Consider the following 57,671-nt stretch of genomic DNA (forward strand, 5'->3'; position numbering starts at 1 on the left):
CCGAAAAGTGATCGCGCTTTCTGTTCCTCATATTTCTTCTTATGCCCTTACTGTGGAACCCAAAACCGCTTTAAACCAATGGATTCAGCAAAGAAAAGTTGCGGCGCCGAAAGAGTCGGAGCAACATGCAGAATTTTCCTATATGGTGGATTTTTTGAAAGATCACGGCTTCGATCATTATGAAATCTCCAATTTCGGGAAACCCGGTTTTCATTCCCGGCACAATTCCGCCTACTGGAAATCCAAGGAATATCTCGGCATCGGACCTTCCGCACATTCTTTTAATGGTTGGAATGAAAGAAGTTGGAATATCGCCAATAACCGTCGCTATATCGATGCGTTGAATCAAAATACTTTAGCCAAGGAAAGTGAAATCCTCACTGAAAAAGAGCAGTTCAATGAAATGATGATGATTGGATTAAGAACCATGTGGGGCGTTGATTTGCAGCAAACGGAAGGTAAGTTCAGTGATTACCTTCAAGAAGAATTCCAAAAAAATATAGCTCCCAAACTCGAAACAGGAATTCTGATCATTGAAAATGGTCACCTGAAAATTCCCGAAAAACATTGGTTTTTGGCAGATGGCATCGCTTCTGATCTTTTTATTCTTTAAATTTGTCATTCTTTTTATTGAAATTTTAAGTGTTTGTCCAATTCCCACGCCGTGATGATGGAACAGAAAAAATCCTATACTTTCCTCGAAATCAAACAGAAAATGGTCAACTATTGTGTATACCAAGACCGATGTCATCAGGAAGTGGCGCAAAAAATGCATGATTTTCTACTGATTCCCAAAGCGAAAGAGGAAATTTTGCTTTATCTGATGCAGGAGAATTACCTCAATGAAGAGCGGTTTGCCCGAAGCTACATCCGCGGGAAGTTCAACATCAAATCCTGGGGACGCAACAAAATCCGCAACCACCTAAAGTTTAAGGGAGTTCCCGAGAAACTCATCAACCGTTGTTTCGATGAAATCGATGATTCCGATTACGAAAAAACCTTGAAAAAACTCTATGAATCCTATTTCTCGCGACAATCCGGAAAAGAATACCAAAAGAAATCCAAAACCATCAAATACTTAATGGGAAGGGGATTTGAGTATGAGGAGATTTTGCGCGTGGCAGATTTGGAAATTTGATAATTTGAAAATGTGTTAATTTGAAAATGAGAGCTCGCGGATATTGGGGATTTTGCTGATTTTTGAGAACGCAGTATGCCGTAGGCTTTACGCAATACGCTTTAGGTGGAGTGTTTGAGTACTGCGATCTACTCGTTCACAGGTTCACAGAATTTCTCTAGCTGATTCTGGGGAGTTCGCAGATTTGTTGCGAGTGATTGAGTTTTTGAGTAATTGAGTTTCCTACATCGTACTTTTTACATTGTACATTTAAAATCTATTATCTATTATCTTGGCTCTTGACTTTTGGCTCTCGCGGATATTGGGGATATTGCTTATTTTTGGGAACGCTGTATGCTGTAGGCTTTACGCAATACGCTTTAGGTAGGGTGTTGAGCACGCTGTATGCTTTAAGCAATAAGCTGGGAGTAATTGAACGGTTGAATTTTGAATCAATGGCGTCAACTCTCAACCATGAACTCTCAACTAAAATCTCTCATCTTGGTTCTTGGCTCTTTTCTTTTTTTACCACAAAGTCACAAAGAGCACCATGTTTCCATGATTGTGTTTTTACGACACTATGGTGAAAGTTAAAAGGTTAGAAGGTTAAGAGGTTAGAAAGTTGTAGCAGAGTTTTGAAAACCTTTTTAGCTCTAAAATCTATTATCTATTATCTCTCCATCTATCATCTTGAATTTTGGTTCTTGGCTCTGTCCCAAAAAACCACCCCGACCCTTCGTCTCCGACAAATGGCCACCCCTCCAGAGGAGGGGAATATCCCGTTGTTCTTAGGCGATCGGGAAAAGATAGAACGGTCATTTTTCTTTCCTCTTTCTTCTACAACAAAACCTCCAAATTACTCCCTAATAAACTAAAAAAACGCGAGTATTCCGCTCCTTTGGAGGGGTGGCATTACGGCAGAGCCGGAATGACGGGGTGCTTTGGTGAAGCTGTAGGCAATACGCTTTACGCAATAGGCTTGGAGTTCTTGAGTTTGCTACATTGTACATCGTACTTTTTACATTATACATCGTACAATTTATGATTTTACAGATTTAATTTCTAATCACTCTAGGCATAAAGCCTAAAGCCTAAAGCATAATGCTTATTGCTTTGAACATCCAAAATCTCTCATCTAGCAGATTTTTTGGTGTGATGGAGTACTGCATCAACCATATCCTCTTTGATAAACTCCCAATATTTGCCTTTCAGACAGATGGGATCGAAATCATCATCGGCAATTTCAAAATCAGTCAGATTGTTTAGAAGGAGTTTTTCGTCATGGGAATAGGGATAACGCTGTTGATGCAATGTCAACATGGAAGATATTTTGTACTGAGCAAGCAACTCGTGCAAATCCCAAAAATCCTTTTTGCGACCTCCCCGTTGTACTACATCCATTTTCATCGCTATGATTTCTTCTGTGGTTGCCATTCTTATTTCATCCGTTATTATAGCAGGCTGAATAAAAGAATCCGTGTAAAATACATCCAGTTTGACAGCGTGTTCTTTATCAGAGCCGATATAATAAGATTTACCTATTGAAGGGTCAAGGTTTGCAAAGTGATCATGAAATGAAAATGTTTTTTCAATCCATGCATCAATCCCCTTAAAATCGATAGCGCCATAAGGAGCATCACTAAACAAGTCGATATCTACGGATAATCGATGTCCTAATTGCAAACTTAACGCTGTGCCGCCCACCAAACGAAAAGACTCTAGTTCCGAAGACTCCATTAGCAACACCAAGGTGTCTTTTAAAACCTGACTGATGGTTTTGTAATGCATCATTCTTTTGAAGTTTTATTGAATCGGTTGACCGTGTATGGGCTTCTCTTGTTGGTTTCTTGCAACGCTTGCTTTACTTTTTCCTGTCCATAAAAACGAATTATCTCGGCTTTTTCATCTTCATTTCCTCGCTCGAAGACCCGTTGGATTACCGCACGATATTGTTGCATCCAATTGATATGTTCAATTTCGGTGTCCCAAAACAAAGCTTTACTCAAGATATTCAAATCCGGAGTGTTTTGGATTTCTTTTTCTTTAATTTTCTGAATGTCATAAAACGCTTGCAAGATCACCAAAGTTCCTTCTTCCAGTCCGAGTTGCCGTTCAATTTTCAATGCCAATGGGGTGCTGATGCCCCTTTTTCCTTTGGTAATTGCATTAAACGTTTGAGGGTGTTCCTCTAAAGCCAAAGCAAAAGGACGTTGCTTGATTGCACGTTTTTTTAGCTCCCTTTCAAGGACAATCCCAGGATGGATCCCTTTGTATTTTTCATGTAGTTTCATCACGATACAAATGTAAACATTTTTGTTTATATCTATGTCGATTGTTATGTGAAGTGGTGTTGAGCACGCTGTACGCAATATGCTTTAAGCAATAAGCTGGGAGTAATTGAACGGTTGAGTTTTGAATCAATGGCGTCAACTCTCAACCATGAACTCTCAACTAAAATCTCTCATCTTGGTTCTTGGTTCTTTTCTTTTTTTACCACAAAGTCACAAAGAGCACCATGTTTCCATGATTGTGTTTTTACGACACTATGGTGAAAGTTAAAAGGTTAGAAGGTTAAGAGGTTAGAAAGTTGTAGCAGAGTTTTGAAAACCTTTAGCTCTAAAATCTATTATCTATTATCTCTCCATATATCATCTTGAATCTTGGTTCTTGGCTCTGTCCCAAAAAACCACCCCGACCCTTCGTCTCCGACAAAGGCCCACCCCTTCGGAGGAGGGGAATATCCCGTTGTTCTTAGAAGATGGGGAAAGTTAAAAGGTTAGAAGGTTAAGAGGTTACAAGGTTGTGATTAAGTTTTTGAGTTTTTGAGTTCTTGAGTTTGCTACATTGTACATCGTCCTTTTTACATTATACAGTGTACAATTAATGATTTTACAAATTTACTTTCTAATCACTCTAAGCCTAAAGCCTAAAGCGTATTGCCTTGAATAAATCTATCATCTATCCGTCTCTTATCTATCATCTATCGTCTCGGTTCTTGAATCTCGCCTCTCGAATCTAACCCCCTCTCCATTACAAATTAATACTTATATTTGTTCCTCAAAAAACCTTATTGAAAAAAAGAGGAATATTTTGCAGTAAGACCTGCTTTTTTAGGCGTTTGCAGCAGTATTCCAAACATAAAGATCACCGATGAAACATCAGATTGCTATTATAGGATTGGGGTATGTTGGACTTCCCTTAGCGCGACTTTTTGCAACAAAATACCCAGTGGTCGGTTTTGATATTAATCAGCAAAGAATTGCCGAACTTAATGACGGTAAAGATCTAACCCTCGAGGTGGAAGAAGATTTGCTGAACGCAGTGCTGGTTTCAGAGAATCCAGTGGTTTCGAGAGCCTCAGTTAATGCTGCTTCAACCATACCTCCCAATCACTCCCAAACCGGACTTTACTGTACCCACCAACTCAGCGATATTGCGGAGGCGAATATTTATATCATCACTGTTCCTACTCCTGTGGACAAACACAACCGTCCGAATCTTGATCCTTTATACAAGGCCTCAGAAATGGTAGGGGGATTGCTCAAGAAAGGGGATATCGTGGTCTATGAATCTACGGTATATCCGGGAGTGACAGAAGAAGAATGTGTGCCGGTGCTGGAAAAAGCTTCCGGAATGCAGTTCAATCAGGATTTCTTTTGTGGGTACTCTCCTGAGCGGATCAATCCCGGAGACAAGGAAAGAACGGTGGAAAAAATCAGGAAAGTAACCTCGGGATCCACTCATGAGATTGGGAAGTTGGTGGATGAACTTTACGGAAGTGTGATTGCTGCAGGAACCTATTTGGCTTCTAGTATGAAAGTAGCAGAAGCCTCGAAAGTGATTGAAAATGCACAACGCGATATCAATATTGCTTTTGTTAATGAATTGTCCAAAATATTTGCATTGATGGATTTGAGTACCCAAGAAGTACTCGCTGCTGCAGGAACGAAATGGAACTTTCTGCCTTTCAAACCCGGATTGGTGGGAGGACATTGCATTGGCGTAGACCCTTTTTATCTTGCACAAAAAGCGCAGGATGTGGGTTATTATTCAGAACTCATCCTCACAGCAAGAAGAGTGAATGATTCAATGGGCGCATTTGTTGCTGGTCAGGTCATCAAAGCGATGATTGATAAAGATATTCGGATCAAAGGTGCGGAAGTATTGATGTTGGGAATTACTTTTAAAGAAAACTGTGGCGACATCCGCAATACCAAAATCGTGGATGTAGTTGCTGCGTTGAAAGATTATGGCATTAAAGTCACCATTTATGATCCATGGGCAAAACCTGAAGAAGTTCTTCACGAGTACGGCTTAGAATGCCTCAACCAACTCCCATCTTATCATTCCGAGCAAAGCGAGGAATCTACTTCCATCGCCCATCTTCCCTCTTCCAACTCCCATCTTCCATCTTGTCATTCCGAGCGAAGCGAGGAATCTCCTCTCAACTCTCAACCCTCAACCCTCAACCTCTTCGACGCTATCGTCCTAGGAGTTGCCCATCAAGAGTTTCTAAACCTTGACCTTAACCCTTATCTCAAAGAAAATGCGGTGGTCTATGATGTCAAAGGCATCTTGCCCCATGCAGACGCAAAATTATAATAGATGAAAATAGCCATTGTAGGAACCGGATATGTCGGATTGTCCAACGCCCTTTTATTGGCGCAGCACCATGAGGTAGTTGCGCTGGATATTATTCCTGAAAAAGTCGCCATGCTCAATGCACAGGTGTCGCCGATTGAAGATCACGAAATCAGTGATTTTCTGCAAAATAAAACCCTAAACTTCAAAGCCACTACGGATCAACGAGAAGCGTATCAAAATGCCGATTATGTCATCGTAGCAACACCTACTGATTACGATCCGAAAACCAATTACTTCAATACCAGCAGTGTGGAAGCGGTGATTAACGATGTTAAAAAATACAGACCGGAAGCCGTGGTCATCATCAAATCGACCGTTCCCGTTGGCTTTACTGAAGATTTAAAAAAGAAACTGGATTTCGATAACATCATCTTTTCCCCTGAATTTTTAAGAGAAGGAAAGGCGTTGTACGATAACCTCTATCCTTCCAGAATCATCATTGGCGAACAAAGCGAAAGGGCAGAAGTTTTTGCTGAACTCCTCAAAGAAGGCGCCATCAAAAAAGAGATTCCTATTTTATTTACCCATTCCACCGAAGCGGAAGCGATTAAATTGTTCTCGAATACCTACCTCGCATTAAGGGTGGCGTATTTCAACGAACTCGATAGCTATGCGCAAACCCATGACCTCGACAGCCGTCAGATTATCGAAGGCGTAGGTTTGGATCCGCGGATTGGTTCTCATTACAACAATCCGTCTTTTGGTTACGGCGGTTATTGCCTTCCGAAAGATACCAAACAGCTGTTGGCGAACTACGATTCCGTGCCGAACAATATTATTCAAGCCATTGTGGATGCCAACCGCACCCGAAAAGATTTTATCGCCGACTCTATTCTCGCGAGAAATCCCAAGAAAGTGGGCGTGTACCGCTTGATCATGAAATCCGGTTCCGACAATTTCCGGGCTTCAGCCATTCAAGGAGTGATGAAAAGAATTAAAGCCAAAGGCGTGGAAGTGGTGGTGTACGAACCCGTAATGAAAGAAGAAACCTTCTTCGGTTCCCGAGTAACCAAAGATTTAGAAGTTTTTAAACAAGAATGCGATGTCATCATCTCCAACCGTAAAGCCCCTGAATTGGCTGATGTTGAAGAAAAGGTGTATACGAGGGATTTGTTTGGGAACGACTAGGGGGGATGAAGGATGGAGGATGGAGTTTGGAGGAGAGAGTGGGCAATTTTGGAATTTGAAAATGAGTTAATTTGATAATGGGGGGGATTGAGTTTTTGAGGGTTAAGAGGTTAAGAGGTTAGAAGGTTAAAAGGTTAGAAAGTTGTAGCTGAGTTTTTGGGGATTTGTAGATCTAATTTCTATAAACCCTCAACTAAAATCTTGCATCTCGGTTCTTGAATTCTGATTGAATTTTTTATATATTTACATGGTACTTATTATATTATATATGAATTTAAAATTGATAGAATGTTCTCTTTTTGTCTTTTCTCTAAAAATCTATTTATTTTCGAAGGTGCCGTTATCATTCAAGATGTATTATAGAATAATGTGATGGTAGTAAAATTTGGTGAATAAAAAAATAGAGATCAATGATACAGCCTATAATTTCTTTGTCTTCTCCTCATATGGGAGGTAAAGAAATGCACTATATTCAGCAAGCCTTTGATGAGAATTGGATTGCGCCTTTGGGTCCGAATGTCAATGGTTTTGAGCATGATCTGGAATCCTTTTTGGATGAAGAAGTGTATGTTGCGGTACTGAGTTCTGGAACGGCTGCGCTGCATTTGTCTTTGGTTTTGCTGGATGTGAAGCCCGGTGATTTTGTAATTTGCCAGTCGCTCACCTTTTCTGCATCAGCGAATCCCATCGTCTATATGGGAGCTACTCCTATTTTTGTAGATAGTGAAAAAGATACCTGGAATCTTTGTCCGAAAGCGGTAGAAGAAGCCATCCAGTACGGAATTGCTCAAGGGAAAAAACCAAAGGCGATTATTGCAGTTTCTCTTTATGGAATGCCTTATCAAGTAGATGAAATCAATGCTCTTTCGAAGCGGTACGACATCCCGGTGATTGAGGATAGTGCCGAAGCTTTGGGAAGTACTTATAAAAATAGAAAATGTGGAACTTTCGGTGATCTTTGCGTATTAAGTTTCAATGGAAATAAAATTATCACCACTTCCGGTGGCGGCGCCTTGATTTTGAAAGATCCTGCATTTAAGAAAAAGGCCGTTTTCCTTTCAACGCAGGCCAAAGACGATGCTCCACACTACGAACATACCAATATCGGCTACAACTACCGCATGAGTAATATTTGTGCAGGCGTTGGCCGAGGACAGATGGAAGTTTTGGCAGATCGGGTTGCCCAAAGGAGAGCCAACCACCAGCGTTACCAGAGATTATTTGCCGGGCAAGCTCATTTTACCCTTCATCAGGAACCCAATTCAGATTTTTTTTCTAACCACTGGCTGAGTATTGTTACGGTAAGTGAAAACAGCCGCATCAGTGCCGATGAGATTCGAAAAATGGCGTTAGATCAAAATATTGAGACTCGCCCAGTGTGGAAACCGATGCATCTTCAACCTATATTTAAAGATACTCTCTACTTTGGCTCTAATTTTGCAGAGCAAACTTTTAACACGGGGCTTTGCTTACCTTCTGGATCTAATTTGACTCCTCAGGATTGGGAAAGGATTGAACACTTTTTTTACAAAATATTTGCTTTATCTTAACAAAAGTATTGATTTGTTTCTTTAAATGTTGTAGTATTGTGTAAATAGTACAGTGATGGAGAGCGAGGGGATAACTGCTTGTTTCTCTGATGTTAATAATCAAGTAACGTATGAGTTTAAGCACAAAAATGAAGAAAAACGGAGCTTATGAAGGTCAATTGTTAAATCTTACGGATATTCGGTACCTCCCGAGATGGGCTGTTTTAGTAATTGATATTCTTTTGGTTGCTCTAGCGATTACTCTTTCTTGTTACCTTATCGAGAAACTCACCCATAGTACTCATTTTGTTTTTTACAATACCTTGAATATGTACCTCATTATTTTGGGGGTCAGTATTTTATTCATGGTGTTATTCCGTACTTACTCTGGAATTATCCGACATTCTACCTTTATCGATTTGCTTAAAATCTTTATCATGACCTTCTGCGTGACGGGAGCGATTGGTTTGATTACTTATGTATATTTTTGGATCACCGGAGAATGGATGATCCATCTCTTGTTGCCTTTTCTCCTTGTTTTTTTTGCTGCATCGTTTATCTTTCTTTTTATGTTCCGTTTGTTTGTGAAAGAATTCTTTCATTTGATCAGAATGTTTCGCAGAAGTACCCAGCGCAAAAGAATCCTTGTTTTCGGTATTGATGAGCAAGCAGTTGCAGTGGCGAGCACTATTATCGAAAATCCTCATTTACCCTACCATATTGTTGGATTCCTAACCCAACGGCAAGATTATAAAAGGGCCCATCTTCTAGGTAAAACCATTTACAGTGTTGAGAAGATTGAAACCAATACTTACCACGAAATGATGCTTGACGGAGTTTTATTGGTTAAAGAAATGATGTCGAAAGAGGAACTAAACACATGGGTCAATGTATTTCTCGAAAAAGGGCTGCAGGTTTTTATGGCTCCTTCCGTACAAGAGTTAAAAAATTCCTCCGATATGCAAACGTCGATCCGGAAGTTGCAGATCGAAGATTTGCTGAACCGTAAACCTATTACCATCGTCAACGAAGATTTGAAAATACGTCATTTTGAAAAATCAGTTCTCATTACCGGAGGCGCAGGTTCTATCGGAAGTGAAATCGTAAGGCAAGTGGCCACTTTGAATCCTTCACTCATCGTTGTTTTGGATCAAGCGGAAACTCCACTTTATGAAATTGAAATGGAGATGACCAACAAATTTCCGTACATTAATTTCAAATTCATCCTTGCTGATATCTCCAACAGACATCGTATTGAACCTTTATTCCAGAAATACAATTTCTCCATGGTTTATCACGCTGCGGCTTACAAACACGTTCCTTTGATCGAGGAAAATCCGCACGAAGGTGTATTGGTGAATATTTTAGGAAGTAAAAACCTTTCCACGTTAGCCAGCAAATACGGAGTAAATCGTTTTGTGATGGTTTCAACAGACAAAGCGGTAAAACCAACCAATGTGATGGGTGCTACGAAACGTTCGGCAGAACTTTTTGTACAAGCGTTGCAAAACACCCCGAATAATAAAACGAAATTCATCACGACCCGTTTTGGGAATGTTTTGGGTTCCAACGGTTCGGTGATTCCACACTTCAAAAAGCAAATTGAAAATGGCGGTCCAGTGACCATTACCCATCCCGATATCGTAAGGTATTTCATGACCATTCCCGAAGCTTGTGATTTGGTGCTACAGGCCGGAACGATGGGAAAGGGAGGTGAAATTTTCGTGTTCGATATGGGGGAACCGGTGAAGATTTTGGATCTGGCGAAAAGAATGATCAAGCTTTCCGGATTTGAGCCCAACTTGGACATTAAAATTATTTATACCGGATTGAGACCGGGAGAAAAACTCTATGAAGAGCTGCTGAGTGATGATGCAAAAACGCTGCCTACCCACAACGAGAAAATTCTGATTTCCAAAGATCCGAATATGGAATTCGAAGATATTGAGAAATACACCAATCAAATCGTGAAAGCTGCTTTAAGAAGGGAGAAAATACAGGTGGTGCAAATTTTGAAAGAGATTGTTCCTGAATTTAAAAGCAATAATTCAGTTTATGAAGTTTTGGATAAGTAATTTAGAATTGTATATTTGCAAACCTTGATATTTTAAATGATCAATATGAATAAAAACACAATTGTCTTTCTTTTTTTATTAATCCTTACCCTTACCCTTACCCTTACTTCCTGTAACACCCGCAATAAAACGAGTAAACTGAACTATATGCAAAATGTAGAACAGGTGGCCACGGAAGCTTCGATGAATAATGCCGCTTCTAATTCAACCTTACAAGTTGGGGATCAGTTGGTTATTTTGGTATCGGGCAGGGATTTGGATGTGGTGAAACCATTCAACCAAAATTATTCATCCGGGGAATTAATTCAACAATCTCAGGTTCCCGGCAATGTGAGCAACCAAGGTGCAGTTACTTTTTCCGGTCCTACTTATATTGTAGATTCAGAAGGTTATATCGATTTTCCTTTCTTAGGAAAAATAGATACCAAGGGTAAAACTATCGAAGCCTTAAGAGACGAACTGCATTCCAAAATCAAAAGATATGTGATTGACCCTACAGTGAATGTGCGTTTGGCCAATTTTAAAGTGACCGTTTTAGGGGAAGTGAACCGCCAAGGCGAATATATTGTACCCAATGGAAAAGCTACCCTCCTGAATGCATTGGGGATGGCCGGAGATTTGACGATGTACGGCAAAAGAGACGATGTATTGCTGGTGAGAAATATCGACGGTAATATCACGAAAGAGCGGATTAACCTTTTGGATGCGAATTTCATCAATTCCCCTTATTTTCATTTAAAACAAGGAGATGTAATTTATGTTTCCTCTAATAAAACCCGCGAAAAAACCGCAAAACTCGATCCTAACTCAGGGCTATACATTGGGATCGCCTCTATTGTCGTAACTATCTTAGCCTTAGTTTTCAAGAAATAATTTGTTGTAAAAAAATGGAGAACAATGTCACCGCTTCTGAGCATGCTCAAAGTGAACAAGAAATTCATATTAACGAAATCATAAGGCCTTATGCAAGAAAATGGCCATGGTTTATTATCGGGGCGCTTATTGCGTTAGTCCTCGCTTATTTTTATTTAAAAACCACCACCCCGGTTTATAGAGTACAGTCTACAGTTTTAATCAAAGATTCCAAAGCCAGTGGCTCTGCAGTAGGAGAAATGGGCGTTCTTAAAGATTTGTCCGGACTGGGGGGAATGGGGACCAATAGCGTGGATAATGAGATTGAGATTTTCAAATCCAAGAAACTCATGCGCAATGTAGTAGTTTCCAAAGGGTTGCAAACCAATATTGTTTCCGATGAAGGCTTTTCCGAAAGAGAACTCTATGGCGATACTTCGCCGATTACCATAAGAATTATCAATGAAAAGAAAAATGCTGCATTTCCGGATGAACCGGTAGCCATCCAAATCAAAGGAGGAGGCTTTGTCCTTTCTTCTCCCGAATGGAGTAAAAATATCGAGGCTGATTTTAACAAAATGGTGAGTTTGCCTTTTGCCAATATCATGATCAGCAAAAATCCTCAATTTGATCCGGTGAAAGCAAAAGAATTGGGGGAGCTTTCGTTGCACTTTGCCTCATTGGAAAGCAGGGTCAACCAACTACAGAAGGAAACAGAAGTGAATTTGGTCAACAAAGACGCTACCGTGATCGGCTTGGGAATCAACTATCCACAAATCGATAAGGCCAAAGACCTGCTCGATAATCTCGTTTTGGCCTATAATATGGATGCCATTGACGATAAAAAGGTTGAGTCCCAAAAAACCCTTGAATTTATAGAAGACCGCATTGCTAAGGTAGCCGAAGAATTGGGCCAGGTGGAGAATCAAAAAGAAAGCTTTAAATCCGCCAATCAAATTGCAGATATTGAAACGGAAGCGAAGATCAACTTAGAAAGTTCAGCGGCTGCGAGAGCCAAACAAATCGAAACCGAAGCACAATTGGAGCTCACCAACGCGTTGATTGGTTATGTCGGCAAAGCCGGAACTTATCAAGCTTTGCCTTCCAATGTGGGATTGGCGAGTCCTGATGCTACTGCGAATATGGGAGTTTATAATGCGCTGGTTTTAGAACGCAACCGTTTGCTCGAATCCGCTACTCCGCAACACCCTGCCGTGGTGGAAGTGACCAAACAGATCAATAACCTGAAAGGGTCGATCATGCAAAGCCTTCAGAAAAACAGGACAGGGCTAGAGTTGGCGAGAAATCAGTACCAATCGGAGCAAAACCAAGTCGTAGGAAAAATTTCCAAAATCCCTGCACTGGAGAAAATGTTCAGAGGTATTGAAAGACAGCAACAAATCAAAGAAAACCTCTATCTCCTCCTCTTGCAAAAAAGAGAAGAAACAGCTATCTCTTTGGCGATTACGGCTCCTAAAGCCCGTATCGTGGATGTGGCTTATGCTTCAGAAAAACCAGTGGCCCCCAAGGAAATGATTATTTATTTGGCTGCCTTAGCAATTGGTTTGTTGTTACCTTTTATCCTTATTTATTTAACGGAATTATTCAATAATAAAGTCAAAACAAGAACTGATCTTGAAAAGTTGTCACATGCGCCAGTTATTGCTGAATTACCTCGCGTAGAAAAGGGACAGAATGAACTCGTGGAATTGAATGATCTTTCACCAATGGCGGAAGCGTTCAGGATCCTAATCACCAACATGAATTTCATGTTGCCGAAGAAGGAAAAGGGAAAAGTCGTTTTCGTTACGTCTACGGTAAAAGGCGAAGGGAAAACGTTTACTTCCGTCAATTTAGCCCTCACCTTGGCGACGCCTAAAACCAAAGTGGTGATTATTGGGTCAGATATTAGAAATCCTCAACTTCAACGCTATAATACCGCAAGAAAAGGGTTGCGCGGACTGACTGAATTTTTGTATGATGAAACCACCGAGCTGAAAGATATTATTCATGTGACGTCTTTCAATCCTCATTGTGATGTAATTTATTCGGGAAGTATTCCTCCGAATCCTACTGAACTGCTCACCAATGGCCGATATGAAACACTGATTGAGCTTTTAAAACCGCAATACGATTATATTATTTTAGATACCGCACCGTTGATGCTGGTAACCGATACCTTCCTCTTTGCAGATATGGCGGATGCCACGATTTATGTGACCCGTTCCGGATACACTGAGAAAGAACTTATCGCCTTTGCCAATAAAAACATCGACCAGAAGAAAATCAAAAATGTTGGTTTTGTGCTCAATGATGTGGACAAAGATTATTTTGGGTATGGGAATAAATATGGATATGGATATGGAGCGAAAGAGAGAGGTTTTTTTGAGCGATTAAAAGAAAGATTCTAATGGAAAATTTGAAAATAGTAATACTTTCTGGTGGTGTTGGCAGCCGTCTTTGGCCACTGTCCAGAAAAAGTCGACCGAAACAATACTTGGATATATTTAATGGTGAATCGCTATTTGGCTTAGCTTTGCAGAGAAATATTGAACTCAGTAAAGATTTTATCATAGTTGGGAATCAGGATAACCATCAGTTGAGTAAAAGTGAATTAGAAAAAAGTTCTGTTTCATATCAGGAAATTATAGAAGCCGTTCCTAGAAATACAACTGCTGCGATTGCTTTTGCTGCATTTGCTGCATCTGAGGAAGATATATTGTTGGTGACACCATCAGATCATATAATAGAAAATGTTTACGCATACCACAATTCTGTGAAAGAAGCGGTCGCTTTAGCAGAAGAGGGATACATTGTTACTTTTGGTATAAAACCTACCAAACCGGAAACGGGATACGGATATATTGAGGCTAATGGAGAAGATGTTTTATCTTTCAGAGAAAAACCTAATAAAAATACAGCTTTATCTTTTCTAAGTGCCGGTAATTTTTTATGGAACAGTGGTATGTTTTGCTTTAAAGCTTCTGTTTTGCTTCAGGAGTTAAGAAATTTCGAACCGAAAATCTACGAAACAGCCTTATTAGCTTGGAACAATGCTAATGACGGAAGATTAAATAAAGAAGATATGATGGCTATTTCTTCTAAAAGTATAGATTATGCGGTGATGGAGCGTAGTAGCAAAATGAAAGTAGTAAAAGGAGATTTTGGATGGTCAGATTTAGGCTCCTTTGAAGCCTTATACGATTATTTTAAAAGAAATGGAAATTCACAGGATGAAGCAGGGAATATGTACATTGGAGGTAATAAGTTTGCGAAATTTTTAGGTTTAAAAGATACCATCTTAGTGGAGACCGATGATGCTCTTTTGGTCCTCACAAAAGAAAATGCACAGGATGTAAAGAATATATACGAAATGTTGGATAAAGAAAATTCAAAATTAATACAATAATCATTTATTATGGAACACGATATAAGACCATGGGGAGAATATTGGGTGTTAGAAGATGCAGCAACCCACAAAGTAAAAAGAATTCAGGTGAATCCTGGTGGAAGATTATCTTTGCAATACCATCACAAGAGGGCAGAAGTTTGGACCATTGTATCTGGGGTTGGCACGATTACTATTAATGAGGAGATTAAAGATTACCATCCGGGGGAAGTCGCTCAGATTTCTTTGGGAGCCCATCATAGGATAGAAAACAAGACTTCCGAACCAGTTGTTTTTATCGAGGTACAATATGGAAGTTATTTTGGAGAGGATGATATTGTGAGGATTGAGGATGATTATAATAGGAAATAAAAACATAAAATATGGGAAAAGTTGCATTAATCACTGGGGTGACCGGACAGGATGGTTCTTATCTTGCGGAACTTCTTTTAGAAAAGGGATATATGGTTCATGGAATTAAAAGAAGAGCGTCTTCCTTTAATACCCAAAGAATTGATCATTTGTATATGGATCAACATGAAGCTCACGTGAATTTTAAATTACACTATGGAGATTTAACAGATTCTACCAATATTATTCGAATTATCCAAGAAGTTCAACCGGATGAGATCTATAACCTTGGTGCAATGTCCCATGTAAAAGTGTCTTTTGACTCGCCGGAGTATGTGGCCAATGTGGACGGTATAGGGACTTTAAGAATACTGGAAGCCGTGAGAATTCTTGGATTGGAAAAGAAAACAAGAATTTACCAAGCATCTACTTCGGAATTATACGGCGGGATGACTGAAAATAAAAACGAAAGAGGTTTCTACGACGAAAACTCACCTTTTTATCCGCGTTCCCCGTACGGGGCAGCGAAGATATATGGCTTTTGGATTACCAAGAATTACCGCGAAGCTTATAACATGTTCGCATGCAACGGTATTTTATTCAACCATGAATCTCCAAGAAGGGGGGAAACTTTTGTTACGCGTAAAATCACCATGGCAACCGCTGCAATTGCATTAGGCCAACAGGATTGTCTTTATTTAGGAAACCTAAACTCTCAAAGAGACTGGGGACACGCGAAAGATTATGTAGAAGCGATGTGGAGAATCCTTCAGCAGGATCAACCAGAAGATTACGTAATTGCTACAGGCGTTACCACTTATATCCGTGACTTTGTGATGATGTCTTTTGCTGAAGTTGGAGTTGAGTTGGAATTTGAAGGCGAACAAGAAAATGAAATCGCGAAAGTGAAGACTTGCAACAATCCAGAATATCAATTAGAAATTGGCAAAGTAGTAGTACGGGTAGATCCGCAATATTATAGACCAACTGAGGTGGATTTATTGATTGGTGATCCTACAAAATCTAAAACTCAATTGGGTTGGGAGCCGCAGTATGATTTGGAGGCTTTAGTGAAAGATATGGTAACATCAGACCTTGCCTTAGCAAGAAAACAAACCCTATGATCATGAATCCAGACAGCAAAATATATGTAGCCGGACACCGTGGGCTAGTTGGCTCCGCTATATGGAAACAATTGGAGTCTAAGGGGTACAAAAACCTTATTGGACGCTCTTCGTCTGAATTGGATTTGACCGATGCAGTCGCTACGGAAAAGTTTTTCGAACAGGAGCAACCGGAATTTGTTTTCCTTGCTGCTGCCCATGTCGGTGGGATTATGGCAAATAATACCTATCGTGCAGACTTTATCTATAAAAATCTGCAGATTCAGCAAAACGTAATCTACAATGCATATAAATACAATGCCAAGAAGTTGTTGTTTTTGGGCAGTACTTGTATTTATCCGAAAGAGGCTGCCCAGCCCATCAAAGAAGATGAGCTGCTAACCAATGTTTTGGAATACACCAATGAGCCGTATGCCATTGCAAAAATCGCAGGAATTAAGCTTTGCGAAAGTTTCAACATACAATACGGTACTAATTTTATTTCCGTAATGCCGACCAACCTTTATGGTCCTAATGATAATTTTGATTTAGAAAAAAGCCATGTATTGCCGGCCATGATTAGGAAGATTTACCTTTCTAAATGTTTGATGGAAAATGATTGGGAAGCAATCAAAAATGATTTAAATAAAAGACCGGTTGAAACTATTTCAGGATCAAATTCCAACGATGAAATCGAAGCTGTTCTCAATAAATACGGAATCTTCTCTGACCGGGTTGAGCTCTGGGGAACAGGCAAACCGATGCGTGAGTTCCTTTGGAGTGAAGATATGGCAGATGCCTGTGTTTTTGTGATGGAAAAAGTCGATTTTGAAGATGTTTCAAAAGACAAGAATGAAATTCGGAATACGCATATCAATATTGGAACAGGAAAAGATATTACGATTAAGGATTTATCCATCCTTATCGCTGATAACATTGGCTATACCGGAACTATCCTGTTCGATGCCAACAAACCAGATGGGACGATGAAAAAATTGACGGATGTCAGCAAATTGAACGCATTTGGTTGGAGACATTCCGTGGAAGTCCCAGAAGGTGTGGAAAGGATAAAGGATTGGTATTTGTCCTTAAATAATTACAACTAGTAATGAAAAATATACTTTTCTTCTTTTCTACAGATTCTGGCGATAGATCAAAAAATCTGAAGGTAAATTTATACATTTCTTATTTTTCAAAGATTATCACCCTTGGGATTACATTTTTAATCGTACCACTAACGATTCATTATGTAAATTCTACTAATTACGGTATTTGGCTTACACTAAGTTCAATAGTATCTTGGTTTTCCTTTTTTGACATTGGCTTTGGGAATGGTATGCGAAACAGATTTTCTGAAGCGGTTGCAGAAAATAATTTTATAAAAGCAAGACAATTTGTAACCACTACTTACATTGTTGTTTTTTTTATTTTTTTTATCGTTTGGCTACTCTTCTTGATCCTGAATTATTTTTTGGATTGGCCCTATATTCTAAATGCACCACAAAGTATGCATCATGAACTTGCAGTCGTTACTTTGTTTGTAATAACAGGATTCTGTTCACAGATGGTACTTCGGCTTATCACCACTGTACTCATGGCGGATCAAAAAGCTGGTATTGCTTCTGTTATTGAAATGTTTTCACAAGTTTTAACCATATTGGTTATTTTCATTTTGAAGACTTATACACAAGGATCGCTTATTTACTTATCTTTAGCGCTTAGTCTTCCCCCGATTTTGGTTTATATTTCAGTATCGTTTTATTACTTTTCTAAGAGTTATAATATATATATTCCTCGAGTAAAATATTTTGAAAAAGATGTAGTAAAAGATATATTTCAATTGGGAAGCAAGTTTTTTATTACTCAAATTACTATGCTGATAATTTACGCGACTTCTAATATTATCATTACACAAAATCTCAATCCAAAAGAAGTTACGGTTTATAATATTGCCTATAAATATTTTTCAGTGATTATCATTGTCTTTTCCATTATGATGCCTACAATATGGAGTGCTTTTACGGATGCTTGGGCTAAAAATGAGGTGATTTGGATAAAAAAGTCCTTAAAAAGGATGATGAAAATATGGCTTTATTTTATTGTCCTTACTTTGTTTATGCTTCTTTTATCAAACATTATATATAAACTTTGGGTAGGTAAAGAAATCGTTATTCCCCTCAGTCTCTCAGTTTTACTTGCTGTATTTAGTATTATATCAAGTTGGAATTCAATATGGGGTAATTTTCTAAATGGGGTTGGCAAAATTAAATTACAGACAATAGTTTGTGTTATAAAATGTTTGATTTATTTCCCTATTACAATTTATCTTGTTAATAAGTTTGGATTAGAAGGTGTTTCCCTAAGTTTCATACTTATAAATTTACCTGACGCTATTATTTATCCGCTTCAAGCAAAAAAACTCATGAATAAATCCGCAATTGGTCTTTGGAACGCTTAAATATGAAATACAGTTTTAATTACATAATCACAATCCACAACAAAGAACATTTGATAAACGATGTTCTAGCTGGTATAAAGAATTGTGCAAGTCAAGATTCCAAAATATATCCTGTTTTGGACGGATGTACAGACAATTCAGAGCAGATAATTGATGAGTTTTCGCTAAATAATCCCGAACTTGAAATTATTAAAATTTATGAAAATGATGTTCATGAGCTTCGAGCTATAAATGCGGCCCTAAAAAAAAATTCATATAACGGGAAACCTCAGCTAAATATTATCCTACAAGATGATGTAGTACTGAATGATAAATTTTTGGAAAATCATCTGGAAAAACTTTTTTCCAATTTTGTTGATGTTTTGGGGGTAGTATCTTTACGACATGGAGGAGACTTATCTTCATTTCTTCTTAAAAAAGAGAGTTCTATATTTCCTATTAGAAATTATATAGAAACCGTTTTTGGACACGGTGTTTCTGGAAATATTAAAGACTTAGAAGAAGGCTGTTTCGTTTTCCGGGACGTTGCCATTAAAAGCCCAATATGTATTTCTTCGCAGTTGATTAATAAAATTGGTTTTCCTGATGAAGTTTACCAGCCTTGGGATGATATTGCTTATTGTTATAAAGCTTTGCAAAATGGATGTAGAAACGGTGTTCTATCTGCTAATTTTATCTCTGAAAAAGAATGGGGAACCATGCGCAATAAAAAGCAACAACAAAAACATGATGATATTGTTATTAAAAATTTGAAAACTTTCAGAAAATTAAATGCTGCAACCCTTGATGATTTTTTCACAAAAAGACGGATCGATAAAAATATATATCGCATTTGGGATGCACCTAAAATTTCAAAACCAAGATATTTTATATACGCAAAAAGTATAATAAGCCAAACATTGTATAAAACTAAATTAATTTTTAAAAAATGATTCGAGTGAAATTTTTTCCTTTACAAGCTCATTCTTTGGCATTTGGCGGTTTCGAAATTCAGATGCTTACACTATTGGAGAATTTACAGAAGCATTGTGCTTCACATTTGGTTGTGGATAAGATAGATGTTTGGTCTAGGGACGGAGATTATGATATAGCTCACTTTTGGGGTCTGGAAGCTGGTAATTTCAATAATATTTTATGGGCAAAAAATAGTGGAAAAAAAATAGTAATTACAGTATTGCTCAGTTATTATGAACGTTTAATATCCGTTGTCTATGATAAATTTTCTAAATATATAGGTTATAAAAAGTTTCAGCTTGAGATTCTTAAACTGGTTGATGCAGTAATTGTAGTAAATGATTTGCAAAAAAATGTCGCTGAAAAAGTTTTTAAGATCGCACCTGAAAAACTTTTTGTAATTCCTAACATTGTTCATGAAAATTTTCTGGATAATTCTCTACCAATTACAGATGAAAACTACATTCTATGTACTGGAAATATATGTGCTCGTAAGAATCAAGTAAATCTGGCAAAAGCTTGTCTGAACGCAGATGCGAGTTTGATTTTAGTCGGAAAAGTACTTCCTGGAGAAGAAGAGTATGGTAAAAATTTACAGCAAATAGTTGATGCCAGCAAAAATATTACTTGGATTAAGGGGCTTCCTGAAAGTTCACCAGAATTGGTAAAATTAGTAAAGAATTGCAGCGTATTTGCTTTATTAAGCAAATCTGAAACACAACCAATTTCTATATTGGAGGCTATCTCCATGAATAAGCAGTTATTGCTGAGCAACAGAAAATATGCACAGCAAAGCTATTTTAAAAACGCAATGACTGTTGACCCAGACAATGTTGAAAATATGACGCAGGGGATTAATGAAATATTGAAGAACAAAAATGCATATAGGGCCGACCCAAAATTTTTGGAAGATTTTAAAGGCGTTAATGTTGCCAATCATTATAAAGAAGTGTATGAAACCGTTATGTACAAAAAGTAATAGTCAAAATTTTTACTCATTAAATAAAAAATAGTCGCAATGAAATTATCAAACATTTTCCGTATTGATTTTGACCAAAATAGAGTTTTTGGGCTAGATATTTTGAGAATGGTGGCTATTTTGTTGGTAGTAATTGCACATTCACTGAGTTTTATGCCAAGTGGGATTTCAAAATTGATCGATAGATTCTTATTAGACGGCGTTGGAATCTTTTTTGTTTTGAGTGGATTTCTAATAGTTAAAATATTGATTAGCACTTTTGAAAAGACCAATTGCACATGGTCTGATGTTAAAATATTTTGGCTAAAGAGATGGAGCAGAACTTTACCTAATTACTATTTCTTTTTGGTACTTCTGGCCATCATAAATTATGAGACGGTTATTAAAATTGGTAATAACTTCTATTCATATTTCTTTTTTTTACAGAATGTGGATCATAATCCAAGATATTTTTTTGGATTGTCTTGGAGTTTGAGCGTTGAAGAGTGGTTTTATATTCTAATTGTACTGCTTATCTCGGGTTTCTCATATGTATTTTCAAAAAAGAACAAAAAGAAAGTTATCTTCATATCAATTGTGTTTTTGGTGGCAATACCCAGCCTTCTACGGATAGTGTATAGTGTTAATAACGGTTATTCTGCGGAAACATTCGACATCCTTCAATATTCTGTTATTTACAGGTTGGATACTATCATATATGGTGTATTGGGAGCATTTGTATTATACTATTATTCAGATTTTTGGAAAAAAAAATAAGATTGTTTTTTTTATATCTGGAATTATATTAACACTCCTGATGATGTTCCTAAATATCAACAAATTTAATGAACAGTATAGAATGTTTTCCTGTCTGTTTATGTTTCCCATGGGCTCAATTAATGTATTGCTTTATTTACCGATTCTCAATGACTATAAAAAATCGAAATATGCTATCACAAAACCAATAACATATCTTAGCTTAATTTCTTACTCATTGTATTTAATAAATGGGTTAGTGGCAGATGTGCTTATAGATCTTTGGCAAAATAGAGATCAACTGAATATTAGCATTAAAAAAGAAATTTTAGGTATCATCTTTTTTTTGTCTTTTTGGATAGTTTCCATTATATGGTCAATTCTACAATACAAATATTTCGAGGTAAAATCTACCAATTTCCTAAGAAGAAAACTACATTAAAATATTCTCTTTTTGTTTGTAAATATTTAACGCTTTCAAGTTTACAGAGTTTCCGCTTAATCCAAAAAAGTCTATAAAATATTTCATAAATTTGTGAACCACAATATATATGGAAAAACATCCACTTATCTCGATTATTACTGTAGTTTACAATGGTGAAAAAACTATAGAACAAACTATTACTAGTGTTTCAGAGCAAACCTATAAAAATATAGAATTTATCATCGTTGATGGTAAAAGTACAGATGGTACTATGCAAATTGTATCCAAATATAAAGGCAAGATAGCTAAAATAATTTGCGAAAAGGATAAAGGGATTTATGATGCAATGAATAAAGGAATTTCTTTAGCAAAGGGTGATATTATAGGATTATTAAATGCGGATGATTTTTATGAACCTGATGCTATAGAAAATATTGTCAGCTATTACATGCCTGGATTTAACGCCTATTATGGTGCGATAAGGAATATTGAAGAAAACAGTGTGAGCTTTGTAAGTAATACAACCGATAATCTCGAAAAACTAACGCGAGGGATGGTTGTAAACCATCCGGCAATGTTTGTCAACAAAGAAGTTTATGAGAAACTAGGTAGCTTTAATACTTCTTATAAAATCGTTGCTGACTGGGATTTCACACTTAGGTGCTATCTTAGTGGGGTGAGATTTATTAAAATAGATAAAGTTTTGACCAATTTTAGGATTGATGGTGTAAGTGGGGCCATAACGACTAAATATCTGAAAGAAATGTCTCAGGTGAGAAAAGAAAACAGTGTTTTTTATAAAATAGATTTTTACTATTGGTATGACTTGTTACGATTTCGATTATTAGGAAAAAATTTACATAGATTGTATCTACTTAAACAAAAATTACAGAATGCCAAATAAAGTTTTGCGATTTTTTTTTATTTTGTTATGGTTTTTACCGGCGGTAATGACCTTTTTTCAGTTGGATTCTTATAGTGTCACTACGGTAGTGGTAATTTTTTTATTTAATCTCTCATATTATTTATATAATCCTAGATTTGCTTTTACTAAAAAATTTATAAACATTTTTATTATTGTGGTATGTGGTATTCTGATTCATTCTGTGGCTACGAGCCTATACTTTAATCTTAGTTTTGATTTGATACGGAATATACTTTCTATTCCATTTGTTTGTATTATGCTCGTTGGTGCTTATAACTTTAGCAAAGTAATCCTTGCAACAGATGGCAAATCTATAACTAAACTCCTTCACAGTTTTTTTTACTTTTATCTTGGATTCGTCGCATTATCATTTGTAATACCAACTTTTATTTATAGTAAGCCTATTTTCCCATATCCAGAACCTTCACACATGGCGCTTTTTTTTGGACCTATCGTCGGATATCTTGTCATTTATTCAAAGACAGAAAAAAAAAGGTTTTACTTTCTGTTCGCTGGTATTGTGGTTGCACTTATCGTAAAGAATATGACTTTGCTGGTTACAATGGTTATATTGGCGGTGTTTGTTTATCATATTTATGTAGTTCCTATTTTGCTAATAGGAGGAGCTGGAGTCTATTTTTTTGCTGATATTGAATATTTCCTCTCTCGTTTGGATTTTAAAAACATGCAGTCCACCAATAATCTCTCTACATTAGTTTACGCAAAAGGATTTCAGTTAATGCAAGAAGGATTAAAGCTTAGTCGTGGACTTGGGGTAGGTTTTCAACAACTCGGGTTTGTAGATGTCAGAACTGAAATAGGTGATTATTTAATAAAAGTGTTAGATGGCTTGGAACTTAATTCTCGGGATGGTGGCTTCACTGCTGCTAAACTGATTACAGAATTTGGTGTCGTGGGCATTTTGCTCATTGTCTCTTATCTTTATTATTTGGTGAAACAATGGTTTCATTTTAGAAAACTGCCGTCAAACAGTCTCTCTGCACAAGATGCGCTTTTCTATGCTAGCACGATCACTATTTTTTCGGAAATATTTTTTCGGGGTATCGGTTATTTTACGGCAACTATCTTCCTCTTCTTTTCTGTATTGTTTCTAAGGTCTCACATGAAGAATAATTAAAAAAAATGAAAGGTGTTTTTTCATTATTAATGATAATCTTTTCTTGCGCTTTATTTGGCCAGGAAATTATTATTTTACCTGACGCGCTCACCGGGCAATCTTATACATATAGTAAAGTTATATTGTCTCCAAATCAACGGGTAGATGGTGTGATTTACGTGAATAAAAATGGAATTACTTACAAAAGGATTTACGATGGAAAGATAAATATAAAATGGTTTGGCGCAAAGGGCGACGGTATAACCGATGATTCAAAAGCTATCCAAAAAGCTTTCGAAATTGGGGAATCCATATTTTTTCCTGCCGGGAATTACCGTTTCGCTGCAAATGTCAATAAAAGGTTCGAGATTGAAGGTGATGCGGGCAATACGGTTTTCAGTCCTGTGGACAATAATAAGTCTATCCTGAATTTCCAAACCAAAGCACCGTATTTTACCTATGCAAGTATCGTATCCAATATTTGGTTTACTTCAAAAAATAAGATTGGTACAGCTATATCTTTTGGAAAAAATGATGTAAAGAATAAATCTATAGAAGATGAATATGCGGGTAATGTCGTCTTCAGAAATTTAAGATTCATAGGGTTTCAAAAAGCAGTATATTTTCCATTTGGTAACATTGGCTGCAATTTCTTCAGTTGTGCATTTCAGGCTAATGAATACGGTATTTATTCTTTGGACAACCGCTGGGGTGGTGATTTAATGCACGCGGGAAATAAATGTTTTTATGCTTGTGAATTTGATTCGAATAATGTAGCCGTTTACTTTAATAACACTACGGAAGGTTTCGGCGGAGTTTCTTTTAATGATTGTATTTTTGAGGCTAATGCCGTAAATGGATATTTTTATTCTAATAATACCTATACGCCGACAATTTTTCAAAACTGTTGGGACGAGAAACGAAATACCCCATCTAAAGTCATTATAGACCAATATACCGGTACTTCACTGAAAAAAGTGGATATGGAGCCCGCAAGTTACATTTTTGATGGATCTCGATCGGATTATTTGTTTATTGGTGGAAGAGTAATGAATCTGAAGATTTTAGGAAATAATATCAATGTAACTTCATATCGTTCAAAATTTGAATACAGTAAAGATGTAAGGGCGGAAAAGACAGTAGTATCTGATAATTCTCAACTCACACTTTTTTTTCCTTCTACAGATAAGGGAATTCAGTCTGCAAAGAATATTTATGTGAAAGGTATCCCTTTTCTAAACAGTTTAGAAGTTGGTGCTAATAATTCGGAATCGAAATTTTTTCCTATTTCCAGCGTTGGATTTAAATCTAATTTTCCGGAATTTTATTCTGTGAATTTTGGAAACCCAATAACTCTCAGCGGATCTTTTAATGCTGTTGCACCGACTTTTCAAAGAATAAACAACCAAGCGGCCTGCAGATTGGCTTTGGATTTTTCCAATAAAAACCAGTATATAGCTATAAATGAAACAAAGACCGATTTTGTTCCTGGATATTATTTTATTGTTACGACGGCAAAAGTAAACATAGGCAATCCAATATTTTTTGTTTGGGATCGTAATGAAAACCAGTTTGTGAGTTTTCAACCAATCAATGATAAGGACATTCATTCGTATGGCGCATATGGATATATTACTAAAAAGGCAGAATTTTATCTGGATATTTCTTCTATCGACGGAACACCTGTGGACTTAGATCTTTTAGATTATAAAATTTTTAAGTTTTCTACTAAGGAGGAGCTCCAAAGTTTTTTGCTGGATAATCTTTAAAATAACAAAAAAATGCTTTTAGTTGATGCCATTTTTATTCATAATGGAGGAGGGAAGGTGCTCCTAGACTATTTAATAAAAGAATTAGAAAAGACAAACTACAAGATTTTCTATCTTTTTGATGCGCGTCTTAAGAAATATATCTTTGATATAAAACCAAATAATAAATTTATTTTTCTCGAGGCTTCGCTTTTTAAACGACACGAATTCTATAAAAAAAATAAAACAGCCTTTAGCAAAGTATTTGTTTTAGGAAATGTTCCGCCAACGGTTGATGTTTCTGCTGATGTTATAGGGTATTTTCACAACGCAGTATATTTGGATGTACCTGCAGACTTTTCTTTTGTAGACAGAATCAAATATAAATTTAAAATTGCAATTATCAAGTATTTTGAATCAAATGTAAAACTTTGGCTTGTTCAGACCGGTTATATAAAGCAACAGCTTGAAACAAAATTTTCGAAAGAGGAAAAGGTACTCATTCTTCCTTTTTTTCCTGCACTGCCGCAAGAGAAGGGAATCCGTAAATCATCTACCTTTTTATATGTAAGCAATGCGCAAGCAAATAAGAACCATAAGCGGCTGATTGATGCCTTCTGTAAATCTTTTGATGAAGTGCAGAAAGGAGAATTGATATTAACGGTAAATGATTTGTTTCCAGATATTTATAACTATATTGAAGCAGCAGTTGCCAAAAGATATCCAATTACTAATGTTGGTTTTCTGCCGAAAGATAAATTAGCTGAAAAATATGCAGAATCGGAATTTTTAATTTTTCCTTCGCTTTCGGAGAGCTTTGGTCTCGGGATAGTTGAAGGAATTAATGCGGGATGCAAAGTCATAGGAGCGGATTTGCCATATCTGTATGCCGTATGCAGGCCGTCAGCAACTTTTGATCCTTACGATGTAAACGATATTTCGCGTTCAATATCAGGAGCAATTACAAGCAATCAACCAACTTCCTTTTCTAAAGTTAGTGATGAAATAGCTCAATTGATTTTACTTTTAAACCCACAGACAAGTTTATGATTACTGCCTGTATAGTCCTCTATAAAAATAATCCACAAGTACTTTCGGAGTCCATTTACAGTTTTTTAAATTCAGGACGAGATGACTCGTTTTTGTATCTTGTAGATAATTCGCCAACCGAGGAACTTAAAACTTTGATTGCCTCGCCAAATGTTGAATATATTCACAATCCTTCCAATCCCGGTTTTGGTGCAGCTCACAACATCGCTATTAGCAAGGCTGTAGCCGCTGGGAGTAAATATCATTTTGTTATAAATCCGGATGTCGAAATGCGTGAGGATGTTATTACCCCCATGATAGAGTATATGGAAGACCACCCCGATGTCGGTATGATGATGCCGCAAATTCTGAATGAAGATGGTACCGTACAGTATTTGCCAAAATTACTACCATCACCGTTTTCTGTTTTCATGAGAAAATTTAAAAAACCTAAATTCTATTATGAAAAGTTTATTAATAATTATGAGCTAAGAAAAGTAAAGAAAGATGTTATATACAATGCGCCCATTTTATCTGGCTGTTTTACTCTTTTTAGAATGTCGGCTTTAAAAGAAGTGGGACTTTATGATGATCGATTTTTTATGTATTTTGAAGATTGGGATATATCCCGAAGAATGCATTTGAAATATAAAACAATTTATTTTCCGAAAGTTTCTATTGTTCATGGTTATGAATCTGGAGCAAATAAAGATAAAAGACTTTTCAAAATTTTTGTAAAATCTGCTATTCATTATTTCAATAAATGGGGTTGGATTTTTGATAGGGAAAGAAGTAGAATTAATAAAAAGACATTACAACAATTCAAATGAAGATCATCATCACCGGAGCAACAGGTTTTGTAGGTTCTAATCTTTCAAAATATTTGGAAGACAAAGGAAATGTTGTTGGAAAACTTTCTTTGAGAAAGTCTGATTGGATTTTAAATAAAAATGCGGATGTAATCATTCATCTCGCAGGAAAAGCCCATGATACAGCAAATACTTCTGCGGATGATGAATATTTCAAAGTCAACAGAGACTTAACGATCCGACTTTTTGAAGAATTTTTAAATTCTGAAATTAGAGATTTCATTTATTTCAGCAGCGTAAAGGCCACCGCAGATACGATTGAAGGGATTTTAGATGAGAATCATCCCTCTGATCCGAAAACCCCTTACGGAAAATCAAAATTAGAAGCCGAAAATTATTTGCTTGCTCAAGAATTACCTGAAAATAAAAGACTTTTTATCATACGACCATGTATGATTCACGGTCCGGGAAACAAGGGAAATCTAAACTTGCTTTACAAAGTGGTGGAAAAAGGAATTCCTTGGCCTTTAGCAGATTTTGATAACCAACGTTCTTTTTTAAGTATTGATAACCTCAATTTTTTGATAGAGCGGATTATTTCTGATCAAAATATGACATCAGGGATTTATAATTTTTCAGATGATAAAGCTTTATCGACCAACGATTTGGTGAAAATTATTGCTAACACTTCTGGGAAAACGGAAAGGTTGTTGAAGATTCCTAAACATTTGATTTCGTTCATAGCAAAAACGGGTGATTATTTGAAACTTCCCCTCAATTCAGAAAGACTTAAAAAACTCACCGAAAACTATATCGTCTCCAACCAAAAAATAAAGACTGCTTTAAATATCGATTCTTTACCAATAACTGCTGAAGAAGGAATGAAAAAAACGATTGAATCGTTTATGAAGCATGAAAAGTGATCATCATTTCAACTTAATAGTACCTTAAGTCAAAATGTTTAGCATCCTCATGTGAAAAAAGTATAATTTTGTGTACCCAACCCATAACAATCTATGATGTATTTCGCTGTTTTTCTCGTGCTTTTTGTTTTAGAATTGATCTATTTCAAAATTGCCGACCGATTCAATATTATCGATAAACCCAATCACCGTAGTGCTCATACCGAAATTACCTTGCGAGGTGGAGGGATTGTTTTTCCGATTGCTTTCCTCTTGTTTTTTATTATCAGCACATGGGGTAAGTTAGTTCATCTTCCGCTTCATGATCAGGCGGCAGAAAACCATAATTATCTGATTTTCGGAGTAGGACTTTTATTGCTCTGTACCATTAGTTTTCTAGATGATCTTTATGATCTTTCAAGTAAAATCCGAATTGTTTTTCACATCATTAGCGTAAGTTTTTTGCTCGCTTTTCTTAATGCATTTGTCATGCTCCCGATTTGGGCGATTCCGGTTTTGTACATTTTAATCATCGGAATTCTGAACGCTTATAATTTCATGGACGGAATCAATGGAATTACAGGGCTTTACAGCTTAGTGGCGTTGCTTTCTTTATTGTATGTGAATCAGAATATGGTGAGTTTTGTTAATCGTGATTTTATAATTTATCCCGTTTTAGCGTGTCTGGTTTTTCTCTTTTTCAATTTTAGAAAGAAGGCAAAATGCTTTATGGGCGATATTGGAAGTATGGGAATTGCGTTTTGGGTGGTGGCCTTAATTGGTTTGCTAATGATGAAAACCGGCGAAATTAAATGGATTCTTTTTCTTGCGGTTTACGGGGTAGAAGTCATTTCCACTATTTTAGAAAGACTGAAACTCAAAGAAAATATTTTCGAAGCGCACCGCCGTCACCTTTATCAACTTTTAGCTAATGAGAAAAAAATATCTCATTTAATAGTAAGTACGCTCTACGCAGCTGTACAGTTGATTATCAATGCAGTAGTGATTTTTTCGAACTTGCCACAAATTGTAAGTTTTGTAATTATTTTATTACCTGCGCTAATTTTTTATCTTTACACCAAACTTACGATTAAGAAGCAAATCACACTAAACATTAATTAATGAAAATAAAATCGACCCCACTCAAAGACTGCTATATCATTGAACCAACCGTTTTCGAAGACGCAAGAGGTTATTTTTATGAAAAATTCAATGAGCAAAAATTCGAAGAACTTACCGGAATGAATGGCCATTTTGTGCAGGATAATATTTCTAAATCTTCGTACGGAGTTTTGCGAGGTGTTCATTTGCAAAAAGGCGAACATGCACAGGCGAAATTAGTCTCTTGTCTTGAAGGGAAAGTTTTTGATGTAGCCGTTGATTTGCGTGAAGATTCTCCAACTTTCGGACAATGGTTCGGGGTGGAATTGACTCCGGAAAATAAGTTGCAACTCTATGTTCCAAGAGGTTTCGGGCATGGCTTTTCCGTATTGAGTGAAACTGCAATTTTTTCCTATAAATGTGATAATTTCTATCATAAAGAATCTGAAGGAAGTGTTATCTGGAACGATAAAGACCTCAATATCGACTGGAAATTACCGGCAGATAAGGTGCTCCTTTCAGAAAAAGACAGCCAATTGCCTACTTTCGCGGAGAAGAATTTTTGAGGGAAAGTTAAGAGGTTAAGAGGTTAGAAAGTTAAGAGGTTAAATGGTTAGAAAGTGAATTTGTTTGAATATAACCATATTAGAAATTTAACAGAAAATCAATTTAATGAGTAGCCTAATCTTACCAAACCAAACCAAAGATAACCTAATCTAACCCAACCCAACCCATTAACTTAACCCAAGATAAAATAACCCACCTAACCTTTTTTCCAAGTATTCGTCCAACCCACTAACCTCTTAACCTCTTAACCTCTTAACTTTCTAACCTTCTAACCTTCTAACCTTCTAACCTCTAAAGAATGACCTCCCACAAAGATTTACAAGTTTATAAAGAATCTTTACTTTTGGTAAAGGATATTTATTTATTGGTAGCTCTTTTTCCAAAGGATGAACTTTTCGGATTAACTTCCCAAATGAAAAGATGTGCGATTTCAATCCCATCCAATATCGCAGAAGGGGCAGGAAGAAAGGGAAGTGCCGAGTTTGTCAGATTTTTGTATATTTCGATGGGTTCTTTAAGCGAATTAGAAACTCAATTGGATATCGCCGTAATGCTTAATTTTTGTGATAAAAACGGGGAAATGACCCAAAGGATTTTCTATATTAAAAATATGCTTTCCAAATTAATTTTAAGTATCAATAAAACTAAACCAACTGTCTAACCCTCTTTCTAACCATTTAACTTTCTAACTTTCTAACCTTCTAACCTTCTAACCTTCTAACTTCTTAACCTTCTAACCATTTAACCTCTTAACTTTTCGAACATAAAAAAATGAAAAACATAATCATCACCGGAGGTGCCGGATTTATCGGTTCCCACGTCGTAAGAGAATTTGTTAAAAATAATCCGGATAAGAAAATCATCAACCTTGACGCTTTAACTTACGCCGGAAATCTTGAAAATTTAAAAGATATCGAAAACGAACCTAACTACGTTTTTGAAAAAGCAGACATCACCAAAGTCGATGAACTTCGAAGAGTATTCGAAAAGCATCATCCGGATGCTGTTGTTCATTTGGCCGCGGAAAGCCACGTGGACAGAAGTATCACTGATCCTAATGCCTTTATTAATACCAATGTTGTAGGAACTGCCAATTTATTGAATCTTTGTAAAGAATTTTGGACCTTAAATCCCGATCATTCCCACGGAAATTTTCCGGACGGACCACGCGAGAATTTGTTCTACCATGTTTCTACCGATGAGGTTTACGGAAGTTTAGGAGAAACCGGTTTCTTTTTAGAAACTACCGCTTACGATCCACAATCGCCTTATTCTGCAAGTAAAGCCGCTTCCGATCATTTGGTTCGCGCTTACGGAAACACTTACGGAATGCCGTTTATGGTGTCCAATTGCTCCAATAACTACGGCCCCAATCATTTTCCGGAAAAGTTGATTCCGCTTTGTATTTCGAATATTATTAATGAAAAACCTCTTCCAATTTACGGTGACGGAAAATATACCAGAGACTGGCTTTTCGTTATCGACCATGCGAAAGCGATTCACCAACTGTTCTTTGAAGCAAAAACCGGGGAAACCTACAATATCGGAGGTTTCAACGAGTGGCAAAACATCGATTTGGTAAAGGAACTCATCAAACAGATGGATGAAAAACTAGGAAAACCAGCGGGCTACTCCGAAAAACTTATTACCTATGTGAAAGACCGTCCGGGGCACGATAAACGTTACGCCATCGATGCTACCAAACTCAACAAAGACTTGGGCTGGAAACCATCCGTAACTTTCGAGCAAGGTTTAAGCAAAACGATAGACTGGTTCCTCGAAAATAAAGACTGGTTGGAGAATGTAACCAGCGGTTCCTATCAGGATTACTATAACGAGCAGTATAAATAATTGAGTGTTTGAGTAATTGAGTTTTTGAGAATGTCATCAATGATAAAGATTCATAAAGATTTAATTGTTTATCAAAAAGCTTTTATTGCTGCCATGGAGATTTATCATATTTCCAAACAATTTCCAGTTGAAGAAAGATATTCATTAACTGACCAAATCAGACGTTCGTCACGTTCGGTCAACGCTAATATTGCTGAGGCTTGGCGGAAAAGAAGATACGAAAAATCTTTTATCAGTAAATTAAATGAAGCTGATGGTGAAGCTGCCGAAACCCAAAATTGGTTAGATTTCGCCCTTGCCTGCGGTTATATAAACGAGGTTACTTACCAAAGTTTGTATAGCAAATACGATGAAATTTTAGGAATGTTGGTTTCAATGACTATTAATTCTAAAAAATGGACATTTTCAGAACTAAAAAAATAAATTTAATAACACTCAATTTCTCAAAAACTCAAATACCCAAAAATCAACACATTATGAAGGGAATTATTTTAGCCGGCGGATCCGGTACCAGACTTTATCCATTGACGATTGCGGTAAGCAAGCAGCTGATGCCGGTTTATGACAAACCGATGATTTATTATCCGCTTTCCACATTATTACTTGCGGGAATTAAAGATATCTTAATTATTACAACACCACATGATCAGGAAGGTTTTATGAAACTTTTGGGCGACGGTTCATCGATTGGATGTAACATTCAGTACAAAGTACAGCCCAGTCCGGACGGTTTAGCGCAGGCTTTTATTTTGGGAGAAGAATTTATCGGAGACGATTCTGTAGCGCTCGTTTTGGGTGATAATATTTTTTATGGCGCAGGATTGCCAAAATTGTTGGAAAGCAAAACCAACATAAAAGGCGGCTGCGTCTTTGCTTATCAGGTTTCCGATCCGGAAAGATATGGCGTGGTGGAATTTGATGAGAACTTAAAAGCCATTTCTATTGAAGAAAAACCTGCGGAACCTAAATCCAACTTTGCCGTTCCAGGTTTGTATTTTTATGATAATTCCGTAGTCGAAATCGCTAAAAACCTAAAGCCGTCACCGCGTGGTGAATTGGAAATCACGGATGTAAACCGAATTTATCTTGAAAAAGGTCAGTTAGAAGTAGGGGTGATGTCGCGCGGAACCGCTTGGCTCGACACCGGAACTTTCGATTCTTTACATGAAGCTTCGGAATTTGTGAAAGTTTTGGAGAAAAGACAAGGTTTCAAAATTTCTTGTATTGAAGAGATCGCTTACAAAAAAAGGTTCATTAACAAAGAACAACTTCTAGAATCGGCGAAGAAATATGGTAAAAGCGGTTATGGTGAATATTTGAAAGGGATTTTATAAACCATTTTAAATGAAATATTTAGAAAGACTTTAAGCAAAACCTTAAAGTCTTTTTTTATTCCTAAATTTGCGCCCTGTAATATACATCAGTTTTTTATACTAAAATATCAATTCATGCGTACAAAATCCGTCGGCAAAAAGAAAATCAATATCGTCACACTCGGTTGTTCCAAAAATGTTTATGACTCCGAAGTCCTGATGGGGCAATTGGAAGCCAACGGAAAAGAAGTGGTGCACGAGGATCGCGGTGACATCGTCGTAATCAATACCTGCGGTTTTATCGATAATGCTAAGGAAGAATCGATTAACACGATTTTGGAATATGTCGATGCCAAAAACCGAGGCGAGGTAGAGAAGGTTTTCGTTACCGGATGTCTTTCGGAAAGATATAAACCGGATTTGATAAGAGAAATTCCGGATGTAGACCAGTATTTCGGAACTAGAGATCTGCCTATTTTGCTCAAACATTTGGGTGCAGATTATAAACATGAATTGGTTGGGGAAAGAATGACGACCACACCAAAACATTATGCCTATTTAAAAATTGCAGAAGGTTGCGACCGACCATGTTCATTCTGCGCAATTCCTTTGATGAGAGGGAAAAATGTTTCTACACCAATCGAAAATTTGGTCATTGAAGCTGAGAAATTGGCTAAGAAAGGAGTTAAGGAACTTATTCTTATCGCACAGGACTTAACTTATTACGGACTTGATATTTACAAAAAAAGAGCTTTAGGTGACTTACTTTTAAGATTGGTAAAAGTGGAAGGAATCGAGTGGATTCGTTTGCATTACGCGTTTCCATCAGGGTTTCCGGAGGATGTGTTAGAAATCATTAAAAATGAGCCGAAAGTTTGCAACTATATCGATATTCCTTTGCAACATATTAATTCTGATATCCTAAAGGCGATGAAGAGAGGAACCACCCACGAGAAAACCAATGCTTTGTTGGAAAAGTTTCGGGAGAAAGTTCCGGATATGGCGATCAGAACTACTTTAATCGTAGGTTTTCCGGGCGAAACAGAAGAAAAATTCCTCGAAATGAAAGAATGGGTTCGCACACAACGTTTCGATCGATTGGGCTGTTTTACCTATTCGCACGAAGAAAATACAACCGCCTACGTTTTGGAAGATGATGTACCGCAGGAAGTGAAAGAAGCTAGGGTAGAAGAGATTATGGAGTTGCAGTCACAGATTTCATGGGAGAAAAATCAGGTGAAAATAGGTAAAACGTTCCGATGCATTTTCGATCGAAAGGAAGGAAACTATTTTGTCGGAAGAACCGAGTTCGATTCTCCGGACGTAGATAATACAGTTTTGGTCTCTGCAGAAAACACTTATTTATCAATCGGCGAGTTTGCCAATATAAAAATTACCTCCGCTGAAGAATTTGATTTGTACGGAGAACTTGTTTAAAATCAAGTAATAAAGAATAAAAAAAGCCAATGAATTTCATTGGTTTTTTTGTTTTCACTGAATTTTGCCTTCTCAATTTCGTTAAAATTTTCATTGATTAATAAATTTCAGGGCTTGATGCTAAAAATCGCTTTTTCCTTAAACGTTCATTAATAAAGGGATTGAGGCAGTTTTTTATTCTAAAATCACTTTAATTTTCTTCTTTTTATTTCTTAATAATTTTTTTTACTTTTTAATGATTTTTCTAACCATTCAACGAAATTTACAATTTTATTAACCGGTTGATTATAAGTATTTTGTGTGTTTTGTAGATGGGAAACTATGCAGTAATTAGTTAATTTTGTTAACGTTTTATGGATGTTTTTAACACTTTTTAACAAGCTTCCTTATTTCCCATGAATAGGGAATTAGCAAAGTGTCTTAACATATAATTAAGAATTTGTTAACAGAATTTAACAGTTGGGTTGTTGCAAAAAATGTTTTCGGGATAAATTTGCAGAGTCAAAACCAATAAAAATAATTCAAAATGATGAAAAGAGCGATTCTCGTAATCATAATGATGATTTCAACACTTGGTATTTATTCTTTCAACAAGTTTAATGCCAATGATGCCAAAACAAGTTTTGCATCGTTCTACCACGATAAGTTTAATGGTAGGAAAACAGCAAGCGGAGAGATTTTCAATAACAGAAAACTTACCGCAGCGCATAGAACGCTTCCTTTCGGTACCGTAATTGAAGTTACGAATCTGAGAACAGGGAAAAGTGTAGAAGTGAGAATTAACGACCGCGGTCCGTTCCACTCTTCCAGAGCGTTGGATTTATCCAAAGCAGCGTTCGATTCAATTGGCAATACTGCTAAAGGAACCATGCCAATTGAATATGAAATTGTCGATTAACTTTACGTTTTTTAAAAGCAAAGCCGATTCAGAAGAGTCGGCTTTTTTATTTCAAATTTATATTCTTAATGAAGTTCTACCAGCACCGGACAGTGGTCGCTGTGCACGGCTTCTTTCAGAATAACCGCGCGCGACAGTTTCTCTTTTAAAGTATAAGACACGAAATTATAATCCAAACGCCAGCCTTTGTTCCTTGCGCGGGAGTTCTGGCGGTAACTCCACCACGAATAATTATCGGGCTGATCATTAAAGAACCGGAAACTGTCTATCAGTTCGCATTCCTCTATAAATTTGGTCATCCATTCTCTTTCCATCGGTAAAAATCCGGAAGTATTTTTCAGTCCTTCGGGGTTATGAATGTCAATGGCTTTATGACAAATATTAAAATCCCCACAAATAATAAGGTTTGGAATGGTTTTTCTTAACTCATTGATGTAAACCAAGAAATCTTCACAAAACTGCATTTTGAATTCTAATCTTTCGGAATTGGAAGCGGAAGGCACGTACACGGAAATCACCGAGAACCCATCGAAATCTGCTCTTATTACTCTTCCTTCACTGTCGTAATGTTCGATGCCACAACCATATTCTACATGTAGAGGTTCAATTTTAGAAGCGATTCCTACGCCGGAATACCCTTTTCGTTGCGCGGAATGCCAATAACTTTTATATCCTATTTTCTCTAAACTTTCGATGTCGATTTGGTCGTTTCCCGCTTTGCTTTCCTGAATGCAAATCACATCGGGATCGGCGATTTTCAGCCAGCCAAGGAAGTCTTTGGTAAAAGCAGCACGAATTCCGTTTACATTGTATGAAATAACTCTCATTGAATATTTTTAATTTTTCCCAAAATTACAAAAGCGAATTTGATTCTACGGAAATCTGCCACACAAAAAAGGCGGAAAAAACAGTATGTTTCTCCCGCCCAATTGGATCCCAAATTTAAATAAACTATGAAAAAAAACTATTTGGGCTCCATAATGCTGATCGGGATAATCACTTCTTCCAAAGAGATTCCGCCGTGTTGGTAGGTTTCTTTGTAATAATTCACGAAATGATTATAGTTTTTCGGATAAGCCAAAAAGATGTTGTTTTTGGCGAAAATATATTTTGAACTTAGATTTCCTTTTGGTAAAAACAGTTTTTCGGGATTTGAAATTGCCCAAACATCGCTGTTTTCGTAAGTTAAACTTCGTCCGGTTTTGTATCGGATATTGGTTGAAGTTTCTCGGTCGCCGACTACTTTGCTTGGTTTTTTTACATAGATCGTTCCATGATCGGTGGTGATCACCAATTTGAAACCATGGTCTGCAGCCTGTTTGATGATTTTTAATAAAGAGGAATTCTCAAACCAATTGTATGTGAGTGATCGGAATGTTTTATCGTCGCGAATCAATTGATTCACGATCACATTATCGGTTTTCGCATGGGAAAGAATGTCGATAAAGTTGTAAACAATTACCAAGAGATCATTGTTTTTATGTTGGTTGAAATCTTCCAATACTTTTTTCTCGAAATCAGCATTTAAAATTTTTAGGTATTTCATCGATTTTCCGGATAATCCGAGGCGTTTCATTTGATCTTCCAGAAAATCTCTTTCGTGCTCATTTTTATTGCCTTCTTCATTGTCATTAAACCAATATTGTGTAAATCTTTTTTCGATTTCTGAAGGTAAAAGTCCGGCGAAGAAAGAGTTTCTCGCATATTGCGTTGCGGTCGGAAGAATGCTGAAATAATAATCTTCTGACGTTTTGTTGTAGAATCTCGTGAACAGTGGTTCGATGACTTTCCACTGATCGTAGCGCAAATTATCGACCATGAGGAGCAAAACTTTATCCTTTTCAACCTCGCTTTTTACTTTTTCTTTGAAAAGCGTGTGACTCATCATTGGTTTCTCGTTCGTATGAAGCCAGTCTTCATAATTGTTTTCGATGAATTTGGAGAACTGAATGTTTGCTTCTTCTTTTTGAGATTGCAACAAATCTGAAAATTCACTGTCGAAAACTTTATCGAATTTGATTTCCCAATTGAGGATTTTCTTGTAATATTCCGCCCATTCCTGATAAGTTTTCAGGTAAGAAAGTTCCATCGAAAGATTGCGGAATTCCTGCTGATATTCCTGAATGGTTTGTTGTTCCACCAAAGTTTCTTCTTGAAGATTTTTCTTTAAAGACAATAAAACCTGGTTCGGATTTACCGGTTTCAGGATATAATCGGCGATTTGGGAACCAATTGCTTGTTCCATGATTCTTTCCTCTTCATTTTTGGTTACCATCACGATTTTAATAGCCGAATCGATATTTTTAATCATTGGAATGGCTTCCAAACCGGAGATTCCGGGCATATTTTCATCGAGCAAAGCCAATTGAAAATTTTCTTTTTCGATCATTTCCAGCGCTTCATTCACGTTGTTTACGGGTTTCACTTCGTAACCTTTGTTTTCCAAAAACACGATATGTGGTTTCAGTAAATCTACCTCATCATCAATCCATATCAATTTTGCCATATACTATATTTAAATTTTAAAAGATGCAGTTTCAAGATATTTGAACCGCACTTGTTGTGTCCAAAAATACAACCAAACATTGCCAATTTTATTTTAAACACACGTTAAAGTTGCGTTAATTTTAATAGATGAATTCACGAAAAAATAATGAATGGAGCGGATTATTGAACTTAGAAATCCTTATTTTTGTCAACAATCATCAATTTTAGTTCATGACCAACAAATTCAAAATCATCAACGATCCCGTTCACGGCTTCATCAAAATTCCCCATGAAATTTTGTTTGATGTAATCGAGCATCGATATTTTCAGCGTTTGCGACGTATTTCCCAAACCGGGTTGTTGAATCTCATTTTTCCCGGAGCTACTCACACGAGGTTTCATCACGCTTTAGGAGCGATGCATTTGATGTTTACAGCTCTGGAAACTTTGAAATTAAAAGGTGTTGAGATTTCCAAAGAAGAAGAAAAATCGGCGATGTTGGCGATTTTGCTTCACGATGTCGGTCATGGTCCGTTTTCTCATGCGTTAGAAAATATGTTGATGGATGATTGGCATCACGAAAAACTCTCGCTATTGCTGATGAATAAAATGAATGAAGAATTTGGTGGTGAGCTATCGATGGCAATGGAAATGTTTCAGGGAAAGTACCATCGCAAATTTTTCAACCAGTTGATTTCTTCGCAACTGGATGTCGATCGTCTGGATTATTTGAAGCGCGACAGCTTCTACACCGGAGTTTCCGAAGGAAATGTGAATACACAACGAATTATTTCGATGATGAATGTTTCGGATGAGGAATTGGTGATTGATGCGAAGGGAATTTATTCGATTGAGAATTTCCTCACGGCGCGAATGTTTATGTATTGGCAAGTTTATTATCACAAAACTTCGGCTTTGGCAGAGCATCTTTTGGTGAAGATATTGGATCGCGCAAAATTCTTAATTTCTGAAGGTAAAGATTTGCCAGCTTCTGAAAATTTAAAATATTTTTTAACCCGAAACCATTTCGAAACCGCTTCCGATGAAGATATCCGACGATTTACGGAGTTGGATGACAATGATGTGATTCAGGCAATGAAATTCTGGTGCAAAAATGAAGATTTTGTGTTGTCTTATCTTTGCAAATGCGTCATTCAAAGGGATTTTCTGAAAACGAAAATTTCCTCAAAACCATTTGATCCTGAATTTATTAATGAAAAAATCGAAAAAACCAATGCTGTTTTTAGCATTGAAAATGGCGAGCAGCTTGTAGATCAGATTTCCAGAAATTTGTTGCCGTACAACGCCGAAAAACAACCGATTTATTTATTATTGAAAAATGGCGAAAAAATCACCCTTGAAAATTCGGAAAACCAAATTCTCTCAACCTACATCAATCAGCCAAATACGAAGTATATTCTTTCTTTTCCGAGGGAGATTTTGTAGAATACAGTTTGTAAGTAAAGTAGTTGTAAGTGACAACAATTTTTTTATTCCTATTTAATAACGTAATGCTCATATTGTCCTCAATATTTTTTGACCTTTTCTTCTATCAAAATTTTCAAAAAAGTATTGCGTAATTCATAATTTCTTATCTTTGCAAGATATGGAATTTACAGCATCGCAGATTGCAGCTTTTATCAACGGGAAAATTATTGGCGACGAAAACACCATCATCAGAGGGGTTTCGCCAATAGAAAGTGGTGAGCAAAATCACCTGTCTTTCATTGCCCAAGAAAGGTTTGCTCATTATATCGACAACACGAAATGCGCTGTTCTCATTGTTTCAGAAAAATTATTAACCAAAGACTCTTACCCTGTTACCATCATCGCTGTGGAAGATGCTTATCTTTCTTTTCAGGTTTTGATGAATCTTTATAATGATATGCAAGGTCGCAAAACAGGTATTGAACAAGGTGCAGTATTTCACGAAACCTCTGTGGTAGGTGAAAATGTGTATGTAGGGGCTTTTACTTGTGTTTCTGAAAAAGTGAAAATAGGCGACGGAAGCCAGATTTATCCTCATGTTTATATCGGAAAAAATGTAAAAATCGGAAAAAACTGTATTTTGTACAGTGGCGTTCGTGTTTACGATTATTGCGTAATTGGAGACAATTGCGTAGTTCACTCCAATACCGTAATCGGTTCGGACGGCTTTGGTTTTCAGCCGACGAAAGAGGGTTACCAAAAAATCCCACAACTTGGGAATGTAGTTTTGGAAGATAACGTGGAGATTGGCTCCAACTGTAGTATCGATCGAGGAACCATTGGATCTACCGTGATTGGTAAAGGAACCAAAATTGATAATTTAATCCAAATCGCTCACAATGTAAAAATTGGTGAGAATAATGTAATTGCCGCCCAAGCAGGAATTGCTGGCTCAACCGTAATTGGCGACTGGAATCAAATTGGTGGTCAGGTTGGAATCGTGGGGCATATTAACATCGGAAATCAGGTGAAAATTCAGGCCCAAAGTGGAGTGAATTCCAATACTAAAGATGGTGAAATCTTGTATGGTTCACCTGCCATCAATGCCGGTGAATATAGAAGAAATTATGTTCATTTCCGAAATTTAACCGAGATTGTAAAACGCATCAATAACTTAGAAAACAACTCAAAAGATAAAACTAATGAGTGATAAACAAAAGACTTTAAAAGAAGAAGTTTCTCTTTCAGGGATCGGACTTCATACCGGAAGAGAAGTTGTTCTTACTCTTAAACCTGCAAAAGAAAATACGGGATTTATATTTGTCCGTACCGATTTGGAAGGACATCCACAAGTGGAAGCCGATGTAAATTATGTCACTACCACCGAAAGAGGAACAACTTTAGAAAAACTCGGCGTAAGAATTCATACTTGCGAGCATCTGCTTGCTGCTTTAGTAGGTTGTGATATCGACAATGCGATTCTAGAGATGAATAGTGCTGAACCACCTATTTTAGACGGATCTTCGAAATTTTTCGTAGAAGCTATCGAGAAAGCGGGAATTGTAGAGCAGAATATTGATCGTGAGTATTTAGTTGTAAAAGAGGTTTTGAGTTATTCCGATGCTGCTACAGGATCCGAAATTACCATTATTCCATCTGATACGTACGAGATAACCACTATGGTGGATTTCGGAACTAAAGTTTTAGGAACTCAGAATGCGACTTTAAAAGATATTTCGGAGTTTAAAGAAGAAATCTCATCAGCACGAACTTTCAGTTTTTTGCATGAGCTCGAAATGCTTCTGGATGCTGGTTTAATCAAAGGTGGAGATATTTCAAACGCGATCGTGTATGTAGATAAAGAATTAACTGCCGACACGGCCGATAAACTCAAAAAAGCTTTCGGAAAAGATGATGTTTCCATCCGCCCGAATGGTATTTTAGATAATCTGACTTTAAATTATCCCAATGAAGCCGCGCGTCATAAGTTGCTTGATGTTATCGGTGATTTAGCTTTGGTAGGGGTAAAGATTAAAGGAAAAGTGATTGCCAACAAGCCGGGGCATTTCGTAAATACCCAGTTTGCCAAGAAGCTCAACCGTCAGTGGAAACTTCAGAAAAAGAAAAACGTTCCGGATATCGATATCAATAAAGAACCAGTTTTCGATATCAACGGAATCATGAGATTGATGCCGCACCGTCCACCGTTTTTGCTCATCGATAAGATTCTCGAACTTTCAGATTCGCATGTCGTAGGACTCAAAAATGTTACCATGAACGAGCCGTTTTTTGTGGGGCATTTTCCAAAAGAACCTGTAATGCCTGGTGTTTTGCAGGTAGAAGCTTTGGCTCAAACCGGCGGGATTTTGGTTTTGGCAAGTGTACCGGATCCGGAAAATTATTCTACTTATTTTATCAAAATGGATAAAGTAAAGTTTAAGAAAAAAGTAGTTCCGGGTGATACCATGATTTTCAAGATAGAACTCATCACCCCGATCAGAAGGGGAATTGTGCACATGCAAGGTTACGGATATGTTGGCGACAGTGTAGTTGTAGAAGCAGAACTGATGGCGCAAGTTGCAAAAAATAAAACGGAGTAGATGGTACATCAATTAGCTGCCGTAGATAAGCGCGCAAAAATTAAGAAAAACGTTATTGTAGAACCTTTTACCACGATCGCAGGTGATGTGGAAATTGGTGAAGGAACTTGGATTGGTCCGAATGTGACCATCATGGACGGTGCCAGAATTGGTAAAAACTGTCGTATTTTCCCAGGAACTGTGATTTCGGCAATTCCTCAAGATTTGAAATTTGACGGGGAAGATACTCAGGTCATTATCGGCGACGGAACCACCATCAGAGAATCCGTAACGATTAACCGTGGTACCAAGGCTTTAGGTTATACCAAAATCGGAAACGATTGTTTAATTATGGCCACTTCGCATATTGCCCACGATTGTATCATCGGAAATGGCGTAATTATCGTCAACGGTTGCGGAATTGCAGGGCATGTAGAAATCGGTGATTTTACCGTAATGGGAGGACTTTCCGCGGTGCACCAGTTCGGAAAAATTGGCAAACATGTGATGATTTCCGGAGGGACTTTGGTAAGAAAAGATATTCCACCTTACGTGAAAGTAGCAAGAGAACCGATGACTTACGCTGGAATTAATTCAGTAGGGTTGAGAAGAAGAGGATTTACCAACGAAAAAATATTCGAAATTCAAAAAATTTACCGGGCAATTTTCCAAATGAAGATGAATGTTTCTCAAGCATCAAGTTTTATCGAAAAAGAAATGCTTCCTACCGCTGAACGCGACGAGATTTTAGAATTTATTAAAAACTCTCCGCGTGGTATTGTAAAAGGATACGGCACCGGAAAAGAATAAAAAATTAAATAATAAATATATTCAAATTAATTAAATGGCAACAAGCAACGATATCAAAAAAGGAATGTGTATTGAGTACAACAACGATATCTTCAAAATTATCGAGTTTCTTCACGTAAAACCAGGAAAAGGTCCAGCTTTCGTAAGAACGAAAATGAAATCCGTGACTAATGGTAAAGTATTAGACAATACCTTTTCTGCAGGACATAAAATTGATGAAGTAAAGGTGATTACCAGAAAATTCCAATATTTATATGATGATGAAAACGGTTTCCACTTTATGAATAATGATGATTTCAGCCAGTTATATCTTGATAAAAACATGATTGAAAATGCTCAATTCATGAAAGCTGGTGAAGAGGTTACCATTATCTTGAAAGATATTGATGAAACTCCTCTTTCCGCTGAAATTCCACCGACAGTGTATTTAGATGTAATCGAAGCTGATCCGGGTGTTAAAGGAAATACCGCAACCAATGCCTTGAAAAATGCAATCGTAGAAACCGGAGCTAGAGTGATGGTTCCGCTTTTCATCGAAGCTGGTGATAAAATTAAGGTTAATACCGAAGACGGAACCTACTTGGAAAGAGTAAAATAATCCTAATAATTTATTGATAAAAAGGAGGATTGTTTCATCCGGCTTTCCTCCATTATTCAACTTCCATCAAAACAAAATGACTTTCAAAAAACCACAGACCCTCCAATCCATTGCTGAAATTATCGGAGCCAAAATGATTGGTGAAGCAGATTTTCCGGTTTTGGGAACCAACGAAATTCACATGGTCAAAAATGGTGAAATCGTTTTTGTGAATCATCCAAAATATTACGACAAAGCCCTGAATTCTGATGCCACCATCATCCTTATCGATAAAGAAGTCGCTTGTCCTGAAGGAAAAGCTTTGTTGATTTCAGAAGATCCTTTCAGGGATTTTAATAAAATCAATACTCATTTTACGCGAATTTATAATTTCACCGAGGAGCTTCATGACCTAGAAATGGGAGAGGGAACATTCGTACACCCTTCTGTGGTCATCGGAAATGAGGTGAAAATTGGTAACAACTGCCATATTTTTCCGAATGTGGTGATTGGAGATAGAACTGTGATCGGCGACAATGTAATCATCCAAAGTGGTACTGTTTTGGGTGGCGATGCTTTCTATTACAGAAAACTCAACGGAAATTTCGATCGATTGATCTCCGTGGGAAATGTAGTGATCGAAAACAATGTGGAAATAGGGAACAATTGCACCATCGATCGCGGAGTTACTGACTCTACGATTATTGGTGAAGGTTCTGTTCTGGATAATTTAATACAAATCGGTCACGATACCATCATCGGAAAAAAAGTACTTATTGCCTCGCACGCTGCAATTGCAGGTTGTTGCGTTATTGAAGATGAGGTAACGGTTTGGGGACAGGTAGGCATGGCCTCAGGAAACCGAGTAGGAAAAGGAGCAGTTCTTTTAGGGAAAACCGGCGTTAACAAGGATTTGGAAGGTGGCAAAACCTATTTCGGGCAATTGGCGGAAGAATTCAGGGAGTATTTAAGAAAAGAAGTGAAATTGAAAAATCTTAAGTAAAGATAACCGATAAAATCTCTTAAAACACTAAATTTGCTTATCTATTAAAGATGAAAAAAATTTTATCAGGTATCTTGCTGTTTTTGATCTCTTTTTGCTTTTCGCAAAAGAAGGTGATTGATGCCCAAATTATTACCCAAGCTAACGATACATTGGATTTAAAAATAAGAGTGACGGTCAATATGATAGACCCAACGCTTATCTATGGATCAAGTTTAAACGAAAAAATAAATATTGTTGATGAAAGCGGAAAGAAGTCTAAAATGTAGGCTTCTAATGTGAAGGAACTTTCATTTGTAGATTTTGTAGGAAAAAAAAGATATTTCCTTAACCGCTCCGAAAATAAGAAAACCTTGCAGGAAAGATTATTTAATGGAAATACGATAGAATGGTTCAGAGACTATTATGCTTCCGGACCGGGTGGAGAAGGAGCCGCCGATTTTTTATTTAATAAAGTTGCCAAAAAAGGAATTGGAGTTGCCTATTTTACCGGTTTGCCAAAGAAAAAATTAATTGAATTTTTCAGTGACGAACCCGAAATGCAAAGTTTCTTTCAAGAAGCAAAAACCAGCTCTTTGCGACAAGCTGAAAATAATGTGGATACTGTAATGGAGTTATTATTAGAGAAATACGAATCTCTTAAATCAAGAAAATAGTTTAATAAATTTAAAAAAAGAATATAAAATGTCAGTATTAGTAAACAAAGATTCAAAAGTAATCGTACAAGGATTTACCGGAAACGAAGGAACTTTCCATGCAAGTCAAATGATTGAATACGGAACCAACGTTGTGGGTGGAGTAACTCCTGGAAAAGGTGGAACCGAGCATTTAGGAAAACCAGTGTTCAATACCGTTGCTGAAACAGTAGAAAAAGCGGGTGCTAATGTATCGATCATCTTCGTTCCGCCGGCATTTGCTGCTGATGCGATTATGGAAGCTGCAGAAGCCGGAATTAAAGTAATCGTTTGTATTACTGAAGGTATTCCGGTAGAAGATATGGTAAAAGTAAAATCTTATATTGCTGACAGAGATTGCCGATTGATCGGGCCAAACTGCCCAGGAATCATCACTTCCGACGAAGCTAAAATCGGTATTATGCCTGGTTTTGTTTTCAAAAAAGGTAGAGTAGGGATCGTTTCAAAATCAGGAACGTTAACTTACGAAGCTGCTGATCAGGTAGTAAGAGCAGGTTACGGTGTTTCTACCGCAATCGGAATCGGTGGTGACCCAATTATCGGAACTACAACCAAAGAAGCTTTGGAATTGTTCATCAACGATCCAGAAACTGACGCTGTAGTAATGATCGGTGAAATCGGTGGTTCACTAGAAGCTGAAGCTGCAAGATGGTACAAAGAAAGCGGTTCTAAAAAACCGGTTGTTGGTTTCATCGCAGGACAAACTGCTCCAAAAGGAAGAACAATGGGTCACGCAGGTGCAATCGTAGGTGGAGCCGAAGATACCGCACAAGCGAAAATGGAAATCATGAGAGAAAACGGAATCAACGTGGTAGATTCTCCAGCAGAAATTGGTGCTACTGTTGCTAAAGTTTTAGGATAAGATTATCTTAAGGAAAATAAAAAACGTTTCGCAAAATTGTGAAACGTTTTTTTTGGCTGATATTTTTTTATCTTTGCTTTATAAACACTTTTTATGAAAATTAAATTATTCGCTGCTGCAGCACTTTTTGCGACCAGTTTATTATCTGCACAAATCGATTTCAGAAGTACAAGATTCGGACTTACCGGAGGTGCTACCATATCCCGAGTAAGCAATGCCCATAATCCTTCAGGGCCTCGTTATTCAGGTTATGGAGGGGTTTTAGCTTTAATTCCAATCGATAATAATGATCAGTTTTATTTGCAACCGGGAGTAGAATATTTGGGTGCAGGTGAATCGGGAAAAGACAAAGATGCGAAAGGCGCAACTGGCTACAATGCGGTTTATGCCAACAATTACATCAGCGTTCCGATTTATTTTAAAGGATATTTTTCCCAGGCTGAATCAGAGTTTTTTGCGATGGCAGGACCGAAATTCAATTTTCTTGTCAGTCAAAAAGTGAGCGATCCCGGAAAACCATTTTACGTTCCGGAACAATTGGAAGAATATCCAGACCTGAACGGAAAGGCTTCTAGTTTTAATCTTGCCATCGGTTTAGGAATTGGGTTTTCTTACAAAAGAATGTTGGAAGTTACCGCACGCTATGATCTCGGTCTCAGTAACACCTACAAAGGTTTAATGGGCGAACTGAACGCCGATCCAAATACGGCTAAAAAGAAATCGGAACAAGTTTTTAGCGTAGGTTTAAGTTACATTTTCCAATAGATTTTCATTCATTAAATACAAAATCCCATCAAATTTTATTGATGGGATTTATCTTTATTTTAAATCTGAATTCAATTTAACTTCTGATCCATTTCCAAAGCTCTTTTGCGCTCGCTTTATTTCCATACATTAAAATTCCAACGCGATAAATTTTTGCCGCTAGGAAAATCATTAATAATGTAGAAGCGATAAGTAATGCCATAGAAAGTGCTATTTGCCACGCCGGAACACCGAATGGAATTCTCGCAATCATCGCCACAGGTGAAGTAAATGGAATGATCGAAAGCCAAAAACCAAGCGGACCTTCCGGATTATTCATAATCGTGAAGCTGCCATACATTCCTAAAGTTAGCGGGATAATTGCAAAAAGGGTAAACTGTTGGGTTTCGGTTTCATTATCTACTGCAGATCCAATGGCTGCATACATTGAGCTGTAAAAAATATATCCCAACAAGAAAAAAACGATAAAAACGAAGATAATCAACGGAAAATTCATGTCTAACAAGATATGAGAAACCTTTGTCGCAGTTTCAGTGATGTCGAATTTTTGAAGAATTTCGGAAGATTGTTCCCCGCCGGGAATTTGTTTTTGCATCGCCTGAAAGCCCGTGTTCAGGAAGATGGCTCCCAAAACCGACATCGTAATCCAAATCACAAATTGGGTGAGTGCAACCAAAGTAACCCCCAAAATTTTTCCCATCATCAACTCAAAAGGTTTCACCGAAGAGATGATGATTTCAACCACGCGGTTGTTTTTTTCCTCCAAAACGCTTCGCATAACCCGAACGCCGTAAATGATGATAAACATGAACACTGCATACATCAAAATCATGCTTAGACCGGATTTTACACCGAAATCAAGGTCGGAATCGGCTTTGTTGTTGTCCACCACATTTTCCGTATTCAAATCGAAATTTTTATCCAGGCTTACCAGTTGATCTTCCGAGAGGCCAAGGGTTTTTATTTTTTCTTTTTTAAGGACTTTAGAAAGATCCGCAGAAACACTTGATTTGGTATCGAAACCGATTTTTTTATTGATAAGTAATTTGGTATTTTTCGCGAGCTCGTCGAAATTGTCGTTTTTCAGTTCCGGAATAATCAGAAGACCTTCAATGCCTGTCATTTCTTTTAAAGTAGAAGTAAGCGCTCGTTCATTTTCCTTGGGAACGAAAACGTATTTTATGGTGTTGTCGCTCTTCAGATTACCCACGAAAAGTCCGCTTTTATCGACTACATTGAAGGTGCTGGAACTTTCATTTGCCTTGAACATAAACGCAATTAAAGCTCCGAAACCAATCATTAAAATCGGTGCAAGAAGCGTAAGAATGATAAAAGATTTTTTCTTCACTTGCGTGAGATATTCTCTTTTGGTGATTAAAAATATATTTTTCATGGAACTTTTTCTATGGTGATCGGGATGATTTTTATTGAAAACGCTGAGGTTTATTTCGCAACTGCATTGATGAAAACCTCATTCATGCTCGGGATTTTTTCATCAAACGAACGGATTTTTCCTATTTTCATCAGTTCATTCAGCAATAAATGTTGGTCGTTATCATTTTTCAATTCGAAAGAAACGAGTTGGTTTTGGGTATCGAATTCGTTAATGTGGAATTCTTTTTTAAAGTTTTCAAATTTCTCGGAATCTACGTCTGATAGGGTGATTCCAAAGATATTTTTCTTGAATTTTTCTCTCACATCAAAAACTTTTCCGTCCAGCACTTTTTTCGATTGGTTGATTAATGCCACATAATCGCACATTTCTTCCACACTTTCCATTCGGTGGGTGGAAAGGATGATGGTGGTTCCGTTATTTTTCAAATTCAGGATTTGATCTTTGATTAAATTGGCGTTTACCGGATCAAAACCAGAGAAAGGTTCATCCAAAATCAGCAATTTCGGGCGGTGCAAAACCGTCACTACAAACTGTATTTTCTGTGCCATTCCTTTGGAAAGTTCGCTGAGTTTTTTCTTCCACCACTGATCAATTTCCAGTTGCTCGAACCAATATTTCGCTTGGCTCAAAGCATCATTTTTGCTCATTCCTTTTAGCTCTCCGAAGTATAAAATCTGGTCACCAACCGACATGTTTTTGTACAAACCGCGTTCTTCGGGCATGTAACCGATCTGTTTGATGTGCTCCGGATTGAGTTTTTGTTGATTGATGAAAACCTCTCCCGAATCGGCTTGAGTAATTTGATTGATGATTCGGATGAAGGTGGTCTTTCCCGCACCATTTGGACCTAAAAGTCCATAAATGCTGGCTTCGGGAACATCAATTGAGAAGTTGTCGAGTGCCAGTTTTTTACCGGTATTATAGGTTTTGGTGACGTTTTCTGCTTTCAGCATGAAGATGATTATTTGAAAGAATTAGTATAAAAATACTTCGGAAAGTTACGGAATTTTGGCTGAAAATTCAGATAAGCTTTAATGGATTTCCTTTTTGAGATAGGTAACATATCAAAAAAATAGCGTTCCTACGGAACGCTTTATATCAGAGGGGGTTTATTGATCTACACAGATTTGATTCCTACGGAATCTGGGAAAAATTAATTTGAAAATTGATGGTCTCTGTAAAAATCAGCAGCTTCGGCAATCACCTGATCCATTTCTTCTAATGTGAAAACTTCCAGAAATTTTCTGCGGAAATCTTTAAAATGCGGAATTCCACGGAAATAATTGCTGTAATGTTGGCGCATTTCGATGAGTCCGAGTCTTTCGCCTTTCCATTCCATGCTCCATTCTGCGTGTTGGCGAACTGCTAATAATCGGTCGGTAATTGTAGGTTCCGGTAATTTTTCTCCGGTTTGGAAAAAATGTTTGATTTCATTAAAAATCCAAGGGTAGCCAATGGCTCCACGACCGATCATGATGCCGTCGCAATCGTATTTTTGCTTGTATTCCAAAGCTTTCTCGGGAGAATCTACATCGCCGTTTCCGAAAATTGGAATTTCGATATTAGGATTGTTTTTCACTTTAGAAATATAATCCCAGTCGGCTTCCCCTTTATACATTTGGGATCGTGTTCTGGCGTGAATGGTAAGTGCTTTAATTCCGGTATCTTGCAATCTTTCAGCTACCTCCATGATGTTTATCGTTTCGGTATCCCAACCTAAACGGGTTTTCACGGTAACCGGCAAATGCGTGGAACTTACGACCGCTTTTGTGAGGCGAACCATTAAATCAATATCCTTTAAAACGCCTGCTCCAGCTCCTTTGCATACTACTTTTTTCACAGGACATCCAAAGTTGATATCGACTAAATCTGGGTTTACAGTTTCTACAATTTTCGCTGACATTGCCATGGCTTCTTCATCACCACCAAAAATTTGAATCCCGACTGGTCTTTCGTAATCGAAAATATCAAGTTTTTTGCGGCTTTTCATAGCATCCCGAATTAATCCTTCGGAGGAAATAAACTCCGAACACATCATGTCGGCACCATGCATTTTGCAAAGTCTGCGAAAAGGAGGATCCGAAACGTCTTCCATAGGAGCAAGAAGAAGTGGAAATTCCGGAAGTTCTATGTTTCCGATTTTTATCATGGTGCAAAGATAATTTTTTTGAATGGAAACCGGAAACCGTATTGCGCTGACAAAAAAACAGATCTAAGCGATCTGTTTCATATTTTAGATACTGGAATCTTTAATCAAAATCATGGTGGGTATCGTCTTTTGAATTTTTATGGACAAACCACATACCGATCGTTAAGCCGATTACTCCGGCTACAGCAGTCATCAAAGCACGCTCTAATCGGTCGGGCATATCATTTCCGAGATAATTCATCAGGAAAAGAATCAGAAAAGTGATGGCAGCGATTATTGCAAATTTTTTGCTTTTTATGTCCATTATCTAATTTTATAAGAAATCATTATTCCACCTCTGTACGGAAGCCATTCGCCGCTTTGATTATATTCTCGGGTTGGATCCGTATCGTATCGAACGCCCAATTCTTTATGATAACCTTTGTAATAACTTTGTATAGAACCACCGCCGACATACAAATCCATATTCCAGTTTTTGGCCAATTCAAACTGATAACCTACAGTAGCTCCAATAAGGAATGAAAAACCATTTTGGTACAAATCAGAAGTTTTGTAAATTGGTGATTCCGGTGTGTATTGGTAATCATTGTCGCTCCAGTAATTGTATTTTTGAACAATAAAGCGAGAAAAAGAGATGTTTGCACCAACATACCAATGTTTAAAAGCTTCATTAAAATAATATCTTCCGTCGAAACCTAGCATGTAAACTTGTGCGTATTTTCCTGCAAAAGATTTCCACGGGGAGATGAAAACATCCCCTTGAAGCGTCCATTTTTTGTTCAATTGATACTCAACACCAGCATTCAACATACCGACAGGAAGGAAAAGCGCATTGGCTTTCACATACATTTTTTTGGATACGATAGAATCTTGTGATTGAGCAGTAGAAAGCGCTGCAAAAGAAACTGCGATTGCCAATAAGAGTTTTTTCAAAGTAAATTTATTTTAAAGATTCTAAAAGTTGAGTTGCGAGTTTATCGTCTTTTCCTTGAGCTTTAGCGAGATTTTTAGAAATTTCAGCATACGTTTTTGCTTGATCTTTTTTACCTGTTTTCGAATAAATTTTTGCTAAAATAAAAGTGTTTTCAGCGGTTTCAGATTTCATAACCGATTTTTCAGCCCATTCTTCCGCTTTTTTCAAAGAAGAAGGCGTGGTGATGAACTCACTGAAAATCCAAGCAGCTTTTAGAAGTTCTTCACTGTCGAAATTTTCAGCATTTTGATAATAAGATAAAGCCGCTTTTTCATATTCCGCAAATTTTCCGGAATTAGGATAAATAATCACTTTCATACGGTTTAAAGCTATTTCAGCTTCGGTTTTTCCAACTAATGGAATTGCATTTTTGAAAAATTCATCATCATTGATCGTACCAGTTTTTTGATCCAAAGCATTTTCAAGAATCTTGGTGATTTTGATGTTCGTATCAAATTGATTGTAAATATCTTCCGACATCAATTTGGTGATTTCCGGCTTTTTCGCAACGAAAATTTGATAATTCGGATCGCTTGGAGATTTAATGAAATACAGCAACATTCCGAGTTCATCCTTCGTCAAAGGTTGATTGCTTTTCGCTTCGAAGTATCTTTCAGAGGCTTTTTTAGCCAATTCGTAATCGCTTTGCGCGTACAAACTCATCATATTGAGCAGAAATTCTGGATTGCTTTCGCCTTTTTCGAATAATTCTTTGTTGGAAGAGGTTCGGTATTTCGGTTGGTTGGCTTCTTGTGCGATGGTAAGAAAATCCTGTTCGCCCATGTACCCATAATTTTTCAGCACTACTTCGCCATCACCATTCAGGAAAAGAAAAGTAGGATAGGAGCGAACTCCATATTTCATGGCAATTTCCCGGCCTTCACCTTTCTCCATATCGAATCTTGCATTGATGAAATTGGCGTTATAATATTCTGAAACCGCAGGTAGCGGAAAAATATTTTTTTCCATCATTTTACAAGGTCCACACCAAGCGGCAAACGCGTCGAGGAAAACAAGTTTTTTTTCAGCTTTCGCTTTCGCTAAAATATCTTTCAAGCTTGTGTTCTGAAAATTAATGCCTTGTTGGGCTAAAACAGTGATGGAATAAGAAATAAGAATTAAAAGAAATAGTTTTTTCATGGAAGCTGAGAAAATTTTGATGCGAATATAATTATAAATAAACTACGGGTAAAAATTTTATTAAAAAACAATACAATATGATATTTAATAACTTAATTTTTGGCTTGAATATTGTAACGACCCGAACAAAAATAAATGTAGCATGAAAAAGAGTATGAAACAATTCAAGATCCGTTACCTGCGAATGATTGGTAAAATGAAGGATCAAGTTTTTGTAATTGGTGTCATTTAAATTAAAAACCCTTTTGGTGGAGTTTCCGAAAGGGTTTTTTGGTTTTATTCTGGTTTGTAGCTGTCTTTCAAGGTTACTGTTCTGTTGAAAACCAGTTTTTCGTCCGTAGAATCGGGATCTTTGGTGAAGTAGCCAATTCTTTGGAACTGATAAGGTTTTCCTACTTCCGCGTTTTTCAAGCTTGGTTCAGCAAATCCTTGCACTATTTTTAAGCTTTCAGGATTGATGAATTCCATGAAATCGGTTTCTTTTTCAGCATCCGGTTGCGGAGTGGTGAAAAGTCTGTCGTAAATTCTTACTTCTACCGGTAAAGCATGGTTAGCAGAAACCCAGTGAAGTGTTCCTTTTACCTTTCTTAAACTTTCTTCGGTTCCACTTCCGGATTTGCTTTTCGGATCATAAGTTGCATAAATGGTCGTGATTTCGCCATTTTCATCTTTTTCAATACGTTCTGCTTTGATGATGTACGCTGATTTCAAACGGACTTCGCCACCCAGTTTCAAACGGAAAAATTTGTTTCCGGCTTCTTCCTTGAAATCTTCTCTTTCAATGTATAATTCTCTCGAGAAAGGGATTTCGCGAGTTCCTGAGTTTTCATCTTCAGGGTTGTTTTCGGTTTCCAACCATTCTTCAGCGTTTTCAGGATAATTTTCTATCACCAGTTTCACAGGATCAACCACCGCCATCACTCGTGTTGAAACTTTATTTAAATCTTCTCTGACGAAGAATTCAAGTAATTGAATATCAATAAGGTTTTCTCTTTTTGCAACGCCAACTCTATCAATGAAATTACGAATGGATTTTGGGGTAAATCCTAATCTTCTCATCCCTGAAATTGTAGGCATTCGCGGATCATCCCATCCTGTCACGGCTTTTTCAGCTACCAGACGTTGTAATTTTCTTTTAGAAGTAATCATGTAAGAAACATTCATTCGGGCAAATTCTCTTTGCTTGTTTCTCACTTTAGGTTCTTGGTAAACCTGATCCAAATACCAATCGTAAAGCGGACGGTGGTTTTCGAATTCCAAGGAACAAAGCGAGTGCGAAATTTGTTCGATATAATCGGATTCTCCATGTGCCCAATCGTACATCGGGTAGATTTTCCATTTATCGCCTGTTCTGTGGTGAGGTCTTTTCAGAATTCGGTACATCACAGGATCGCGCATGTTCATATTGGGAGAAGTCATATCGATTTTTGCTCTTAAAGACATGCTTCCTTCTTCGAATTCGCCGTTTTTCATTCTTTCAAAAAGATCCAAAGATTCTTCCATCGGACGGTTTCTGTAAGGAGATTCGATGCCATCTTCGAAAGGGTTTTTTCTTTGCGCGGTGATTTCCTCTGAAGATTGTTCATCTACGTAAGCTTTCCCGTTTTTGATCATCTGGACTGCCCAAATATAAAGTTGCTCAAAATAATCCGATGCATAAAGCTCTTTATCATACTTGAAACCGAGCCATTCCACATCTTTTTTTATGGAATCTACGAATTCTTGCTCTTCTTTTTCAGGGTTGGTATCATCAAAACGCAAATTAACCGGAGCACCGTATTTTTCGCCCAAACCAAAATTAATGCAGATCGCTTTGGTATGACCTACATGTAGATAACCGTTCGGTTCCGGCGGAAAACGAAAACGCAATTGGTCTTTCGGAAAACCATTAGCTAAATCGTCTTCTATAATTTGCTCAATAAAATTGAGGGATTTTTTTTCTTCTTCCATTGTCGATTCTTTGTAAGAGGCAAATTTACGGATTCTTCGCAAAAGATAAATACTAATTGAGTTCCTGATTTCTGAACTTTAAAATAAATCTAAAAAATGATCCCTTTTTAGGCTTTTTTCATAGAAAGTTGATCCCCATTTAATAAAAGTGGAGCGGGAATATTGTTGGTGAATAATCCGCCGGTTCCTAATCCTTGTGGGATTTTTGGGTTTTTACTGAAAGTATATTGTGCGATGGCGTTCAAACCGATATTGCTTTCCAATGCGGAAGTGATCCACCAACCGATTTGTTTACTTTCTGCTAAAGAAATCCATTCGTCTGAACCTGAAAACCCTCCTATTAATGAAGGTTTCAGGATGATGTATTGTGGTTTTATTTTTTCTAAAAGTTCTTTTTTAGCATCAAAATCAAGAATTCCGATTAATTCTTCGTCCAAAGCAATCGGCGTTGGAGTGGTTTTGCAAAGCATTTCCATTTGATCTAAATTTCCTGCTTTAATCGGTTGTTCGATGGAATGAATTTCTAAATCGGCTAATTCTTGTAAAATGATTTTTGCTTCCTCAAAGCCAAAACCTCCATTAGCATCAACACGTAATTCCAACGTCTTTTTCGGGAATTTTTTGCGAAGTTGTGCGAGAATCTTCTTCTCAGAATTCCAGTTGATGCCTATTTTTAATTTAATGCAGTTGAAACCATTTTTTAGTTTCTCTTCAATTTGCTCCTGCATGAAATCTGCATCGCCCATCCAAATTAATCCGTTGATTTTGATGGATGATTTTCCAGCGGAAAAATCGCTTGGGAAATAAATTTCTTCTCCGTTTTTAAGGTTGAGAATTGCTTGCTCATAACCGAACCAAATCGATGGAAAATGGAGCATTTCTTTTTTTATAAAATCGGCATTTTCATTGATGTTTTCACAAAGCCAGCGGAGTTTTTCTTCATATTCCGGAACATCATCATAGCTTAATCCTCTGAAAATCGCGCATTCCCCGATTCCAGTACGATTATTTTCTGAGATTTTCAAAAAATATGTTTCTTTGGTATGCAAAACGCCGCGGGAAGTTCCTCCCGGGCGCTTGAAATGGAGGATATATTGATGATATTCTGCGGTCATTTATTGTGCTTATTTCATGAATTCTTCTGCTTTTTCTACCATTTTAATGCTTCCGCAGAAAAACGGAACTCTTTGGTGCAATTCGGTCGGCTGAATTTCCAAGATTCTTCTGAAACCATCGCTGCATTTTCCACCCGCTTGTTCTGCCAAAAACGCCATTGGATTGCATTCGTATAACAACCGAAGTTTTCCGTTCGGCGATTGAGAAGTGGATGGATAAATATAAATTCCGCCTTTAATCATATTTCGGTGAAAATCGGAAACCAAACTTCCGATGTAGCGCGAAGTGTAGGGACGATCGCCTTCTTCAAGTTGGCAATATTTAATATAATTTTTCACCCCTTGCGGAAATTTTATGTAGTTTCCTTCGTTGATAGAATAGATTTTTCCGGTTTCTGAAAATTTCATATTCGGATGCGAAAGGTAATACGTTCCCAAACTTGGATCCAAAGTGAAGCCGTTCACGCCATTTCCGGTGGTGTAAACAATCATGGTTGACGAGCCATAAACAACATATCCGGCAGCGATTTGGTTGACGCCTTTTTGTAAAAAATCTTCCAATGTAACCGGTGTTCCAGGTTCTGTAACCCTTCTGTAAATTGAAAAAATAGTTCCAACGGATACATTCACATCAATGTTTGAAGATCCGTCGAGTGGATCAATCAATACCACATATTTGCTTAAATGAGCATTTGAACTGGCGCGAATTTCAATAAAATCATCACTTTCTTCGGAGGCAATTCCGCAGACTACTTCCCGCTGAGAAAGCGCTTCGATAAAGATATCGTTGGCCAAAACGTCTAATTTTTGTTGCTCTTCTCCCTGGATGTTTTCGTTCCCTGCTTTGCCGATAATATTGGCAATTCCGGCTTTATTTACTTCGCGGTTTACTACTTTCGAGGCGAGTCGAATCGCGCTCAAAAGTCGTGAAAGTTCACCAGTTGAATACTGAAAATCTTCCTGTTTATCGATTATAAATTCACCAAGGGTTTGAAAATTTTGTTCTGACATGATTTGGTTTTTTGCATTTTTACAAATTTCGGAATTTTCTTTCAATTAAATCTCTTTTATTTGTTTTAAAAAAGTTGATTTTTGCTTTCTTTTCTATTTTTTTAATGCCAAACAAGGCTGTTTTCGGGAAAAGTGAATCTTATTAATAGATGCGAGTTTTTTTATCTCGCGTTAAATTAATATTTTTGATGAATATTAATTTTAGGTTAATATGATTTATTGAAGTGTAATTTATTGATTATTAAATATTTAAATGAAAATTTTTAAGTTTGGTGGAGCATCTGTGAAAGATGCTGAAGGAGTGCAAAATGTTGCATTGGTTCTAGAATCTCAGGGTTTCGAGAATTGTTTGCTTGTTGTTTCGGCAATGGGAAAAACAACCAACGCTTTGGAAAAAGTGGTGGAAAATTATTTTGCCAAACAGGATTACCAAACAGAAATTGAAAAAGTAAAACAATCGCATTTGGAAATTTCCAACGGACTTTTTAAGGAAAATCATCCCGTTTTTGCTGAAATTTCTTTGTTTTTTGATGATATAGAATCTTTTTTAAGAAGAAATAAATCGCCGAATTACAATTTTGTATACGATCAAGTAGTAAGTTGTGGCGAAATGATTTCGTCGAAAATTTTAAGCGAATATTTAAATGATATTCAGTTTAAAAATACTTGGCTCGATGCCCGCGATTACTTAAAAACCGATAGCAACTACCGCGAAGGAAATATCAATTGGGAAGAAACTCAGAAAAATATTTCAACCTTGAATGGCAATCAATCCTATGTAACTCAGGGGTTTATAGGTTCGGAATCTAATAATTTCACAGTAACATTGGGAAGAGAAGGCTCCGATTATTCTGCTGCGATTTTTGCATATTGCCTAAACGCAGAAGCGATGACGATCTGGAAAGACGTTCCCGGTGTGATGACCGGCGACCCACGAAAGTTTGAGAACGTCAACCTTTTATCGAATATCTCTTACGAAGAAGCGATAGAAATGGCTTACTACGGAGCATCGGTCATTCACCCGAAAACCCTTCAACCACTGAAACAAAAGCATATTCCATTTTATGTGAAATCATTTTTGGAGCCCCAAAGACCGGGGACCAAAGTGGGAAATGCTTCCGAGAATCAGAAAGAAGAATCTTATATTTTAAAGGAAAATCAGCATTTAATGCGGATTGCAACGCGTGATTTTTCGTTTATTGCAGAAGAACATTTAAGCCAGATTTTTGCACAATTGGCAAAATATAAAATCAAGATTTCTTTGATGCAGAATTCTGCGATTTCTCTTGCACTTTGT

General features: G+C 37.1%; 54 protein-coding genes (2 of these 54 running past the window's edge). 41 read left to right on the forward strand and 13 right to left on the reverse strand.

What is annotated here, in order from left to right:
* On the forward strand, positions 1-613 hold the 3' portion of the coding sequence (gene hemW / locus AP75_RS06895) for a radical SAM family heme chaperone HemW (protein WP_088263962.1). The gene continues 512 nt to the left of window position 1, outside the view; only the last 613 of its 1,125 coding nucleotides appear in the window; its start codon lies beyond the left edge, outside the window; it ends in the stop codon at positions 611-613.
* 54 nt (positions 614-667) lie between these two features.
* Positions 668-1,138 carry a regulatory protein RecX gene (locus AP75_RS06900; RefSeq protein WP_031501415.1) on the forward strand — a complete coding sequence of 157 codons (471 nt, stop codon included), beginning with the start codon at positions 668-670 and terminating at the stop codon, positions 1,136-1,138.
* A gap of 1,110 nt (positions 1,139-2,248) precedes the next feature.
* Here AP75_RS06900 and AP75_RS06905 read toward each other — a convergent pair.
* Positions 2,249-2,908 carry a nucleotidyl transferase AbiEii/AbiGii toxin family protein gene (locus tag AP75_RS06905; protein WP_088263964.1) on the reverse strand — a complete coding sequence of 220 codons (660 nt, stop codon included), beginning with the start codon at positions 2,906-2,908 and terminating at the stop codon, positions 2,249-2,251.
* Positions 2,905-3,408, reverse strand: coding sequence for a helix-turn-helix transcriptional regulator (locus AP75_RS06910; RefSeq protein ID WP_242589782.1), 504 nt, complete (start codon positions 3,406-3,408; stop codon positions 2,905-2,907). The genes AP75_RS06905 and AP75_RS06910 overlap by 4 nt, the downstream gene beginning before the upstream one ends.
* An 859-nt stretch (positions 3,409-4,267) precedes the next feature.
* On the opposite strand from AP75_RS06910, the gene AP75_RS06915 reads away from it, so the two are divergent.
* The 28 genes from AP75_RS06915 (at position 4,268) to AP75_RS07055 (ending at position 35,434) form a co-directional block, all read left to right on the forward strand.
* On the forward strand, positions 4,268-5,719 hold the full coding sequence (locus tag AP75_RS06915; RefSeq protein WP_088263968.1) for a nucleotide sugar dehydrogenase: 1,452 nt from the start codon (positions 4,268-4,270) through the stop codon (positions 5,717-5,719).
* Positions 5,720-5,722: 3 nt separating this feature from the next.
* Positions 5,723-6,889, forward strand: a complete 1,167-nt coding sequence (locus AP75_RS06920; protein WP_031501486.1) for a nucleotide sugar dehydrogenase — start codon at positions 5,723-5,725, stop codon at positions 6,887-6,889.
* 410 nt (positions 6,890-7,299) lie between these two features.
* Positions 7,300-8,439, forward strand: coding sequence for a DegT/DnrJ/EryC1/StrS family aminotransferase (locus tag AP75_RS06925; protein ID WP_084185979.1), 1,140 nt, complete (start codon positions 7,300-7,302; stop codon positions 8,437-8,439).
* Between the two features lie 110 nt (positions 8,440-8,549).
* Positions 8,550-10,493 carry a polysaccharide biosynthesis protein gene (locus AP75_RS06930; RefSeq protein WP_242589778.1) on the forward strand — a complete coding sequence of 648 codons (1,944 nt, stop codon included), beginning with the start codon at positions 8,550-8,552 and terminating at the stop codon, positions 10,491-10,493.
* Positions 10,494-10,538: 45 nt separating this feature from the next.
* Positions 10,539-11,366, forward strand: a complete 828-nt coding sequence (locus AP75_RS06935; RefSeq protein ID WP_242589779.1) for a polysaccharide biosynthesis/export family protein — start codon at positions 10,539-10,541, stop codon at positions 11,364-11,366.
* A 14-nt stretch (positions 11,367-11,380) separates the two neighbouring features.
* On the forward strand, positions 11,381-13,756 hold the full coding sequence (locus tag AP75_RS06940) for a GumC family protein (RefSeq protein WP_088263972.1): 2,376 nt from the start codon (positions 11,381-11,383) through the stop codon (positions 13,754-13,756).
* The gene (locus tag AP75_RS06945; RefSeq protein WP_031501483.1) at positions 13,756-14,754 is read left to right on the forward strand and encodes a mannose-1-phosphate guanylyltransferase; all 999 of its coding nucleotides are present in this window, start codon (positions 13,756-13,758) and stop codon (positions 14,752-14,754) included. The genes AP75_RS06940 and AP75_RS06945 overlap by 1 nt, the downstream gene beginning before the upstream one ends.
* A gap of 9 nt (positions 14,755-14,763) precedes the next feature.
* Positions 14,764-15,105, forward strand: a complete 342-nt coding sequence (locus AP75_RS06950; RefSeq protein ID WP_031501482.1) for a phosphomannose isomerase type II C-terminal cupin domain — start codon at positions 14,764-14,766, stop codon at positions 15,103-15,105.
* An 11-nt stretch (positions 15,106-15,116) separates the two neighbouring features.
* Positions 15,117-16,208, forward strand: a complete 1,092-nt coding sequence (gmd, locus tag AP75_RS06955; protein ID WP_088263974.1) for a GDP-mannose 4,6-dehydratase — start codon at positions 15,117-15,119, stop codon at positions 16,206-16,208.
* 2 nt (positions 16,209-16,210) lie between these two features.
* Positions 16,211-17,293 carry a GDP-L-fucose synthase family protein gene (locus AP75_RS06960; RefSeq protein ID WP_088264032.1) on the forward strand — a complete coding sequence of 361 codons (1,083 nt, stop codon included), beginning with the start codon at positions 16,211-16,213 and terminating at the stop codon, positions 17,291-17,293.
* Between the two features lie 2 nt (positions 17,294-17,295).
* Positions 17,296-18,645, forward strand: coding sequence for a lipopolysaccharide biosynthesis protein (locus AP75_RS06965; protein ID WP_088263976.1), 1,350 nt, complete (start codon positions 17,296-17,298; stop codon positions 18,643-18,645).
* Between the two features lie 2 nt (positions 18,646-18,647).
* On the forward strand, positions 18,648-19,577 hold the full coding sequence (locus tag AP75_RS06970; protein ID WP_031502080.1) for a glycosyltransferase family 2 protein: 930 nt from the start codon (positions 18,648-18,650) through the stop codon (positions 19,575-19,577).
* Entirely contained in the window at positions 19,574-20,578 is a 1,005-nt protein-coding gene (locus tag AP75_RS06975; RefSeq protein WP_031502081.1) for a glycosyltransferase, read from the forward strand. The genes AP75_RS06970 and AP75_RS06975 overlap by 4 nt, the downstream gene beginning before the upstream one ends.
* Positions 20,579-20,617: 39 nt before the next feature.
* Positions 20,618-21,334, forward strand: coding sequence for an acyltransferase family protein (locus tag AP75_RS06980; RefSeq protein WP_088263978.1), 717 nt, complete (start codon positions 20,618-20,620; stop codon positions 21,332-21,334).
* 530 nt (positions 21,335-21,864) lie between these two features.
* Positions 21,865-22,641 carry a glycosyltransferase family 2 protein gene (locus AP75_RS06990; RefSeq protein ID WP_051872562.1) on the forward strand — a complete coding sequence of 259 codons (777 nt, stop codon included), beginning with the start codon at positions 21,865-21,867 and terminating at the stop codon, positions 22,639-22,641.
* The gene (locus AP75_RS06995; RefSeq protein ID WP_088263980.1) at positions 22,631-23,800 is read left to right on the forward strand and encodes a hypothetical protein; all 1,170 of its coding nucleotides are present in this window, start codon (positions 22,631-22,633) and stop codon (positions 23,798-23,800) included. The genes AP75_RS06990 and AP75_RS06995 overlap by 11 nt, the downstream gene beginning before the upstream one ends.
* 5 nt (positions 23,801-23,805) lie before the next feature.
* Complete coding sequence (locus AP75_RS07000; protein WP_088263982.1) at positions 23,806-25,548, forward strand: glycosyl hydrolase family 28-related protein; 1,743 nt, start codon at positions 23,806-23,808, stop codon at positions 25,546-25,548.
* Positions 25,549-25,560: 12 nt separating this feature from the next.
* Positions 25,561-26,577, forward strand: coding sequence for a glycosyltransferase (locus AP75_RS07005; protein ID WP_031501940.1), 1,017 nt, complete (start codon positions 25,561-25,563; stop codon positions 26,575-26,577).
* Positions 26,574-27,386 (forward strand): glycosyltransferase family 2 protein, encoded by an 813-nt coding sequence (locus tag AP75_RS07010; protein WP_088263984.1) that lies wholly within the window; start codon positions 26,574-26,576, stop codon positions 27,384-27,386. Before AP75_RS07005 ends, AP75_RS07010 begins: the two co-directional genes overlap by 4 nt.
* A complete protein-coding gene (locus tag AP75_RS07015) occupies positions 27,383-28,288 on the forward strand; it encodes an NAD-dependent epimerase/dehydratase family protein (protein WP_088263986.1) in 906 nt (301 codons plus the stop codon). Before AP75_RS07010 ends, AP75_RS07015 begins: the two co-directional genes overlap by 4 nt.
* A 93-nt stretch (positions 28,289-28,381) precedes the next feature.
* Positions 28,382-29,389, forward strand: a complete 1,008-nt coding sequence (locus AP75_RS07020) for an MraY family glycosyltransferase (protein ID WP_088263988.1) — start codon at positions 28,382-28,384, stop codon at positions 29,387-29,389.
* The gene (gene rfbC / locus AP75_RS07025; protein WP_031502836.1) at positions 29,389-29,934 is read left to right on the forward strand and encodes a dTDP-4-dehydrorhamnose 3,5-epimerase; all 546 of its coding nucleotides are present in this window, start codon (positions 29,389-29,391) and stop codon (positions 29,932-29,934) included. The genes AP75_RS07020 and rfbC overlap by 1 nt, the downstream gene beginning before the upstream one ends.
* A 299-nt stretch (positions 29,935-30,233) precedes the next feature.
* The gene (locus tag AP75_RS07030) at positions 30,234-30,596 is read left to right on the forward strand and encodes a four helix bundle protein (protein ID WP_031502834.1); all 363 of its coding nucleotides are present in this window, start codon (positions 30,234-30,236) and stop codon (positions 30,594-30,596) included.
* 110 nt (positions 30,597-30,706) lie between these two features.
* Positions 30,707-31,786, forward strand: a complete 1,080-nt coding sequence (rfbB, locus tag AP75_RS07035) for a dTDP-glucose 4,6-dehydratase (RefSeq protein ID WP_088263990.1) — start codon at positions 30,707-30,709, stop codon at positions 31,784-31,786.
* A gap of 39 nt (positions 31,787-31,825) precedes the next feature.
* Positions 31,826-32,209 carry a four helix bundle protein gene (locus tag AP75_RS07040; RefSeq protein ID WP_242589780.1) on the forward strand — a complete coding sequence of 128 codons (384 nt, stop codon included), beginning with the start codon at positions 31,826-31,828 and terminating at the stop codon, positions 32,207-32,209.
* 53 nt (positions 32,210-32,262) lie between these two features.
* The gene (rfbA, locus tag AP75_RS07045) at positions 32,263-33,120 is read left to right on the forward strand and encodes a glucose-1-phosphate thymidylyltransferase RfbA (RefSeq protein WP_031501417.1); all 858 of its coding nucleotides are present in this window, start codon (positions 32,263-32,265) and stop codon (positions 33,118-33,120) included.
* A 114-nt stretch (positions 33,121-33,234) separates the two neighbouring features.
* Entirely contained in the window at positions 33,235-34,536 is a 1,302-nt protein-coding gene (gene rimO / locus AP75_RS07050; protein WP_088263992.1) for a 30S ribosomal protein S12 methylthiotransferase RimO, read from the forward strand.
* A 526-nt stretch (positions 34,537-35,062) separates the two neighbouring features.
* Positions 35,063-35,434 (forward strand): septal ring lytic transglycosylase RlpA family protein, encoded by a 372-nt coding sequence (locus AP75_RS07055; protein WP_031501418.1) that lies wholly within the window; start codon positions 35,063-35,065, stop codon positions 35,432-35,434.
* Between the two features lie 65 nt (positions 35,435-35,499).
* Here the strand turns inward: AP75_RS07055 and AP75_RS07060 are convergent, their stop codons facing one another.
* Complete coding sequence (locus tag AP75_RS07060) at positions 35,500-36,261, reverse strand: exodeoxyribonuclease III (RefSeq protein WP_031501419.1); 762 nt, start codon at positions 36,259-36,261, stop codon at positions 35,500-35,502.
* Positions 36,262-36,398: 137 nt separating this feature from the next.
* Positions 36,399-37,940 (reverse strand): T9SS response regulator signal transducer PorX, encoded by a 1,542-nt coding sequence (porX, locus tag AP75_RS07065; protein WP_088263994.1) that lies wholly within the window; start codon positions 37,938-37,940, stop codon positions 36,399-36,401.
* Positions 37,941-38,152: 212 nt separating this feature from the next.
* Here porX and AP75_RS07070 point away from each other — a divergent pair, with 212 nt between their 5' ends.
* From AP75_RS07070 to AP75_RS07115, 10 genes are all read left to right on the forward strand, one after another.
* Positions 38,153-39,367: an HD domain-containing protein gene (locus AP75_RS07070; RefSeq protein ID WP_088263996.1), complete on the forward strand. Its 1,215-nt coding sequence runs from the start codon at positions 38,153-38,155 to the stop codon at positions 39,365-39,367.
* 160 nt (positions 39,368-39,527) lie between these two features.
* Positions 39,528-40,559, forward strand: a complete 1,032-nt coding sequence (lpxD, locus tag AP75_RS07075) for a UDP-3-O-(3-hydroxymyristoyl)glucosamine N-acyltransferase (protein ID WP_088263998.1) — start codon at positions 39,528-39,530, stop codon at positions 40,557-40,559.
* Entirely contained in the window at positions 40,552-41,949 is a 1,398-nt protein-coding gene (locus AP75_RS07080; protein ID WP_088264000.1) for a bifunctional UDP-3-O-[3-hydroxymyristoyl] N-acetylglucosamine deacetylase/3-hydroxyacyl-ACP dehydratase, read from the forward strand. The genes lpxD and AP75_RS07080 overlap by 8 nt, the downstream gene beginning before the upstream one ends.
* A complete protein-coding gene (lpxA, locus tag AP75_RS07085) occupies positions 41,950-42,738 on the forward strand; it encodes an acyl-ACP--UDP-N-acetylglucosamine O-acyltransferase (protein ID WP_031501420.1) in 789 nt (262 codons plus the stop codon).
* 34 nt (positions 42,739-42,772) lie between these two features.
* Positions 42,773-43,336 (forward strand): elongation factor P, encoded by a 564-nt coding sequence (gene efp, locus AP75_RS07090; protein ID WP_031501421.1) that lies wholly within the window; start codon positions 42,773-42,775, stop codon positions 43,334-43,336.
* 76 nt (positions 43,337-43,412) lie between these two features.
* On the forward strand, positions 43,413-44,318 hold the full coding sequence (locus AP75_RS07095) for an LpxD N-terminal domain-containing protein (RefSeq protein ID WP_088264002.1): 906 nt from the start codon (positions 43,413-43,415) through the stop codon (positions 44,316-44,318).
* Between the two features lie 50 nt (positions 44,319-44,368).
* Positions 44,369-44,587 carry a hypothetical protein gene (locus AP75_RS07100; protein WP_031501423.1) on the forward strand — a complete coding sequence of 73 codons (219 nt, stop codon included), beginning with the start codon at positions 44,369-44,371 and terminating at the stop codon, positions 44,585-44,587.
* Positions 44,588-44,596: 9 nt separating this feature from the next.
* Positions 44,597-44,974 (forward strand): hypothetical protein, encoded by a 378-nt coding sequence (locus tag AP75_RS07105; protein WP_031501425.1) that lies wholly within the window; start codon positions 44,597-44,599, stop codon positions 44,972-44,974.
* A 28-nt stretch (positions 44,975-45,002) separates the two neighbouring features.
* Positions 45,003-45,875 carry a succinate--CoA ligase subunit alpha gene (gene sucD, locus AP75_RS07110; RefSeq protein WP_031501426.1) on the forward strand — a complete coding sequence of 291 codons (873 nt, stop codon included), beginning with the start codon at positions 45,003-45,005 and terminating at the stop codon, positions 45,873-45,875.
* A 93-nt stretch (positions 45,876-45,968) separates the two neighbouring features.
* Positions 45,969-46,640 carry a porin family protein gene (locus tag AP75_RS07115; protein WP_031501427.1) on the forward strand — a complete coding sequence of 224 codons (672 nt, stop codon included), beginning with the start codon at positions 45,969-45,971 and terminating at the stop codon, positions 46,638-46,640.
* Between the two features lie 76 nt (positions 46,641-46,716).
* Here AP75_RS07115 and AP75_RS07120 read toward each other — a convergent pair whose 3' ends face one another.
* From AP75_RS07120 to fbp, 9 genes are all read right to left on the reverse strand, one after another.
* Positions 46,717-48,033: an ABC transporter permease gene (locus AP75_RS07120; protein WP_088264004.1), complete on the reverse strand. Its 1,317-nt coding sequence runs from the start codon at positions 48,031-48,033 to the stop codon at positions 46,717-46,719.
* Between the two features lie 50 nt (positions 48,034-48,083).
* Positions 48,084-48,989, reverse strand: coding sequence for an ABC transporter ATP-binding protein (locus tag AP75_RS07125; RefSeq protein ID WP_031501428.1), 906 nt, complete (start codon positions 48,987-48,989; stop codon positions 48,084-48,086).
* A gap of 200 nt (positions 48,990-49,189) precedes the next feature.
* Entirely contained in the window at positions 49,190-50,185 is a 996-nt protein-coding gene (gene dusB, locus AP75_RS07130) for a tRNA dihydrouridine synthase DusB (RefSeq protein WP_088264006.1), read from the reverse strand.
* Between the two features lie 100 nt (positions 50,186-50,285).
* Positions 50,286-50,489: a hypothetical protein gene (locus tag AP75_RS07135; protein ID WP_031501429.1), complete on the reverse strand. Its 204-nt coding sequence runs from the start codon at positions 50,487-50,489 to the stop codon at positions 50,286-50,288.
* On the reverse strand, positions 50,489-51,118 hold the full coding sequence (locus AP75_RS07140) for a DUF3575 domain-containing protein (protein WP_088264008.1): 630 nt from the start codon (positions 51,116-51,118) through the stop codon (positions 50,489-50,491). Before AP75_RS07140 ends, AP75_RS07135 begins: the two co-directional genes overlap by 1 nt.
* Positions 51,119-51,125: 7 nt before the next feature.
* Positions 51,126-52,298 carry a thioredoxin fold domain-containing protein gene (locus AP75_RS07145; RefSeq protein WP_031501431.1) on the reverse strand — a complete coding sequence of 391 codons (1,173 nt, stop codon included), beginning with the start codon at positions 52,296-52,298 and terminating at the stop codon, positions 51,126-51,128.
* Between the two features lie 276 nt (positions 52,299-52,574).
* Positions 52,575-54,248 carry a glutamine--tRNA ligase/YqeY domain fusion protein gene (locus AP75_RS07150; protein WP_088264010.1) on the reverse strand — a complete coding sequence of 558 codons (1,674 nt, stop codon included), beginning with the start codon at positions 54,246-54,248 and terminating at the stop codon, positions 52,575-52,577.
* Between the two features lie 107 nt (positions 54,249-54,355).
* On the reverse strand, positions 54,356-55,363 hold the full coding sequence (locus AP75_RS07155; RefSeq protein ID WP_088264012.1) for an o-succinylbenzoate synthase: 1,008 nt from the start codon (positions 55,361-55,363) through the stop codon (positions 54,356-54,358).
* A gap of 9 nt (positions 55,364-55,372) precedes the next feature.
* Positions 55,373-56,374 (reverse strand): class 1 fructose-bisphosphatase, encoded by a 1,002-nt coding sequence (gene fbp / locus AP75_RS07160; RefSeq protein ID WP_031501945.1) that lies wholly within the window; start codon positions 56,372-56,374, stop codon positions 55,373-55,375.
* Between the two features lie 253 nt (positions 56,375-56,627).
* Between fbp and AP75_RS07165 the strand changes: the two genes are divergently transcribed.
* Positions 56,628-57,671: the 5' portion of an aspartate kinase gene (locus AP75_RS07165; protein ID WP_088264014.1), read on the forward strand. The gene runs 195 nt beyond the window's last position; only the first 1,044 of its 1,239 coding nucleotides appear in the window; the start codon lies at positions 56,628-56,630; the stop codon falls past the right edge of the window.

It is taken from the genome of Kaistella haifensis DSM 19056 (assembly GCF_000735695.2).
GTDB lineage: Bacteria > Bacteroidota > Bacteroidia > Flavobacteriales > Weeksellaceae > Kaistella > Kaistella haifensis.

Bases quoted from the DNA above. Each gene is read 5' to 3' on its own strand.
- AP75_RS06900 (WP_031501415.1), top strand. From the start codon at position 668: ATGATGGAACAGAAAAAATCCTATACTTTCCTCGAAATCAAACAGAAA.
- AP75_RS06905 (WP_088263964.1), bottom strand. From the start codon at position 2,908: ATGATGCATTACAAAACCATCAGTCAGGTTTTAAAAGACACCTTGGTG.
- AP75_RS06910 (WP_242589782.1), bottom strand. From the start codon at position 3,408: ATGAAACTACATGAAAAATACAAAGGGATCCATCCTGGGATTGTCCTT.
- AP75_RS06915 (WP_088263968.1), top strand. From the start codon at position 4,268: ATGAAACATCAGATTGCTATTATAGGATTGGGGTATGTTGGACTTCCC.
- AP75_RS06920 (WP_031501486.1), top strand. From the start codon at position 5,723: ATGAAAATAGCCATTGTAGGAACCGGATATGTCGGATTGTCCAACGCC.
- AP75_RS06925 (WP_084185979.1), top strand. From the start codon at position 7,300: ATGATACAGCCTATAATTTCTTTGTCTTCTCCTCATATGGGAGGTAAA.
- AP75_RS06930 (WP_242589778.1), top strand. From the start codon at position 8,550: ATGAGTTTAAGCACAAAAATGAAGAAAAACGGAGCTTATGAAGGTCAA.
- AP75_RS06935 (WP_242589779.1), top strand. From the start codon at position 10,539: ATGAATAAAAACACAATTGTCTTTCTTTTTTTATTAATCCTTACCCTT.
- AP75_RS06940 (WP_088263972.1), top strand. From the start codon at position 11,381: ATGGAGAACAATGTCACCGCTTCTGAGCATGCTCAAAGTGAACAAGAA.
- AP75_RS06945 (WP_031501483.1), top strand. From the start codon at position 13,756: ATGGAAAATTTGAAAATAGTAATACTTTCTGGTGGTGTTGGCAGCCGT.
- AP75_RS06950 (WP_031501482.1), top strand. From the start codon at position 14,764: ATGGAACACGATATAAGACCATGGGGAGAATATTGGGTGTTAGAAGAT.
- gmd (WP_088263974.1), top strand. From the start codon at position 15,117: ATGGGAAAAGTTGCATTAATCACTGGGGTGACCGGACAGGATGGTTCT.
- AP75_RS06960 (WP_088264032.1), top strand. From the start codon at position 16,211: ATGAATCCAGACAGCAAAATATATGTAGCCGGACACCGTGGGCTAGTT.
- AP75_RS06965 (WP_088263976.1), top strand. From the start codon at position 17,296: ATGAAAAATATACTTTTCTTCTTTTCTACAGATTCTGGCGATAGATCA.
- AP75_RS06970 (WP_031502080.1), top strand. From the start codon at position 18,648: ATGAAATACAGTTTTAATTACATAATCACAATCCACAACAAAGAACAT.
- AP75_RS06975 (WP_031502081.1), top strand. From the start codon at position 19,574: ATGATTCGAGTGAAATTTTTTCCTTTACAAGCTCATTCTTTGGCATTT.
- AP75_RS06980 (WP_088263978.1), top strand. From the start codon at position 20,618: ATGAAATTATCAAACATTTTCCGTATTGATTTTGACCAAAATAGAGTT.
- AP75_RS06990 (WP_051872562.1), top strand. From the start codon at position 21,865: ATGGAAAAACATCCACTTATCTCGATTATTACTGTAGTTTACAATGGT.
- AP75_RS06995 (WP_088263980.1), top strand. From the start codon at position 22,631: ATGCCAAATAAAGTTTTGCGATTTTTTTTTATTTTGTTATGGTTTTTA.
- AP75_RS07000 (WP_088263982.1), top strand. From the start codon at position 23,806: ATGAAAGGTGTTTTTTCATTATTAATGATAATCTTTTCTTGCGCTTTA.
- AP75_RS07005 (WP_031501940.1), top strand. From the start codon at position 25,561: ATGCTTTTAGTTGATGCCATTTTTATTCATAATGGAGGAGGGAAGGTG.
- AP75_RS07010 (WP_088263984.1), top strand. From the start codon at position 26,574: ATGATTACTGCCTGTATAGTCCTCTATAAAAATAATCCACAAGTACTT.
- AP75_RS07015 (WP_088263986.1), top strand. From the start codon at position 27,383: ATGAAGATCATCATCACCGGAGCAACAGGTTTTGTAGGTTCTAATCTT.
- AP75_RS07020 (WP_088263988.1), top strand. From the start codon at position 28,382: ATGATGTATTTCGCTGTTTTTCTCGTGCTTTTTGTTTTAGAATTGATC.
- rfbC (WP_031502836.1), top strand. From the start codon at position 29,389: ATGAAAATAAAATCGACCCCACTCAAAGACTGCTATATCATTGAACCA.
- AP75_RS07030 (WP_031502834.1), top strand. From the start codon at position 30,234: ATGACCTCCCACAAAGATTTACAAGTTTATAAAGAATCTTTACTTTTG.
- rfbB (WP_088263990.1), top strand. From the start codon at position 30,707: ATGAAAAACATAATCATCACCGGAGGTGCCGGATTTATCGGTTCCCAC.
- AP75_RS07040 (WP_242589780.1), top strand. From the start codon at position 31,826: ATGATAAAGATTCATAAAGATTTAATTGTTTATCAAAAAGCTTTTATT.
- rfbA (WP_031501417.1), top strand. From the start codon at position 32,263: ATGAAGGGAATTATTTTAGCCGGCGGATCCGGTACCAGACTTTATCCA.
- rimO (WP_088263992.1), top strand. From the start codon at position 33,235: ATGCGTACAAAATCCGTCGGCAAAAAGAAAATCAATATCGTCACACTC.
- AP75_RS07055 (WP_031501418.1), top strand. From the start codon at position 35,063: ATGATGAAAAGAGCGATTCTCGTAATCATAATGATGATTTCAACACTT.
- AP75_RS07060 (WP_031501419.1), bottom strand. From the start codon at position 36,261: ATGAGAGTTATTTCATACAATGTAAACGGAATTCGTGCTGCTTTTACC.
- porX (WP_088263994.1), bottom strand. From the start codon at position 37,940: ATGGCAAAATTGATATGGATTGATGATGAGGTAGATTTACTGAAACCA.
- AP75_RS07070 (WP_088263996.1), top strand. From the start codon at position 38,153: ATGACCAACAAATTCAAAATCATCAACGATCCCGTTCACGGCTTCATC.
- lpxD (WP_088263998.1), top strand. From the start codon at position 39,528: ATGGAATTTACAGCATCGCAGATTGCAGCTTTTATCAACGGGAAAATT.
- AP75_RS07080 (WP_088264000.1), top strand. From the start codon at position 40,552: ATGAGTGATAAACAAAAGACTTTAAAAGAAGAAGTTTCTCTTTCAGGG.
- lpxA (WP_031501420.1), top strand. From the start codon at position 41,950: ATGGTACATCAATTAGCTGCCGTAGATAAGCGCGCAAAAATTAAGAAA.
- efp (WP_031501421.1), top strand. From the start codon at position 42,773: ATGGCAACAAGCAACGATATCAAAAAAGGAATGTGTATTGAGTACAAC.
- AP75_RS07095 (WP_088264002.1), top strand. From the start codon at position 43,413: ATGACTTTCAAAAAACCACAGACCCTCCAATCCATTGCTGAAATTATC.
- AP75_RS07100 (WP_031501423.1), top strand. From the start codon at position 44,369: ATGAAAAAAATTTTATCAGGTATCTTGCTGTTTTTGATCTCTTTTTGC.
- sucD (WP_031501426.1), top strand. From the start codon at position 45,003: ATGTCAGTATTAGTAAACAAAGATTCAAAAGTAATCGTACAAGGATTT.
- AP75_RS07115 (WP_031501427.1), top strand. From the start codon at position 45,969: ATGAAAATTAAATTATTCGCTGCTGCAGCACTTTTTGCGACCAGTTTA.
- AP75_RS07120 (WP_088264004.1), bottom strand. From the start codon at position 48,033: ATGAAAAATATATTTTTAATCACCAAAAGAGAATATCTCACGCAAGTG.
- AP75_RS07125 (WP_031501428.1), bottom strand. From the start codon at position 48,989: ATGCTGAAAGCAGAAAACGTCACCAAAACCTATAATACCGGTAAAAAA.
- dusB (WP_088264006.1), bottom strand. From the start codon at position 50,185: ATGATAAAAATCGGAAACATAGAACTTCCGGAATTTCCACTTCTTCTT.
- AP75_RS07135 (WP_031501429.1), bottom strand. From the start codon at position 50,489: ATGGACATAAAAAGCAAAAAATTTGCAATAATCGCTGCCATCACTTTT.
- AP75_RS07145 (WP_031501431.1), bottom strand. From the start codon at position 52,298: ATGAAAAAACTATTTCTTTTAATTCTTATTTCTTATTCCATCACTGTT.
- AP75_RS07150 (WP_088264010.1), bottom strand. From the start codon at position 54,248: ATGGAAGAAGAAAAAAAATCCCTCAATTTTATTGAGCAAATTATAGAA.
- AP75_RS07155 (WP_088264012.1), bottom strand. From the start codon at position 55,363: ATGACCGCAGAATATCATCAATATATCCTCCATTTCAAGCGCCCGGGA.
- fbp (WP_031501945.1), bottom strand. From the start codon at position 56,374: ATGTCAGAACAAAATTTTCAAACCCTTGGTGAATTTATAATCGATAAA.